The organism is Brevundimonas aurantiaca (assembly GCF_014199955.1).
Classification (GTDB): domain Bacteria; phylum Pseudomonadota; class Alphaproteobacteria; order Caulobacterales; family Caulobacteraceae; genus Brevundimonas; species Brevundimonas aurantiaca.
On record NZ_JACHOQ010000006.1, the window covers coordinates 1 to 55160 of the forward strand.

A 55160-nucleotide genomic window follows, 5' to 3' on the forward strand; every position below is an offset into this window, starting at 1 on the left:
TGCTCTTCCGTGAACCGTGATCGCTTCATTCTGTCCGTCCTTTCGAGGGGCGGACTCTAGCTATTCCTGGAGGAGTTTCAGGGGGTCACGTCACGCCGTCCACGGCCAGAGTGGCCTGGGTGGTGACGCGCTCGAAATCGATCGTGGAATAGGACAGATCGGAGTTGAAACGTCCGAAGGTGAAGGACGTCTGGCCAGCGGCCGCCATCTGCTGCTTGATCGTGGACGACAAGAAGGCGTTGTCGATGCTGATCGTCAGATCGCCGCGATCGTGATCGCCGAACCAGACATAGTCGTTCCACATCCGCGAGTGACGGACGTCAGCCGTGACCCGCAGCTTGTCATTGATCTCATAGACGGCGCTGGCCAGCCCGGTGTAGCGGCGCTGCGGCGTGACCAACGGGCTGAGATCGTCATTGGACGGACCTTCGCCGCCGATCGAGTTGGTCCCGCTGACTGTGCCGTAATCGAAAGGCCGAAGCGTGCCGTCCGGGTTAAACACCTTACCGCGGTTCACGCCCGACAGGATCAGACCGCCGTAAGCGGCGTTGGCGAAGCCGACGTCCGGCTGCAGGGCGCCGTTGACGGTGGCCCATCGGCCGATATTCGGGCGCGACGCTTTGGGGATGACGCCTTCGTTGTCCAGGTATTCGCCGCCGATGACGAAATGGCCGCGCCCGTTGGCGAAGTCCGCGCCCCAGGCGCCTTCGAACCGTTGCTGCTCAGCGTCGTCGTAGGAGGACACGCCGTATTCGGCGCCCAGCTTGCCGCCGGTGAAATAGCGATCAATGCCGATGTTCACTACGCCGGCGACGGCGCCTGAGCCCCAGGCGGCCGATGCGCCGCCCGTAACCACGTCGACGCTCTTGACCAGCACCGACGGCACGGCGTTCAGATCGTTCTCGCTGGACACGCGACGCCCATCGATCAGGACCAGGGTCCGGTTGATGCCCAGGCCGCGCAGATCGACCGGCGCATTGCCCGCACCGGTGTTGGTGCCGGTCGTCTGGGCCGATGTGGTGGCGCGGAATTGAGGCATATCGTTGAGGGCGGCGGCGATATTCGGCCGCGCGCCGACCGACAGATCCTCGGCGGAAAGATGGATGGTCGGCGTCGGCGCCTCGAAGCCGGCGCGGTCGATCCGCGAGGCGGTGACGACGATGTCATCGACCGAGGCCGCATCCTCTGGGGCGCCCACCTCCTGGGCATGGACAGAGGTGGCGCAGGCCATCAGCGCGATGGCGCTGCAATAATAGGTCAGGTTACGATTAAGACGAGACAAAGCGAGATTCCTCATGGCGATGACGCCCCTCCCCAGGGTTGCCCAATGCGACCGGCGCTCTGCGGCGCCCGTTCGCCCCCGCTGTCATTGGGCCTGAGAGCTTCAGGCCGTTCGCCGACCCTTTCTCCTTCGGCGAGGCCGCATCCCCCGGATTCGACCTTCTCTCCAGCGTTCCTTCAGCAAGACGGTCCGTTTGCCTGAGCGTTTCCGGGGCGGTTGCGCCTTCGGCGTCGGCGGGAACCGATCTCTCCCGCCTTGCTGAAGCGAGTAAGATCGACCAACCGATGACTGTCAAATCGGCTTGTTTCGCACGTATAATGCTTTTATTTTCCGAGTTCTGCAATAACATGCCGATTTTGAAGCGCGTCAGTCGCTTGTGGCCGAGCGATTAACGGTCGCCGCACGATCGGTGAAAGCGAGGTGACAGAAACACCGCCCCCGGAAGAAACAGACTTATCCACAGGAAAGCCTAGGGCGCCCTAGGGTCGTCCGGAGCCCGTTCCGCCGCCTGCATGGCGGCCCGCCAACGCTGCAGAAGCGCCTCGCGACGCGCCTGATCGAGATTGGCGAGTAAGGCCGGTCCCACACGGACCGGCCGAGCGCCGGGGATAGAGGCGCGACGCTCGGTAAGAATGTCGTCGCGAGCTGGGCGGACCCCCAGGCCGGCGATGATCCTTTGCCCTTCACGCGATAAAAGAAAATCCAGAAAAAGCCGGGCGGCGTTGGGGTGGGCCGCGTTGCGGGGTATGAAGGCCACGCGCGAGACGGACAGATGATAGTCCTCTGGCGTAACCAGGCCGATATCGGGCGCCCGGGCGACCCACGACGCCCCGTAAGACTGGTTCATATTGTAGGCGAAGGCCATGCGGCCCTCAGCCAGTTGGCCCATCATCCTTTGGCCGGACGTATCGGCACGCGGATGAGTAGACCCCAGGGCAGTCATCAGGGCCCAAGCGTCGGGATAGATCTGGATGTCGGCCGACAGTTGCAGAAGCGCCACCCCGCTGCGTTCGGCGTCATACAGGGTGACCCGGCGGAAAAACCGGTCCGCGTCGGTAGACAGCCGTTCGAGCAGTTGGGCGTGGCTGCGCGGCACGATCTCCGACGGCAACCGCCTGCGATTATAGGCGAAGACGACGGGCTCGGCCGTCACACCGAACGCCTGGTCTCGCCAGACCGAGCCGTCCGGCATGGCCGCCCGATGCGGCGATCGATAAACTTGGGCGTAGCCGTCATTGATCAGCTTGACCTGCACGTCCATCGCTGTGCTCCAGACCAGATCCGGCCCCTCCAGTCCGGAGGCGGCGCGGGACTGGACTCGGTTCGCGATCAGAGTCGAGTTGATGTCCTCGAGCCGCACCGCGATCTCGGGCCAGCGCCGTTGAAACGCCGCCAGCACAGGCCCCATCAGGCTAGTGTTCGTGAGGATGTGCAGCCCGCCCTCGCGCCTGGCCAGCCATCGGACGCGGGGCGCCGTCGCGACCCCGTCCGGCTCGCCCGCGCAGGCCGAAACCCCCGCCCCCGCGAGTCCGAGAAGCAGATGTCGGCGGTCCGTCTTCACCGGGGCGGGTTTCCCGCTATTGTACCGCTCATGATCCGCTCCTTCGCATCGCCATGAGAATACTGGTCGTCGAGGATGACAAGGCGCTTCAGCATTCGCTCGAGGCCAGCCTTCTGGCGGTCGGTTTCGAACTCCGCTCCACCGACAGCGGGGACCAAGCCCTTCATCTGGAAGCGACGGAGCGGTTCGACGCCGCCGTGTTGGACATCGGCCTTCCCGACATCGACGGTTTCGAGGTCCTGAAGGCCTTCAGACGGCGGGGATCGCAGACGCCCGTCCTCATGCTGACCGCGCGCGACGCCCTGGGCGACCGGGTGGCGGGACTGGATTTCGGCGCTGATGACTATCTCGTCAAACCCTTCGCCCCTTCGGAACTGATCGCCCGATTGAGAGCGATCGTGCGTCGACGCCAGGGTCGGGCGGCGGGCGCCGCGATCGTCGGCTCACTGGTCTGCGACTGGGACGCCGGCCGGGCCCAGGTCAATGACCGGGAGCTGTCGCTCCGTCCGCGCGAATGGGCGGCCCTGCGCGTTCTGGCCTCGCGCGCTGGCCAGGTGGTGGATCGGGAGTTGTTGGCGGCCGAAGTCTTTCCGCAGGATGAGGCTCCCTCGCTCAACGCCCTGGAGATCCATGTCGGTCGGCTGAGGCGCCAGTTGCAGCCTGACGGCCCCGCCGTGACCAATATCCGCGGTCGCGGCTATCGTCTCGATCCATGAGCGAGGCGCCCGGCTCGCGCCGCCCCCACAGTCTGGTGACACGTCTGCTGATCGCCCAGGTCGCGCCCCTGGCCCTGTTCGCCGTCGTGGTGCTGGCGGTCGGGGCTTGGACGGCCCACCGCGTGGTGGCGGAGACGGCCGACCGCCTCCTGGCGGGGGCGCTGCAGACCATCCGGGAAACGGTCTCGGTCGCCGACGGCAAGGTGACTGTCGATGTCGCGCCCTGGACTCTGGGCCTGCTCGACGGTCCCGAGCGGGACGCCGTCTTCTACAGTGTTCGCGAGGGCGGCCGACTGATCACAGGCTATGAGGAGTTGCCGCGCCTGCCCGACGCCTCGTCGGATGCTCCGATCTTCGCCGACCTGTCCGTCCGCGGCGTGCCGGTTCGCATGGCCCAGCAAACCCTGACGATCCCAGGAAGACCCGCCCCCGTCACCGTGTCGGTGGCTCAGAGCCTGGACTCGCGACGCGCCAGCCTGTTGGATCTATATCGCAGCCTGCTGCTGCCACCCACCCTGCTCGTCCTGTTGGCCGCGCTTCTGATCTGGCCGGCCTTGAAGTGGGGCCTCAACTCGCTCAAGCGGCTGATCGACGACCTGACGCGCCGCCCCGGTCCCCGTGCCGACTTCGCGCCCGCCGACATCGACCTGGCGCCCCGCGAATTCCAGCCGGTGCTGACCGCCTTCAACCATCTCCTGGCGCGGCTTGAGGCCTCGACGTCGGGGGTTCAGCGCTTCGCAGCCGACGCCTCGCACCAGTTGCGCACCCCGCTTTCGGTCGTGGCGGCCAATCTCGATCTGCTGGCGGGCGCGCCCAGGACCTGGACCGTGCGGGAGAGGCGTCTGATCGACGACTCCCGCGACGCGGTCGCCGGCATGACCCGGCTCGTCGGCCAGTTGCTTTCCACGGCCCGGGCTGACGGCGCCCGGATCAAGTCGTCTGCCGACCTGGGCCGGGCGGCGCGGCGCGCCTTTCAAATGGCTAAGGCGCGCCGGTCCGCCCCGAACGGCGCTCTACGCCTTCGTCTTCCGGCAGAGGCCGTGGTCGTTCTGGGCGCCGAGGACCTCATCGCTGAACAGATCCTCAATCTTATCGACAACGCCTTCCACCACGGCGCGCCGCCCGTCTTCGTGCATGTGCGAACAACGGGCGCGGTCTGCGTCTGGGATCACGGCCCCGGCGTCGATGAGGCCGCCCTTCCCCGCCTCACGGACCGATTCTTCCGCGCAGCCCCCTCCCAGGCGTCCGGGTCCGGACTCGGCCTCGCCATTGTTCGCACCTTGGCGGAGGCCCAAGGCGGGCAGTTCGGCTTATCCAACCGCAGCGGCGGGCGAAGCGGCCTCGTCGGGCGACTGACTTTCCAACCCAGTGCGGAAGAATGAGTCGTCGAAACGACAAGCCGTTCTGAAGGTGGACGCGCGCCACCGGATCGGGAGCGCCGTTCGCACCGACGGCGGCTGAAGGCGGCTTCGATCGATGTGCGGTTTAAGGCGGCTGCGCCGAAGACCCTCTCGCCAAGCCCCACCAGAGGGCTTTCGGTTTTGTCGGACAGCGCCCGTCGGCCGCCACAGCCCTGCGCGGCTTCGGTCGCTGGACCTTTGCTTTGTCTAGGTCCAGACAAAGCCTGACCAAGAAGACGCGGGAGGCGCCTGAGATGGGTGGCACGAAGGCCTCGGACGAATAGGCCGCAACGACGAACCCGTTGTTGCGGCGATCTGCTGACCTCCACCCGGCTGATCGCCGTCAAATCCAGCATTTGACGCGAAGCGATCCCTCATGTCCGACAACCGGCCCATTTGGGCCCACGCCCTTCCGACCGCCATCCTGCTGATGGCGCCCTTTGACCTGCTCGCCTCGCTGGCGATGGACATCTATCTGCCCGTGACGCCGGCCATGCCGGCCGCTTTGCAGGCCGATCCACCCGTCATCCAGCTCACGCTCAGCGTCTACCTCCTCGGCCTCGGCCTCGGGCAAGTCATCTTCGGCCCGCTCTCAGACCGGTTCGGTCGGCGGCCTGTGCTTCTGTCCGGCGCGCTCACGTTCGCGGTGACTTCGGGCCTGTTGGCGATGGCGGCGTCAGGCTGGGCGTTCGTCGTCCTTCGGCTTGCTCAGGCGATGGGCGCCGCGGCGATGCTGGTGGCGACCTTCGCGACGGTCCGTGACGTGTACGGCGACAAGCCGGAGAGTGTCCGGATCTATGGCCTGTTCAGCGCGATGTTGGCCTTTGTGCCCGCGTTCGGACCCGTGCTCGGGGCGCTCGTTTCAGCGCAGTTGAGCTGGCGGGCGATCTTCTGGTTCTTGGCCGCGTTGACGCTTCCGCCCCTGATGCACGCGCTTTGGCGGTGGACGGAAACGCGCCCTTTGGGCGAAGCCTCTCGCCCACGCCCGGGCCCCATTCTCCGCAGTCGGGCCTTCCAAATCTACACCTTGGCGTTTGGAGCCGCGATGGGGTCCTTCTTCGTCTACGTCTCGACGGCGCCACGCATTCTTGTCGAAAGGGTGGGACTGTCGGAGCTTGAGTTCAGCCTCGCCTTCGCCAGCACGGCTTTCGTCATGATCGTCGCATCCCATGCCGCTCGCCCTTGCTTGGACCGATGGGGGGTGGCGGGCGCCGTTCGGCGGGGCATGGGCCTGCTGCTCGCGAGCGCCCTGTGTTTCGGCGCGAGCGCCGCCTTCGGCGAGCCCTCCATAGGGAGCGTCATCCTCCCGTCTTGGATCATGGCGGTGGGGATCGTCCTGACCGTGTCCGTCTCGGCGAATGGCGCCCTCGAAGCCTTCGGCGATCAGGCGGGCCTGGCCGTCGCGCTCTACTTTGCGGGCCAGAGCCTGATCGTAAGCCTCGTTGGGACCCTGGCCGTGATCCTATTCAACGGCAGCACAGTTTGGCCTCTGGCCGCCTACACGCTGACACTGCCAACCCTCGTGCTACTGGGTCTCAACGCATCACGGAAATCCTGAAACCCAAGAGATCATCACGGATCGAACAGGCGGCTGCAGCTCAACGTCGCCAACTCAGGGCGTCGCCTGCGCTTCCGTCTCGATCTCGTTTCTGAGCCAACGCAGACCGTGATCATGGTCCCGCCGGTCATGCCAGACCTGGACAAGCGAAATACCGGCCAGGTCGATCGGCGGGGCCCCGAGGGTCAGACCGTCTTCCCGGCGCGCCTCAAGGCTTCGGCGCGCCGCCGTCACGATAAAGTCCGTCCCTCTGACAATCCGAGGGGCGACGGACCAGTGCGGCAGGGTGAAGGTCACCCGACGAGCGTGGCCCAAGGCTTTCAACGCGGCGTCCACCTCGCCCCTGTCGTCCGGCGACGCCGCCACCGCCACATGAGGTCGCGACAGATAGTCCTCCAAGGTCGCCGGCAGACCCGCCGCCTCGTCGGCAAGACAGGCGAATTGATCAATGAAGAGATCCGAACTGCGCAAGCCCTCGTCCCGCACGCCCGGATAGACGCCCACAGAGCGCTGATGGGTGAAGCGAAGAACGGCTTGTCGCGGAACCGCAGATGACTGGCTGCACATCAACCACCCTCATTCATGGCCGACCGCCCGCGAGTCGGGGCTTCATCCTATCGTGCAGGAGCCGGTGCCCCTTCGCGGCCGCGCGTCATGAGGCGCGAGAATGACATGCGGGCCAGGCCGTGTCGCCGTGCCCGCAGAGATTGAGCCAAGAGCTTAGAGCTACAACCAAAAGGATTTGACGGTTCTCGCAAAAGGCGTGATCAATACAACGCACGGGGTCGGCGGGATCACATTCTCTTGGAGGAGACACGATGTTCGCGAAATCACGCAAGGCGCGCCTGCTGGCCGCCGCCCTCGGCGTCACGGCTGTCCTACTGCCCAGTGTCGCCGCCGCCTGGAAGCCGACGTCCCACGTCTATTTCGCCGAAATCGCGGTGAAGGACGCGCTCGACGACGGCTATGTCGAAATCCCCGTCCTGGGAACTGGCGAGGTTCGACGATACAAGGTCGATGACGACACCTTGGTCGCCCTGAGAGCGGGCCGTGCGCAGTATCGCGCGGGCGTGCTGGGCCCCGACGCCTATCCGGACATCCTCACGGGCCAACAGGTCATCCATCCGGACGGCGAGGAAAGCGGCGTCTCGCACGGCTCGGACGCCTGGCTCGAGCACGTCTGGAACAGCTTCGGCGACGATCCGCTGCAACGCGCCTTCCGCCTGGGCTTCCTGACCCACGCGGCGGGCGACACCTATGGCCACACCTTCATCAATCAGTTTTCCGGCGCCCCCTTCACCTTGGACCCGCCGGACAATGCGATCCGCCACATCGTCCTGGAAGGCTATATCGACAAGCGCCTGCCGGGTTCAGCCTTGACCGGCGACTTCTTCACCGCCAGCGTGGCGGGGGTCGACGGACGCATCTATCAGGCGATGGTCGACGCGCGTCCCGGCTCCGCCCTGGACCGGTTGCTGCCCAGCGCCAGCAGCAGCACCAACTATTCGGTGCCGCGCCTGTTCTCGACCCTGCGCGCATCGCTCGACGCCGACATTCGGGCCTATTACGACCACAAGGCCGACCTTCAGCGCCGCATCGACAACTGCCGCTGGAACGACTTCAGCTGTTCGGCGGTCCTGCTGACGGCGGAGCTGGCCGGCTATGTGGCGCTCAATGCGGCGCCGGTCACCTACAAGGAATACTGGCGCGACGACATCGACGAAGGCCTGCGGCTCTGGCCCCAGGTCAGTCATCAGGTGGCGGAGGCTTTGTTCTTCAACGCCGAGCGCAAGACCGACACCGAGAAGGCCGACCGCATCCTCAGCGACTATGCGACCCGACATCTGCTTTCGATGGCGGGAGCGCCGAGCTTCATCGGTCTGACCGCTGCGGCGATCGGCGACATCATCGACGCCGTGACGCCCGACTGGCTGCTGGCGCCGATCCGTGCGCTGAAAGCGGAGCTGCTGGACACCCTTCTGAAGGCGGCCACCGGCATGACGAAGGCCCAGTTGCAGGCCTATCTCACCCGGCCCGACCGGTATTTCGATCAGGTGATGACAAGCGGGAACGGCGAACACATCACCCTGGCGCGCTTCAACCGCGACTATCTGCAGATCAGCGACACCGGCTACGACAATCCGTCTGAATCGTTCGACTATCGCAACCTTCCGGCCGCTTACAACACGGTCGTCGCCAGCAAGCTCGTGCTGTTGCCGCCGGCCGAGATCGACCGCTTGATCCGGGATCTGGGCGGGTCTCGCCGCCTCGAGCGGCCCAATGTCATGCTCGGCTTCGCCCATACGCTCGACGGCTCCGTCCAATGGCGCAGCGGCATGGTGCTCGCCGCCGAGTGCGACGTTTACCGCCGGGTCTTCAAGCCGCTGCCGCGCGACGAGGTCTGCTGATTTCAGAAGACCCGCGACGATCATCCGCTCGACCCCATCGGTCGAGCGGCCCTGCGACCTGGACCTCTACGGTCGTATGGAACTGACAGCCTTTCCGCCGCAGAGGCCCAAGGCGACGGAGAAGGCGGCGGCTACATGTCCGGCGCGCGCGCGCCGTCCGATGCGAACTCCCGCGCCAGCGCCAGCAGCAGCCCTCGACGAGCCGGCGGCGTCTTCTGAAATGCTTTCAAGAGTTCCCGCCGCTCTCGGACATCTCTGTCGTCCTCCTCACTGACGGGGCGGAACGTCTGCGGTGGAAGAAAGGCGACGATCGGGAGTTTGAGCGCGTCCGCGATACGAACCATCGTGGAGACCGATACCCGGCTCGCCGCCCGTTCGTATTTCTGAATCTGCTGAAAGGTGACCCCGATCGCCGCGCCGAGCCGAGACTGCGTCAGGCCGGAGGCCATCCGCTCCTCGCGGATGCGCGCGCCGATGTAGACGTTCAATGGGTCGGTGGTCTCTGAACCGGACGTCATGGGGATTTCCGAAGCGTCTGCGCCCTTTGCCGCTCGGATCACATATAGTCAAGCTTGGTAGGCGCGCAACCGGGGCGCCGCGTCGCGTCCGCAAGCGCCCCCATCAGCGCGGCCGGCTCGGCCGCGGCGCCCCGCCGGGGTCAGAAGTACTCTATGCCTTCAGGCGTGCACCAGCCGACGTGCTCTTGACTGTGGAAGGCGGTCTGCTGGCCGCTGGTGAACTCGCTGTTCCCGGCCCAGATCGGCGTCCCCCAGCCGCCGTAGCAGACGCCGTAGTTTCGACCGACCTCCGTCGTCTTGGAGGCGTCGCTGTAATAGACGACGTCGTAAAGCGCCACGCGATTGCCGCCGATAATCTGGGCGGAGGAGGCCGTCGAGGTCAGGGAGGCGACGCCCAGCGTGACGGCCGCGATGACCGAAAGTCTTAGCGAAGGTTTCATCTCACTCTCCATCGCCTTCGGACGTGAAGGCCTGGAGAATGGGGACACCCATCAGTTGCAGAGTCAAGCCCTAAAGCTTTACGGTTCAGCGATAACGCCTACCCATAACGCGCCTGTGAGTTGCATTCCCAGGCAAGAGCGCGCGCCCTATGCGGCGCACGCGATCGGCGTGCATAGGGAGACAAAGCCAATGAATATCCGTGTGAAACCCGTTCTTGTCGGCGCTGCTTTGATCGCTGCAGCCTCCGTCACCGCCGCCTCCGCCCAAGTCGATCTGACGGCCTACCACTATGTCTACTATGCCGACGCGGCCAAGACCGAATACCTCGGCGAAGTGTCCGATCGCGGGTGCGGAGGATGGGGCGGCAACGTCTATGTGCTGCGCGCCAATGTGCCCTCCCCCTACTATGACGCGACGCCCATCTATGTCTGCGGCGGCCAGGGGCCGGAGCTTCCTCAGGACTGGTGACCCCGACGGACGGCCCCGACCGTTTAAGGTCGGGGCTTGCGGTCGTTTGCCGGCCCGCGGCGACCTCGCATCCGGGCCGGCGTCATGATGGCGGCTACCATCCGTAGGTAAACCGCAGTTCGGCGCCATGGCTGACGCTGGCGTCGCCCAACTGGCCACGATACCCCAAGCCGAGCAGCAGACGATCCGACACCTGCCAATCCGCCCCAAGGTCGAGCTTGAGCGCATTGCGCGACCAGGCGTCCAACGGCACCAGATAGGACGGACTGGCCGCCCAGTCGGCGTAGCGGACCGTCTGGCGTCCCACCTCTTCAAGCTCATGCGACCATTCGAGACGGGCGGAGGCGGTTATGACGCCGGCGCTGCGGGTGTCGGCGACCCATCGCAAGGCCGCGCCGAGGTTGGTGGACAGACTGCTCTGATCGACGCCGTCCCAAACCAGGGCCGCATAGCCCCCGCCGGTTTCGGTAAAGCCGTCCAGAGTGATCTCCCGCGCGTCGATGCGGGCGTAAAGGTCCGTCGTTACCCGGTCGGAGCGCCGCAGCCGCCCGAACGCCGCCGAGGCGAAGAGGGCCTCCCCCGAGCGCTCGGACGCCGCATAGCCGTTTGGCTGGCCGGCCAGTCCCGAAACCCAGCGACGGGCGTCGAAGTCCAGGTCAGAGACGCCCGCGACGCCGTCGACATACAGCCCATGGGTCGGGCGCCAGCTTCCATAGAGGGCCGCGCTGAACGCCGAGCCGTTGGAGACCGTGCCGTTGTCGCCGACCTTGGTCCGGTCCTCGCCGTAACCAAGGCCGCCGCCGACGACCAGCCCGTCCGCGATCTGGTAGTCCAGCCCCACGGTCACGCCTTGGGTCGTGAAGCGATAGTCCCGCTGTCCCGCCGCGTCCTGCCGTCCCCAGTCAATGGAGCCGGCCGTCCAGAACCCGACAGACCCCACACCCTGCGAGCCTTTTGGAGCGGCCGAGAGGGTATTGGAGCGAGGCGTGGAGGCCGCCGCTTCGAGGGCGTCGCCGCCGACCCCGGTCTCGAGACCGAGCGCATCGCGGCTCCGGTCGTTCAGGGCGCCCGGGTCGATGGGATCGCGCGCGCCCAGAGCCTGCCGAAGCGCCTGCCGCGGATCATTGTCCCTGTCGGCCAAGCCGCCCAGGCCGAAGTTGAGGCTCAAGCCGTTGGATGATCCGTTCGTCCCGCTACGGAGGGCCTGTAGGCGTCGCTGGAAGTTGTTCAGCTGAACGTCGGCGAACCGTCGGGCCGACGTGACCTGCGCGGTGGCGACGCCGCGCACCTCCGGATCCAGTCCCGGATCAGGTCGGCCTTCGACGGTGACGGTCAGGACGCCGTTGGTCGAACCCGCAGCATTGGTCAGGCTGAAGGTGATCACGGCCTCTCCGGTGAAGTCCGTCGCCGGCGTGAAGGTGAGGCTCCGCTCCCCGGCGACCGTGGTCAACGTCGCCGATCCGGCTGTGGTCGGAGCGACGGACACCACGGTGGCGCCGATGAAGGGTCCACCTGTCGTATCGTCAATCCGAACGGTCACGGGGACGCCTTGAAGCGTGGCGGCGGTCAAGGCTTGTTCACCGGGGACGGCCAAGGCCGCCAGACTGACCTCGCCCGGCGCCGATGCGCCGAAGGGCAGGTCGATCACATAGGCCAGGGACGCGACGCCGGCCGCCGCAGACACCGTCTCCAGCGACCGCAAGCTCGAATTGGCGGCGGCGGGGGTGAAGACGATGGTCAGGCCCTCGACGACGGCGGAGCCGGAGGTCGGGGGGCGTGTGATGCGCAAGCCGTTGAACGGGCCGCCGACCAAGCCTGTGGTCGGGGTGATCGTCACGGGCGCGCCGGGCCGGGTCGTCAAGGCGAAGTCGGGCGCCTTGCCCGCGACCTGGATCACGAAGGCAGCGGGCGCCGAGTCTCCGCCCGGTCCAGTGGCGACGACCGACACGGTTTCCGTCCCGAGGAAGTTGGCGGCGGGCGTGTAGGTCAGCACCCAGGGATCGGCGGCGGAGCCGTCGCCGGAGATGGCGGCGACGCCGTTCTGCGGCGGAGCGTCGACCCGGTAGCCCGTGACGACGCCGCTGCTGTTCGGCGCCAGCGGCACCTTGACCGGCTGAGGTCCGCTCCCGCTCGGCGGCGGCGGTGCGACAGGCGCAGCGGGCGGCGTCACGACAGGAGCCGCAGGGGCTTCGACGATCAAGCTGACGGTCGCCGGCGCAGAGGCGCCGCCCGGACCCGTGGCGACATAGGTGAAGCTGTCGGCGCCAGAGTAGTCTGCGGTCGGCCTATAGGTGACGACTTCGCCCGACACCGTCGCGGCGCCGTGCGCCGGGGCCGTCGCGATCGCGATCGAGGTCCGCACGCCGCTGATCGAGCCGGACAGATCGATGGCCGTTCCAGCACTGTTGAACGCGACCGTCACGCCGACGCGATCCGAGGCGACCGGCGCCGCTGGGACCGCGACCGTCAAGGAAACCGTCGCCGTGTTCGACACTCCGCCTGCGCCGACCGCCTGATAGGTCAGGCTGTCCGGGCCGAAATAGCCGGATGTCGGCACATAGGTGAGGACGTCGCCGGCGACGGTCACGGCGCCGTGCGCGGGCGCGGTGACGATCACGACCGAGCCATGGGCGCCGCCGGTGATGGCGCTGGACAGGTCAATGGCGGTTCCGGGGCTGTTGAAGGGCACAGCCACCCCAGTCACATTCGCCGCGATCGGAGCAGCCGCTGTGACTGCAAAGCTCTGCTGCACGCGCGCCGCCGCTGTCCAGTTCGCGTCTCCCGCCTGATCGGCGTTGATCACGCAGGTTCCCGGGCCGGTGAAGGTCACGGCGGCGCCGGCCAGGGCGCACCCTGTGCTGGCGGCGTCCAGACTGAAGGACACGTTCAATCCCGAGGTCGCGACAGCCGCGACCGTATAGACCGGTCCAGGAACCGTGGCGGCCGGCGCGGTGGAGGTGAAGCTGATGCTCTGGGTCCCCTTGGCGATGGTCCCCGAGACCGTGGCCCCGATCGCCGTGGCCGGCGTCCCCTGGCTGTCGGTCGCCTGGATCGCATAGGCGAAGGCGCCCGCCGTCGTCGGCGTGCCCGTCACTGCGCCGGTCGCGGTGTTCAAGCTGACGCCCGCCGGCAGGGCGCCGGAGGCCAGGGCGTAGACATAGGGCGCCGTCCCGCCCGAGGCCGGGTTCGACTGGCTGAAGGCGCCGCCCACGCTCGTGCCCGTCGCAGCGCCCGGCGTCACCGACAGGGTCGCCGCCGTGACGGTGAAGCTGCGCTGAACCTGGGTCGCCGCATTCCAGTTGGCGTCGCCCGCCTGGTCGGCGTTCAGGGTGCAGGTCCCAGGGCTAAGAAGGGTGACGCTGGTTCCCGACACGATGCAGACCCCGGTCGTGGCCGAGGTGAAGGCCACCGCCAGGCCCGAGCTGCTGGTCGCCGACACCGTCAGCGGCGAGGCCGACAGGGAGGCGTCCGCCAGGGCCGCGAAGCTGATGGTCTGGGTCCCCTTGGCGATGGTTCCTGAGACCGTGGCCCCGGTCGCCGTGGCCGGCGTCCCCTGGCTGTCGGTCGCCTGGATCGCATAGGCGAAGGCGCCGGCCGTCGTCGGCGTGCCCGTCACTGCGCCGGTCGCGGTGTTCAAGCTGACGCCCGCCGGCAGGGCGCCGGAGGCCAGGGCGTAGACATAGGGCGCTGTTCCGCCCGAGGCCGGGTTCGACTGGCTGAAGGCGCCGCCCACGCTCGTGCCCGTCGCCGCGCCCGGCGTCACCGACAGGGTCGCCGCCGTGACGGTGAAGCTGCGCTGAACCTGGGTCGCCGCATTCCAGTTGGCGTCGCCCGCCTGGTCGGCGTTCAGGGTGCAGGTCCCAGGGCCAAGAAGGGTGACGCTGGTTCCCGACACGATGCAGACCCCGGTCGTGGCCGAGGTGAAGGCCACCGCCAGGCCCGAGCTGCTGGTCGCCGACACCGTCAGCGGCGAGGCCGACAGGGAGGCGTCCGCCAGGGCCGCGAAGCTGATGGTCTGGGTCCCCTTGGCGATGGTTCCCGAGACCGTCGCCCCGGTCGCCGTGGCCGGCGTCCCCTGGCTGTCGGTCGCCTGGATCGCATAGGCGAAGGCGCCCGCCGTCGTCGGCGTGCCCGTCACTGCGCCGGTCGCGGTGTTCAAGTTGACGCCCGCCGGCAGGGCGCCGGAGGCCAGGGCGTAGACATAGGGCGCTGTTCCGCCCGAGGCCGGGTTCGCCTGGCTGAAGGCGCCGCCCACGCTCGTGCCCGTCGCCGCGCCCGGCGTCACCGACAGGGTTGGAATATAGCTATAGGCGTTGACGGCTGTAGCGGTCCCGCCGGCCGTGGTCACGGCGACCCCGACCGATCCCGCGCCCGCCGGCACGGTGGCGGTGATCGAGGTGGCGGTATTGGCGGTGATGGTCGCCGCGTTTCCGCCGAAGGTGACGGCGCTCGCATTGGTCAGATTGGTTCCGGTCAGGGTGACCGTGGTCCCTCCGGTCTCGGGACCTGTGTTCGGCGAGACCCCGCTGATCGTCGGAGCGGCCGCATAGGCGTAGCCGCTGACGGCGGTCGCCACGCCGCCGGCCGTGGTGACGGCGACATCGACGACGCCCGCCCCCGCCGGGGCGGTGACGGTGATGGAGGTGGCGGTGTTGGCCGTGATCGTGCCGGCGACGCCGCCGAAGGCGACGCCCGTAGCGCTTGACAGGTTCGTTCCGGTTACGGTCACACTGGTCCCACCGGCGGTAGGGCCCGCGGCGGGCGATACGGAAGTGATGGTCGGCGCCGCCACATAAACAAAGGCGTTGCTGAGTGTCCCCGTCCCGCCCGGCGTCGTCACCGAAACCGACACGGTCCCCGCCGAACCTGCGGGAGAAACCGCCGTAATCTGCGTGGCGCTGTTCACGACGACACCCGTGGCGGGCGATCCGCCGAAGGAGACGGCGGTTGCGCCGGTAAAGGCCGTCCCCTGGATCACAACGCTCGTTCCGCCCGCCGTCGGGCCCGAGTTGGGCGTGACGGAGGTCGTGGTGGGCGCCGCGACATAGGTATAGGCGTTCGTGGACGTCACACTCTGACCGTCGGCCGTGGTGACGACGATGTCCACCGATCCCGCCGCATGCGCCGGCGTGGTGAAGGTTATGGAGGTCGATGATTCCGCTGAGGGGGTGGCGGAAACGCCGCCGATCACGACCGCATTGCCGCTGCTGCTGAACCCGGTTCCGGAGAGGGTGACGCTCGTACCGCCGGCGGTCGATCCGCTGCCGGGCGAGACGCTTGTTATTGCAGGCGGCGAAGAGACCGATGCGACCGCGCTATAGGTGTTGTTCGTATCGCGCCCTGTGGATGCTGAGCCCTGAGCGATGTCGAACGTGCCGCTGTAGGATTGGTTGGCGATATACTGGCTTTGCGCCGAAGACCCCGTGAACAGCACCCCCGCCCCCGACAGGGTGACCGTCGTCTGACCCGCCACGGGCGTGAAAAACACATAGCTGCTGCCTGACGGCCGCGTCAGGCTCGATCCGTCGTTGAAGGTGAAGGTCCAGCCGGTCGTGAGCAGGGCGCGGTTATTCGTGCCGGCCCCGTTCAGGATGTTTCCTTCGAAGCGGGGGCTCGAGGTCAGGGTCGACGCCGCACAAGCGTAGACGAGCGATTCAGGATCCGAATCCGCAGCAATCTTGAATACGGCGTACGCCGCGCCGTCGCCGGGCACGCGAAGAAGATTCAGTTGACCCGAACCACTGACGTTCGAATCCGAGCGCGAGGCGGACGCGGTGATCGTGCACACGGACTGGGCGCGGGCCGAGCCGCTGCTGAACGTCAAAAGAAGGAGCGCGAGCAGGCCCACGCCGAATGCGGCGAGCAGGCGCGCAGCCTCGCGGGGCTCACGCCCGACAAACGTTTTACCCAAAGCCCACCCCTACCCAAAACTCTCGCCTAAGCTGTGCGTCCCTGGCAGGACCCCAACTTGACGCCCTGCGGCATTACCCCGCTAAGGACACCACCCTACGTATCACCGTGATATGCCTGCGGCGAATCATTAATTTCAAAATCGTATTTTATGCCGCTAAAACAGCATTTTCTGTACATACTGCGACGCTACGACTGGTTGTGTTTCGCGCCAATTTCGGCGGATCGCAGAAAAAATACTTGCGGTTTTTGAGGCTCGCCCCCCATGCTGGCGGTCTGCCGACGAGGCGGCTCCCGAGCCGCAACACTCGTTTTCCGCGAACCGAGGGACGCCGCATGTCGACTGTTTTCTTGGGCCAGATCATGATGACTGGCTTCAACTATGCGCAGCGCGGGTTCGCGCGCTGCGACGGCGCGATTCTCAGCATCGCGCAAAACAACGCCCTCTACGCCCTGCTCGGCGTCACCTACGGCGGCGACGGCGTCACCACCTTCAAACTGCCGGATCTGCGGGGACGCACGCCGGTCGGCGGCTTCCCCTCACAGAACCCCAGCTGGCAGCCCGCGCCCTATGGGATGGGTCAGGTCGGCGGGGTTGAGACGGTGTCTTTGAGGGCGGATCAGAACGGCCCGCACACGCACGCGATGATGGCGACCACAGCCGAAGGCGTCAGTCCCTATCTCGACGGCGCCCAGACGCTGGCGCAAGCCTCCGCACCGGGCATGCTCTACGGCCAGCCGCAAAACCTGATCCCCCTCGCCGGCAATCCGACGTCGATCGCCGGCGGCGGTCAGCCGCACGACAACATGCAGCCTTTTCAGGTCATCAACTTCAACATCGCCCTGCAGGGGGTCTTCCCCTCGCGCAACTGACCGTCCGCCGCCGACGCGCAGCAAGATCGGACTGAGCCGCCCAGGCGGACATCATCGAGGATGTAAAATGAGCGAATGCTACGTTGGAGAAATCCGCCTCCTGCCCTACATGCGCGGCGCGCCCGAGGGCTGGCACGTCTGCGACGGATCGCTGTTGCCCATCGCGGAGTATGACGCCCTGTTCGCCCTTCTGGGCACGACTTACGGCGGCAATGGACAGCAGACGTTCGGGATTCCGGATCTCAGAAGCCGGGTGCCCGTGCACCAGGGGACCGGCCCCGGCCTTTCGAACCGTCCGATCGGGATGACCGCCGGTGAGGAGTCCGTCCAGCTGACGTCGCTCCAGATGGGCCCGCACGTCCACACGCCGATGGCGTCGACGGCTGTGGCGACAAGCAATTCGCCGGCCGGCGCCGTGCTCGCCGCCCTGCCGGCGGATATAGCCGAGACCTTCTACAATCCGCAGCCCGGCGACGGCGCCCCCGTGGCCTTTCCCCAGACCACCCTCGGCGTCGCCGGCGGCTCTCAACCGCACGACAACACCGCCCCCACCCTGGCGCTTCAGTACTGCATCGCCCTCCTCGGCTACTACCCCTCCCCTCCCTCGTGACTTCGCTCGACCCCATCAGAACGCAAGGACTTCTCAATGTCTGAACCCTTCATCGGCGAAGTGCAGATTTTCGGCTTCCCGTTTGCGCCGTACGGCTGGGCCCTCGCCGCCGGACAGCTCGTCCCCATCCGGCAGCAATCGGCGCTGTTCTCATTGTACGGCATCCAGTTCGGCGGTGACGGCGTCAACACCTTCGGTCTGCCTAACCTGGCCAGCCGCCAAGCCTGCGGAGCCGGCCAATCGCCGGGCAACAGCCGTCGCCCTATGGGCCAGGCCTTCGGCGCTCCGACCGTCGCCCTGACGGCGGCTGAAACCCCCATGCACAACCATGCGATCAGCGAGTTCGAGCCGTCTGACCCCTCTGTGCTGACGGCGGCGCCGACGCCTGCGTCAGCCATCGGCATTGTGGGCAATTCAGGCTTCAACGCCTTCGCCGCCGTCGGCGCGTCGGGAACCATGATGAACCCCAACGCCATCGGCCTGTCGGGGTCGGGCGCGCCGCACGAGAACCTTCAGCCCTATCTCGGCCTGACCTATGCCGTCGCCCTTACGGGAAACTATCCCTACTTTGACTGAAACGACGCCCGCGCCGTTTCCTGCGGCCGGCAAGCCGCTGGAGCGCCGCGGGCTGTCGCGGTTGAGACTGAGACTGCGTCCCGCAGCCGAGGCCGATCTGCCCTTTCTCAGGGCGCTTTATGGAACGACCCGCTCATCAGAAGTCGCCGCCGCCGGATGGCCGCCGGTTCTGGCGGAGGCGTTTCTCGTCAGTCAGTTCGATCTCCAGCATCGCCATTTCGTGGGCGAACGGTTGGCGACGGACTTCTGGATCATCGAGCAGGCAGGCGTGGACGTCGGCCGGCTTTATCTGAATCGATCCAGCTCGACCTGGCGCGTGATCGATCTGGCCCTGTTGCCCGAAGCACAAGGCCGAGGCCTAGGCGGGGCCCTGCTGCGGATCGTGCAGGCGGAAGCGCGCGCTCACGGCGCCGACGCGCTTGATCTCCATGTCCTGAAAACCAATCGACGGGCCGCAGCCCTCTACGGCCGCCTCGGCTTCGTTTTGACCGCCGAAGAGTCCGCAAGCCACGACCGGATGATCTGGCCGATCAGTTGAAGACCGCTTGATAAAGCACGCCCGCCGGATCGCGCCCGATCGGCACTAGGAAGATCGACAACCTGCCCAAGGTCGCATTGCTAAGGCTGTACATCTTCTGCGGCAGAACGATCGCCGAAGTCCCGCGGAAGACCAGGGAGAAGGGCTGCGGGTTCAGACCAGTGGCAGGTAAAGGGGCAACCTCCACCAGTGTGAGCGGCATCGTGGCCTCGCCCACAGACAGATCGAACGCCTCATGGGCCACCCCAGCAAAGCTTTGAAGACTAGGCATTAAACATTTCTCCCACGCCACCTTCACCCGCGCTGCGCGAACTGGCAAGCGGAATGGCGACTGTTTGGGGCATATCACCTCCTCGCGCCGAGATTTCGCCTGCTAGCTGGAGCCCGCCGCCGGGACTTTGCGCAGCTGCCCCCTGGCGCGTCGCCCGTCGCACCCCCGCGGCTCGACTATTCGGCGTCTGCCGGGCTCCAAGGCAGGGTCGGAAGTCTGCAACTTCAGCGTCCTTGGCAAGGACCGAATGGACACCCAATTGAGAGCGCCCAGCTCGAGCGCCTCAGCCTCGGATTGACTCTCGCGCTATTTACGCGATTGTAGATAGTCAATCAGCGCGTGTAGAGGAGGTATCGATGCTGAGAACTACGCTCATGGCGGCCGCAGCCGCATCCATGATCAGCCTTGTTTCGGCGGAACAGGCTCAGGCGGGCACCTTCTATCTGCCGCCCCCCGGGGTGACGGGGCCGGCGACCGGGACCGTCACCTTCCAAACCTTCATAGGACCGGTCACCTGCTCGGTGCGATCGAGCTGGCGAATGCAGAACAATGTGCCGAGCCTGGTCACGTCAACCCTGACGGGACCGAACTGCTTCCTGGTGACCCTGAATGGGTTTGGAAGTCTGGTCGCCCCCACGCCGTCCACCCTGCCGTCGGGGATTAACAGCCAGGTGATCCTGAACTGGAGTGTGTCAGGAGGATCCACCTGCATGTCCTCCATGTCGCCCGGAATCTTCGACAATCCGACTTCGACCGTCAGCTTCACGGGGTCTGGGGTGAGTTGCGTCGCCTCGGGAACCTTGACGTTTCCAGGGCTGACGCTTCTTCCTTAGGCGCGTCGAGCAAGTCGTCGCTGGCCGCCAAGCTCGAGAAGGCGGGTCCTGTCGTGTCAGGCAAGCCCCAGCGACGCGCGCGCAAGAAGCGAAAAACTCGGCAGTCTTATGCCCCCTCGACGATGTTCAGCGTCGTGACGGTCCCCTGAAAAATGCGTCTGGAGCGCATGTTGCAGCTTGTAGAACTCTGCCAACCGATAGCGCTCCGCATGGCTGACTCGTCCTTTTAGTCGCCATCATTACTGGGTGTGCGGTCTACTGAGCCAGAGAAGAGCGTAAGCCAAATCGTCGTATGGGGATTGCCTCGCACTCGCGGTAAGGCGGTCGCCGACCAGTCGCGCCGCATTCGACGCCAAGGCCGAACGGCTGGTCTCTCAATACGATAGCTATGAACCTCTACCCGGCGTTCACCTGGACGGGCGCCGATCTCTCGGCGAGAACCTCGCAGATTTGGTCGGGGTGACCCTGGCGCTTGATGCGCTCCGGCTGCATGCGGCGGAGACCGGGATGGACATGAACGCCCGGTTGGACGGCTTCGCCGCAGAGCAGCGCTTCTTTCTGGGATGGGCGCAGTTCTGGCGCACACAGACAACTGAAGACGCCCTGAGGCGTCAGTCTCAGAACAGCTACCACTCGCCGGCGCGTTACCGCGTCAACGGCGTCATCCGCAATCTCGACGCCTGGTACGCGGCATTCGATGTCGGGCCGGACGCGGCTCTGTATCTACCACCAGACGAAAGAGTGGTGGTTTGGTAGCGCCTCGGATTCACGATCAGAACTCGGCGCTTGCGAAAAGCGTATGCGCCCAACGTCGCCTTTGAGTCACGCCGCGTCATCCAGCCTGACCCCGGCTGATTAGAACTCATCCAGAGGCAATCCGAAAGGTGGGTACAGACGTGCGAACAATTCAAGATTGTGGCTTATGACGTTGTTTTAATTTATTTAACCTACAAAGCGGACACTGCTTCCGCCGGCGCCCCGTCAGGCCGGATCCGTTCGCCCCAGATGCGCCTGCCCTCGCCTTCGGGCCAACTCGATCTGTCTTTGCCGCTCGGCATAGCGCAGCCTCTGGGCGTCGTCGCGCGTGTCCCTGCAACGGTCGCAACAGACGCCTTCGATGAAATGGGGCGAGGCCCGCCCCGCCGCATCCATAGGCATGCGGCAGCCCCGGCAGAGCGTGTGCTCGCCCCGGACCAGACCATGTCCGACTGACACCCGCTCGTCAAAAACGAAACAGTCGCCCCGCCACAGGCTGTCGGCGGGATCGACCTCTTCCAGATAGCGCAGGACGCCGCCTTCCAGATGGTGGACGTTCTCCACCCCTTCCGCTTTCAGAAAGGCGGTCGACTTTTCGCAACGAATGCCGCCGGTGCAGTACATCGCGACCCGCTGCGGCTTGCGTTCGTCCAGCAGCGCCCGGCCTTCCGTGCGGAACCAGTCGGGAAAGTCGCGGAAGCTGCCGGTGTTCGGCTGCACCGCCCCCTCGAAAGCGCCGATCTCGCCCTCATAGTCATTGCGGGTGTCGATGACCAAGGTGGTCGGATCAGCGATCAGGGCGTTCCAGTCCTGAGGCGCCACATAGACCCCCGCCTGGCGCGCCGGGTCGAGATCGGGCTGACCCATGGTCACGATCTCGCGTTTGATGCGGACCTTCATCCGAAGGAAGGGCGCCTCCCCCGTCCAGGCGTATTTGACGTCCAGATCGGCGAACCCCGGCAGGGCGCGGATCTCACCCAGCACCGCCTCAATCCCCGCCTCCGGCCCGGCGATCGTGCCGTTCAGCCCCTCGGTCGCAACCAGAAGCGTGCCCTTGACGCCGCACGCGTCGCAGACCGCCTGAAGCCGATCCCGCACCAGGACGAGCTTGCTCTCCCCTATCGGCGCAAACCGATACAGGGCGGCGATTCGAATCTGAGGAGAGGCGAAAGCGGGGTCTGTCATCGAGAAAGCTCTGATCGCCGCCGCCGGAGAATGGCGCGCCCTGTAGGACTCGAACCTACAACCGTCCGCTTAGAAGGCGGGTGCTCTATCCGGTTGAGCTAAGGGCGCCTGGCAAACGCCCGACGTCAGTGCGTCCAGGGCTGTTTGCGGTTGGTTGCGAAGTTGTCGGCATAGGCCTTGATGATCGTCGGCGCCTCGTGCGGCTCGTGCAGCCGGAACGGAATGCCGTGACGTTCGGCATAGGCGACGGCCTCTTCCTTCGAATCGAAGGTCAGGCGCACCTGGCCGTTCATGTCGGAGCTGCCCGTCCAGCCCATCAGCGGGTCGATCGTGCGGGCCGAGGCCGGTTCGAACTCCAGGCGCCAGTCGCGGCTCTTGGCCTTGCCGGACTGCATAGCGGTCTTGGCCGGGCGGTAGATGCGGGCGAGCATGGCGAAATCCCTAGTGATCGTCAGGTCTTGTGGACCTGCCATAACGCGCGCCGGACACGGAATCCAGCGGCCGTTCCTTGGTCGGGGCGAGAGGATTCGAACCTCCGACCCTCTGGTCCCAAACCAGATGCGCTACCAGGCTGCGCTACACCCCGGACCGAACGGAGCGCTCTATTGGCACTTCAGCGCGCAATCCGCAAATCATGGCTTGAAATAAGGGTGCAAAACCTTGTCGCCGGGCTTGGCGCCGATCTCGGAGGCCCGCCCCGCGCGCAGTTCCAGAACCCCGTTGGCGGCGCCGTTCGAGGGGATCGGCGTCTCGGAAAAGGGCGTGGCGTGCGAGGCGATGGAGACGATTCGCCCTTTCGGATCTATATAGAGAATGTCCAGCGAACTGGGGGTGTTGCGCATCCAGAAGCTCTGTTCGCGCGGCGGCTCTCCCGGCCATTGGAACAGCATGCCCTGATCGTCCGCCAACGGGGGACGGAACATCAGCCCGCGCTGCCGTTCGGGCTCATCGTCCGCGATCTCAACCCAGAAGGCGTGTTCGCCCGAGGCGGTGACGACCGCCAGCCGCTGCATCGGCTCACCGTTGACGCCCACCGGCGCCTTGGCGGCGCACCCAGCCAGCGCCAGCGCCATCAAGCCGGCTGAAAACACACGTCGCACCAGATCGACCATCCGCCCTCCGGGGCGGCCTTCAGCCGCCCGTTCTGATTTCCGCCACCACCAGCCCCTTGGGGCCGCTGGCGAACCGCACCTGAACCACGTCGCCGGGAACCAGATCGTCCAGCCCGCAACGGCGCAGTGTCTCTATATGGACGAAGATATCGCCGGGTTCGCGATCACGCACCACGAATCCGTAGCCCTTGGTGCGATTGAACCATTTGACCACGGCGGGCTCCAGCGTCGCACCGGGGTCAAGCGCCGGCGCCGGCTTGTCGGCCTCGGTCCCGAGCCGTCTCGCCACCGCCCCGACGTCGCCGACGCCCAGTTCGTGAACCTGGACGGCCTGCCATCCCTTGGCGCGCCGCACGCAGTCGCACACGATGGGCGCGCCCTCTTCCGCATGGTCGCGCCCCTTGTCTCTCAGACTGCTGATGTGCAGCAGCACGTCCCGCAGATCGGTCAAAGTCGGATCGTCCGGAACGATGAAGCCATAGCCCTTCGTCGGATCGAACCATTTGACGCGACCGACGACACGAACGGTCTCCGCCGTTTCAATCCCGTGGTAGTCAGTCAACCTAATACCCCCGTCCGCTCCTCTACGGACCCTTAGATTCCGTTTAACACTGTTCCGCGAATCTTTGGAAAGCGGAATCTGGCCGCAGAGGGTGGGAATATTGCCTCAGGTCAGCAGAAACGCCTCGGTTGTGTCGCACGAACGACACCGATCCGGCGCACCGCTCAACGATTGAATTGGCGAGGATTTCTGTAGGTGAGGCGGCCGGATGCCAGAGCCTCAGCTTCACCGCGTGGCAGTCCCTAGGGGAATCGAACCCCTCTTTTCAGGTTGAAAACCTGACGTCCTAACCGATAGACGAAGGGACCGCTGCGCGGGAGAGCCGGCGATATAGCCGCGCCCTCAAAAGGGTGCAAGCGCGGATTTCGAGTTTTTCAGCAGCCTGGTCCCGAAGCGGCGACCGTCATAGGCGACGGGGATCGGCCACGTCTTCGATCTCGAGCTGAACGCCGCGCCGACCGTTCCAGTCGTCCGCCTTCAGACGACCCACGACATTCAGCCCCCCCTGGCCCGACAACAGGGCCCGGCCGATCGGCAGATCGGCGCAACGCCAGGCCACCGCCCGAACGGAGGCCCCATCGGGCCCGACCAGACGACAGCGCACATGACCGCCGCTCATCTGCACCGCCTCGCGGGCCTGGACCCCGCCCAGGGCGAAGACGGGTTCGGGATTGGCCGGACCGAACGGCGCCAGACGTTCGAACGAATCGAACAGATCGCGGCGGGCGGCGGCCGGATCGATCAGGGCGTCGATCTCCAGCACATCCATCGCCACGGCGTCCTCCCGCTCGCCGGACAGCCGCTCCGCCAGAAAGGCGGACAGCTCGGACAGTCGGCGGCCCTCGACCGTCAACCCGGCCGCCATGGCGTGGCCGCCTCCGGCCAGCAGCAGCCCTGCTTCCCACGCGGCCTGGACCGCCCGCCCCAGGTTCATGCCGGGCTGGGACCGGCCCGACCCCTTGCCCAGTCCCGTCACCGGGTCCAATCCGACGACGATCACGGGCTTGCGCCAGCGTTCCCTCAGACGCCCCGCCACGATGCCGACCACGCCGGGATGCCAGTCTTCGCCGGCGACCACGATCACGGGCGTATCATCGACGTGCGCCCCGGTCGCCTCCACCTTGCGCACGGCGGCGTCGGTCACAGCGCGCTCGACGTCGCGCCGAGACAGGTTCAGCGCATCCAACTCCAGCGCCAGCTGCTGCGCCTCGGCCGGATCGTCCGTCGACAGCAATCGCGCCCCCAGGTCCGCGCGCCCGATCCGACCACCTGCATTGATGCGCGGCCCCAGAACAAAGCCGGCGTGATGGCTCTTGGCCGCGCCCTGTTCCGCGCCCGCAGCGGCCAGAAGCGCGCGCAGACCGGGATTTCTCCAGTCGCTCATGACCTTAAGACCCAGACTGGTCAGGGCGCGGTTGAACCCCGTCAGGCCGGTGACGTCGCAGATGGCCCCCAGGGCGGCGAGGTCCAACCACTGGCGCAGGTCGGGCTCAGGCCGGTCGGCGAACAGACCTCGCCGCCGCGCCTCGCGGTTCAAGGCGGCCAACAGTACGAAGACCACCCCGGCCGCGGCCAGATTGCCCTGACCTGAGTTGCAGCCGGGTCGATTCGGATTGACCACCGCCAGGGCCTGCGGCGGCTCCGACCGCATCAGATGGTGGTCGATCACCACGACCTTCAGGTCGATGGCGGCGGCGTGGGCCAGGGCTTCGTTCGCCGCCGCGCCGCAGTCCACCGTCACGACCAGATCGGCCCCGGCCGCCTTCAGCGTATCGAAGGCGCGAGCCGACGGGCCATAGCCCTCGGTCAGACGGTCGGGCACATACAGGGGCAGGTCGGCGCCCATGGCCCGGAACCAGCGCACCAGCAGGGCCGCGCTCGACGCGCCGTCCACATCATAGTCGGCGAAGACATGCACCCGAGCCTTGGCCAGCAATGCATCGACGATCGCCTCGGCCGCCCTGTCCATATCCATGAAGCTGGACGGATCGGGGAAAAGCGCCCGCAGGGTCGGGGTCAGAAAATCCGCTCCCTGATCGGCGCCCACGCCGCGCGCCGCCAGCGCCCGCGCTACCGGCTCCTCGAGACCTAGGCCCTGACGATGGGCGCGAATCAGGGCCGGGTCCGCCGGGCGTTGCCGCCAAGCCCGCCCGGACAGGGACTGGGACACGCCCAGGAAACCGCTGTCGATCTTGAAGCCGCCGTCGTCCGCCATCATCGCATCATCCGGGGATTCTCCGCCCCGGCGACCGCCTCATGGGATCGGTCGGCGATCGACCGGCGGCGGCGCCTTGGCGCGATCTCTCAGTTCCTGAGCGAAGGCCTCGATATCCGCCTGGGTGCGGGCCGCGTCGGGCGATACGGGAACGGCCCCAACCTGGGCGCGGACAGCCGCGGCTTCAGCCTCGGCGTCGGTCATCGTCCATTCGATTCGCGCCGCCTCCTGCGCAAGGGTCGAGCCCTCGGCCTGGAGCCGATCGATTGATCGCCCGACCTCAGCGACCTGCGGCAGATCGGTCGGGGCGGCGGGGAAATCACGCCAGCGCGGATAGTCTCGATTGGCGTCGACCAGAGCCTGGACGCGCGGCGCGATCGGCGAGGCGGGATCGGTGTCCAGACCCAGCGACCGCGCACAACCGCCCGAGGCTGCGATGAGACCCGTCAGACAAACGACGGAGGCGGCTCGCCTCATTTTCGGCCCGCCGGCTTCATTTTAGATAAGTGCGCGTTCATTTCGAGGTTCGTCTTATGCCATCATCGTCCTCTGCGGAAGGGCGCGGGTTCGAACCGGCGTGACGCGAACAAGAAGGTGGAGGAAACCAATGGCCCGCGCTCCCGAAGACAGCCCGCCCAAGCCGGGCGCGCCCCGCGCCGAGCCGACCGCCAAGAGCCCGCGAAAGGCGGGACGCCCGACCTCGGCCAAGCCCCGCCCTTCAAAAGCCAAGACGGCCCCCAAGGCCGCGAAGGCCGCGAAGGCCGACGCATCGGAGGCTGCGGCCTCCGCCGCTAAGCGCGGTCCCAAGCCCGCTCCGGCGGATACGAGGCCGCCCGAAACCGAGGACGTCGCCCCGCCCTTCGGCGCCGACCAGGCCCAGTTGATCGAGACTCTGTCGATGAACCTGGCCAAGGCGGCGATGATGGCGCAGGGCGCCTTGGCCGAAGCCGCCCTGTCGCAGGCCGACCGTCCGGCGGCCTTGTCGCCCGACCCCTTCAACATCGCGCCCGCCCTGACGTCGATCATGGGCGGTCTGGCGGCGCGCCCCGAAAAGCTGTTTCAGGCCCAGGCCGATCTGTTCGGCCGCTACATGGACCTGTGGGCCGATACGGCGCGTCAGGCGGCCGGCGAACCGGCGAAGCCCGCCCCCGCCGACAAGCGGTTCAAGGATCCGGAATGGTCCGAGAACCCGATGTTCGACCTGATGCGCCGCTCCTATCTGCTGACGTCCGACTGGATGAACGGCCTGATCGCGGGGGTCGAGGACGTCGATCCGGCGGTGAAGCGGCGCGCCCAGTTCTTCACCCGTCTGCTGACGGACGCCTTTTCGCCGTCGAACTTCCTGGCGTCCAATCCCGTCGCCCTGAAGGCCCTGGCGGAGACGAGCGGCGAATCGCTGGTCAAGGGCATGCAGAACTTCGCCGCCGATCTGGAACGGGGCGCCGGATCGCTGCGGATCAGCCAGGCGGACTACGGCAAGTTCGTCGTCGGTCAGAACGTCGCCACCGCGCCGGGGCAGGTGGTCTGGCGCGACGATCTGTTCGAACTGATCCAGTACGCCCCAGCGACCGAGACCCAGCACCGGATTCCGCTGCTGATCTTCCCGCCCTGGATCAACAAATTCTACATCCTCGACCTTCAGCCAGGCAATTCCCTGATCCGTTGGCTGTCCAGCCAGGGTTTCACCGTCTTCGTCTGCTCCTGGGTCAATCCCGATCGCGACAAGGCGGGCTACGGGTTTGACGACTATCTGGAGAAGGGGGTCTACCGCGCCGTCGAAAAGACGCTGGAGCAGGCCGGGACCGATCGGCTCAACGCCGTCGGCTATTGCATCGGCGGCACATTGTTGGGCGCAGCCCTGGCCCATATGGCCGCCAGGGACGATAAGCGGATCGCTGCGGCCACCTTCTTCGCCGCCCAGCACGATTTCGCCGAGGCGGGCGACCTCCTGCTGTTCACAGACGACCACTGGATCGCCGAGATCGAGCGCCAGATGGACGCCGCCGGCGGCGTCCTGCCCGGCGCGGCCATGGCCGACACCTTCAACGCCCTACGGTCCAATGACCTGATCTGGTCCTTCTTCGTCAGCAACTATCTGTTGGGCAAGGATCCGCCCGCCTTCGACCTGCTGTTCTGGAACGCCGACCAGACCCGGATGCCCAAGGCCCTTCACCTGGCCTATCTGCGCCAGATGTACGGGGCCAACGCCCTGGCCCAGGGGGCGTTCAAGATCGGCGGGCTGACAGCGGATCTCTCCAAGGTGACAATCCCCCTCTATTTCCAGGCCAGCCGAGAGGACCACATCGCCCCGATGAACTCGGTCTATCGGTCCGCCAAACTGTTCGGCGGCAAGGACGTCACCTTCACCCTGGCGGGCTCGGGCCGTATCGCCGGGGTCATCAATCCGCCGACGGCGAAGAAGTATCAGCACTGGACCAACGCCGAACTGCCCGACACCCTGGCCGAATGGCAGGCGGGCGCGGTGGAGGCGCCCGGCAGCTGGTGGGAGCACTGGGCGGCCTGGCTGCGGGCGCGATCGGGCGAGCCCGTCGCGGCGCGCGATCCGTCGGCCGGCCCCCTGCCCCCGCTTGAACCCGCCCCCGGCGCCTATGTGAAGGTGAAGTCTTGAACCGTCTGGAACCCAACCTCATGCTGGCCTTCAGCACGGGCGTCGCCCTGGCGCTCTTGATCATGACGGCGACGGCGTTCGGAGCGCCGGGCCAGGCGGCGAAATATCTGATCACCGCCGTCGTCTGTTCGGCCCTGTTCGTCGCCTTCAACGGCGGGATGAACCGGCTTCTGAAACGCCCCACGCCCCAGCCGATGATCCATCCGGCCTCCGCAGCCTCCGCCGTCTGGGCAGGGCTTTTCCCCTTGGTGCTGATCATCGCGGCCGCCGCGCCGGTCTTTTCGCCGGGTCATGACTATGGCCTCCTGATCCTGATCGCCTCGGTCTGGTTCGGCGTGACGGTCGATTCCGCCATCCGGGCCAATCGCATCTAGGCGGGCATGAACTTCAGGGCCGCGCCGTTGTTGCAATAACGCAGTCCGGTTGGGCGGGGACCATCGTTGAAGACGTGGCCTTGGTGTCCCAGACAGCGGGCGCAATGATATTCCGTGCGAGGAATGGCGATCGCAAAATCGCGCTTGCGGCCGATGTTGGCGCCCATGACCTCATAGAAGCTGGGCCAGCCGGTGCCGGACTCGAACTTCCAGCTCGAGCGGAACAGGGTCAGGTCGCACCCCTTGCAGACGAAGGTCCCCCGTCGATGCTCATCGTTCAAGGGACTGGTGAAAGGACGTTCGGTCGCCTCATGCCGCAGAACCCGCCAGGCGGCGTGGCCTAGCCGCCGCCGCCATTCTGCGTCCGAAATCCGGCGATAGGGCGAGGCGGCGTATTGGGCCTCGCCCGCCGCCGTAGGCTCGGGCGAGCAGGCGGCCAGGGCGACGACGCCGGTCAAGAGGCCGCGGCGATGGAGGAGCAAGGACAGGGTCATGCCCTCAGTACGAAGGCGAGTCGGAAAAGGTTTCTCTCCCGTCCTCGAGACTCAGTTCAGCCCGGTGGCCTCATCCAGCCCCAGCATGATGTTCAGATTCTGCACCGCCGCGCCTGACGCCCCCTTGCCCAGATTGTCCAGCAGGGCGACCAGGCGCGCCTGCTCTCCGCCCCGGTCGCCGAAGACGTGAAGACGCAGACGATTGGTGCCGTTCAGGGCCTCGGGTTCGATCCCCGTCAGGGCCTCGGTCTCTTCCAGGTCGGCGACCTCGACGAACCGCTGGCCCTCATAGGCTTCGACCAGGGCGCCGTGCAGCCGCTCGACCGACGGCGTCTCCGGCAGGGCGGACAGATGCAGCGGAACCTCGACCAGCATCCCCTGGCGATAGTTTCCGACGGCGGGAGCGAACAGGACGGGGCGCGACAAGCCCGAATGTTTGGTCATCTCGGGCACATGTTTGTGCTTCAGCGTCAGGCCGTAGGCGCGATAGGCGGTCGAGGCGTCGTCGGCCTCGAACTCTGCGATCATGGCCTTGCCGCCCCCGGAATAGCCGGACACCGCGTTGACCGTAACCGGCCATTCGGCCGGGACCAGCCCGGCCTTCACCAAGGGCCGCATCAGGGCGATGAAGCCGGTGGGATAGCAGCCGGGATTGGACACCCGTGTCGAGGCGGCGATCGCCGCGCGCTGGTCCGCATCCATCTCGGCGAAGCCATAGGTCCAGTCCGGATCGACCCGATAGGCGGTCGAGGCGTCGATCACCTTGACTGACGGATTTTCGATCATGGCCACCGCTTCGCGCGAGGCGTCGTCAGGCAGACACAGGATCACCGCATCGGCCGCATTCAGCGCTTGGCGCCGTGCGTCCACATCGCGCCGCCGGTCGCCCAGCAGCATCAAGTCCAGATCGCCGCGCGCCTCCAGTCGCTCGCGGATCTCCAGTCCGGTGGTGCCGGCTTCGCCGTCGATGAAAATGGTGTGGGTCGTCATAGGCTGCTCCCTGGCCGTCCCGCTCCTGCCGGAGGAGATGGGCAAGAAAAAGGGCGCTCCGGGTTTCCCCGAAGCGCCCCAAATCCAAACCGCGTGAATGCGATCAGCGCTTCGAGAACTGGAAGCTGCGGCGAGCCTTGGCGCGGCCGTACTTCTTGCGTTCGACGACGCGGCTGTCGCGGGTCAGGAAGCCGTGCGGCTTCAGAACCTTGCGCAGTTCCGGTTCGAAATGGGTCAGGGCGTGCGACAGGCCGTGGCGGATGGCGCCGGCCTGGCCCGACAGGCCCGAACCTTCGACGGTGCAGATCACGTCATACTGGGTGGCGCGGTCCGACACGGTCAGCGGCTGGGCGATCATCATGCGCAGCACGGGACGGGCGAAATACTGCTCCTGGTCCTTGCCGTTGATGGTGATCTTGCCGGTGCCGGGCTTCACCCAGACGCGGGCGATGGCGTTCTTGCGCTTGCCGGTCGAATAGGCGCGGCCCTGGGCGTCCAGCTTCTGGACATAGACGGGGGCGTCGTTCTCGGCCGAGGCGGTCAGGCCCTTCAGGGCGTCGAAGCCGGTCGCGGTTTCATTGGTCACGTCGGTCATGCTCAGACGCTCCGGGTGTTCTTGGGCGACGCCGACTTGAAGTCGATCGTTTCCGGTTGCTGGGCTTCGTGGTCGTGCTGGCTGCCGGCGAACAGGCGCAGGTGCGTCATCTGCTTGCGGGCCAGGGGGCTTTCCTTGGGCAGCATCCGCTCGACGGCCTTCTCCAGGACGCGCTCGGGGAAGCGGCCGCCCAGCACCTTCTCAGGCGTGGTCGATTTGACGCCGCCGGGGTGGCCGGTGTGGCGGTAGTAGATCTTGTCAGTGTTCTTCTTGCCCGTGAACACCACCTTATCGACGTTGGTGACGACGACATAGTCGCCGCAATCGACGTGGGGGGTGTAGTCGCCGCGGTGCTTGCCGCGCAGACGGTTGGCGATGAAGGTCGCGAGGCGGCCCACAACGACGCCTTCGGCGTCGATATGGATCCACTTCTTCTCGACCTCGGCCGGCTTCAACGAAGCCGTGGTGCTCTTCAGCATTGAGAGGATTCCTGGAGACGAAAATCGGGTTCGGCCCCGAGGGAACCGAATGAAGGCGCGCTGATACAGGAGGGCGACGACGGCGTCAATCCAATCCAGGACATCCAGATTGCGCCATCCATATGTAATCAAACGTCTTTTTTGATACGGTATTAAAATACCAGCACCGACGACCTTTTTTTGTTATGAAATAACAGCCGCCGTCATCAAACCATGATCATTCGGAGTCATCGGAGGCCGTCCCTTGGAGCCCCCCATGATCCTTCATCGCCGCAGCCTCATCGCGTCCAGCGCCGCTCTCGCCTTTTCCGGCCTGGCCCGCAACGTCCACGCCGCCGAAGAGGAAACCTATCTCAATGAGGTCGTCGGCTATGGTCCGCTCAAGCGCGACCCCAACGGGGTGCTGGACCTGCCCGAAGGCTTTTCCTACCGCATCGTCTCCCAGGGCGGAGAGACGATGGCCGACGGCCTGCTGGTTCCGGGACAATTCGACGGCATGGGGTGTTTCGCCCTGGACGACACCCGCGTCGCCCTGGTCCGCAATCACGAACTGAAGGGCTCTTCGGCCAGCCACCGCAACTGGGGCCCAGGCGGCTATAATCAGGAACGGATCGGTCGGCTGGACGCGAACCGCGCCTATGACACCTATAAGGACGGCCGTCCCCTGCCCGGCGGCACGACCACCGTCATTTACGACCTGGCGACCGGCCGCACCGAGCGCCAGCACCTCAGCCTGGCCGGCACCAGCACCAACTGCTGCGGCGGCCAGACGCCCTGGGGCTCTTGGCTCAGCTGCGAGGAGACCAGCGAACTGCCGGCCGACTCGGACGTGACCAAGGACCACGGCTACGTCTTTGAAGTTCCCGCGCGCGCCGAAGGCCTGGTCGATCCGATTCCGTTGAAGGCCATGGGGCGCTTCGAACATGAAGCCGTCTGCGTGGATCCCCGCACCGGCATCCTCTATCTCACCGAGGATCAGGGAGACGGCCTCTTCTATCGCTTCCTCCCCGATGCCCCGGGCGAACTGGCCAAGGGCGGTCGGCTGCAGGCCATGGTCCTGCGCGGGCACAACGGGGCCGACACCTCGAACCACAAGGACCGGATCTGGTCCGTCGGCGACTGGCGCGAGGTGGAGTGGATCGACATGCACGAGGTCGAGAGCCCCAAGGGCGATCTGCGGCTGCGCGGCCATGCCGAAGGCGCCGCCCTGGTGGCCCGCGCCGAAGGCATCTGGTGGGGCGACAATGAACTGTATCTGACCGCCACCTCGGGCGGGCCGATCCAACGGGGCCAGATTCTGCGCTATGTCCCCTCGCCGGAGGAAGGGCGGCCCGGCGAAAGCCGGCGGCCCGGGCGCGTGCAGTTGTTCGTCGAGAGCACGGACCTGAAAACGCTGAACATGGGCGACAACATCACCATCGCGCCCTGGGGCCATCTGATCGTCTGCGAAGACAACTATTCGACAGAGGTCAAAAACCACCTGAAGGGGGTCACGCCCGAAGGCAAGCTCTACACCCTGGGGCGCAACGTGTTTCAGGGGAACTCTGAATTCGCCGGCGCGGTCTTCGCCCCCGACGGCCGAACCCTGTTCGTCAATATTCAGTATCCGGGCCTGACGGTGGCGATCACCGGACCATGGTCCTCGGTCCGGACATGAAGATCCGGGGCTGAGCCCGCAGCACCAGCCAGAGGTTCGCCGTCGCCGCCGCCAAGACGACGGCGGCCCCGGCCTGGTGCAGAACGCCCAGCCACAGAGGAACCGCATGGATCAGGGTGGCGATCCCCAGGACCGCCTGGCCCCAGACCACCCCGGCCAAAACGAAGGCCGCCAGCCCCATGCCCTCGGCCACGCGCCAGCGCCAGGCCTGAAAGGCGTAGATGCTGACGGCGATCAGCAGACCATAGGCGACCAGACGGTGGTTGAACTGTGTCAGGGCCTGATCGTGCAGGAAGGCGACGGCGCCCAGGCTCCAGTCCGCAGGCGGCAGGACGGAACCGTTCATCAGGGGCCAGTCGGTATAGACGAGCCCGGCGTGCCCGCCCGCCACCAGGGCGCCCAGCAGGCATTGCAGGAAAACCAGACCCAGCAGGAAACCCGCGCCGCGCGCCCAGCCGGCCGGAGGGCGTCCGTGGTCCTGACCGTTCCAGGCCTCCAATCCGGTCCAGATCAGGGCGGCGAACAGGATCAAGGCCAGACCCAGGTGGGTCGCCAGACGTTCGGGCGCGACACTGACCCGCTCGGACAGACCGCTTGCGACCATCCACCAGCCGATCAGCCCTTGCAGACCGCCAAGACCCAGCAGCAGGACGCAGCGCCAGATCAGCCGATCCGGCACGGCCCACTGACGAAAAATCGAGCGGGCGGGCGCGATGCGGCACAGCAGAAACACCACAAGCGGCAGGGCGAACACCAGGCCGATCACTCGCCCCAGCAGCCGATGCACCCATTCCCACCAGAAGATGCCCTGAAACTCGGCCAAGCTCATGCCGGCGTTGACCTGGGCGTACTGGGGAATCTGCTTGTACTTCTCGAACGCCTCGGCCCACTGGGCGTCGTTCAACGGGGGGATGGCCCCCATGATCGGCTTCCATTCGGTGATCGACAGACCCGACCCGGTCAGGCGCGTGACCCCGCCCACGACCACCATCAGAAAGACCAGGGCCGCCGTGGCGAACAGCCACACGGCCACGGCGCGGTTACGATCTGGATTTCCGAAACGGTTCATTCGACGCCCGACACTGACCCGGATATGGTGTCGCCTTCGACCGTGACCAAATCGCGACCGAGGCGGTATGCCCCGCCCAGGCCGCAAGATCGAGTCGGATTGAGATCATGACGTCCTCCCCGATGGGGCTGACAGGGAGAAGATGCGTGTTGCAATACGCGGACATCGGCGCCGCCCTTCTGGGCGGCCTGCTTCTGGCCTGGGTCGCCGACCTGCTGACCGGACGGCGGGGCTTCGGCGGCGCCAGCCTGGTGTCGGGCGTCGGCCTGGCCTGCGGCTGGTTCCTCGCCGTGCGGGTGTTTGCGGTCAGCACCCTGGACAGCTGGGTCTGGGTCCCTTGGGCCCTGACAGGGTCGGTCGTCTGTCTGGCGACCTTCTTCCTGTTCAGGAACAAGCGCTGATGCCGCCGCGGGCGCGTCGGTTCATCGCCGCCGTCGGCGTCCTGGCCTTTCTGGTCCTTTGGGTGTGGGGCCTCATCGCCCTGCGCGCCCTTTTGCCGCCCTCGCCTTGGATCGACTTCCTGTTTTTCGGGATCGGAGGCACGGCTTGGGGACTGCCGATCATCCCCCTGCTCAGATGGGCGGAGCGCGGCTGAGCCTGCTCAGCCGCGCCCTGCTGTTCGCCTTCTCCTCAGGACGAGGAACCTGCGAGCGGCTCGATTTGCGGATCTGCCGCCGCCGGATCGCGCCGGGGACGGCGGCCGGCCAGACCCAGGACGACGGCCGCGCCGACCGCCGACAGAATGGACCCGCCGATCACACCCAGCTTGACCTCGACCTGTTCGGGGGAATCCACCGCCCCCGGAAAGGCCAGGACGCCGATGAACAGGCTCATGGTGAAGCCGACCCCGCACAGCAGCGAGATCCCATAGACCTGGAGCCAGCTGGCGTCGGTCGGACGCGCGCCGATCCGCAGGGCCGAGGCCAGCCAGGCGGCGCCGAAAACGCCGATCTGCTTGCCGAAAAACAGACCCAGGGCGATCGCCACGACCAAGGGGGCGAAGGCCTGTTCCAGCGACAGGCCGGCGAAGGAGACGCCGGCCTTGGCGAAGGCGAACAGCGGCAGGACCAGGAAAGCGTTCCAGGGATGGAGGTCGTGCATCGCCTCCTTCAGCGGGCTCTGGCGGTCTTCCTTACGCGCCTGGATCGGAACGATCATCGCAAAAGCCACAGCCGTCAGCGAGGTCGAAAGACCGGACAGAATCGTCAGATACCAGACCGCCGAAAATCCCAGCACCCAGAAGGGGGTCGGCACGCGAATCCTGTGCGCGATCAGGCCAAAGGCCGCCAGCAGACCCAAGGCCCAGAACAGCGGCGTCCAATTCGCCCCTTCGCTGAACAGCAGGGCGATCAGGGCGATCGCGCCGAGGTCGTCGACGATCGCAAGGGTCAAGAGGAACACGCGGAGCGACGAGGGCAGCCCCTTGCCGACGAAGCCGAAGATCGCCAGGGCGAAGGCGATGTCTGTCGCCAGCGGGATCGGCCAGCCGGCGTGCGGCGCCCCCATCGTCATGGACAGGAACAGATAGACCGCCGCAGGCCCGGCCATCCCGCCCAAGGCCGCCAGGACCGGCGTCGCCAGCTTCCTGGGGTCGCTCAATTCGCCGCGAACGATCTCATATTTTATCTCCAACCCCACGACGAGGAAGAAGATCGCCATCAGGCCTTCCTTGATCCAGTCGGAGATCGTCTCCTCCAGACGGATCGGCCCGAGCTGGAGCACATGATAACTCTTCAGCCAGGCGAAATAGTCGGCGCTCCAGGGCGAATTCGCCACCAGAAGCGCGGCGATCGCCGCAAGGGCCAGGGCTGAACCCGAGGCGGCCTCGGTCTTGAGAAAGTCCAGTGTAGGTTTACGCGCCACGGCGGCCTCCGATCATCGAATGAAGCTGTCGTGACGCCAGGTTATCGACGGGCGTCGGACCGGATTCACCCGAACATCACAGGCGCCGGCCTGGTCGCGGGGAGGCGACCTGATCTCTGCCGTTCATCATAATGAGCCGAGAACCGGGTTCAAGCCGAAGGCGGCCGAAAAAGACCCGCGTGGGCGCAAAAGGAAAAGGGGCCGCCCGAAGGCGGCCCCTAAACCCGTCATCGACCTGTGTCGATGGTCGGAGCGACAGGATTCGAACCTGCGACCCCTTGACCCCCAGCCTACCCTGAGGTTGTTTTCAGGACATTTCACTACTGGTCAGGACTGTTCTAACCGCTTGTTTCTGATAATGTTTTTGACGTCACCGCTTTTCACCCGTATTCTTCGAGTTGCTGCAATCTGTGCCCCATATGTGCCCCAGCAAAGGGCGCTCATCGGAGATCGGGATGCCGACTTTGAAGCTCACGGACCGGACGGTTGCGTCGGCCAAGGCCACCGAAGGCGGCCGTCTGGAGCTCTGGGATACCGCCGTGAAAGGCCTGTATCTGAGGGTGTCTTCGGACACCCGTATCTGGGGCTATAGGTATCGCCGACCGGACGGAAGTCAACCGCGCATCCGGCTCGGTCACTACGTACCGCCCGAGCAGGCGATCAGCGATACCTCGGCTTTGACGGTAGCCGGCGCGAGAGCACGGGCGAGGAAGATTCAAACGGAGGTCGATGACGGCGGCGATCCCGCGACCACGCGACAGGTCGCCAAGGCCGAGGCCAAAGCCCAGGCCATTCGTACGGTCGATGATCTGGCCGAGGCCTACTTCGCCGTCTGCGAGACGGGAGAGTACCGCCCCAGCCGCCGGCGCAAGCGCCCGCAGACGATCAAGGCCGAGCGCTATCTCTACAAGAAGTATCTCGCAGCGCTCGGCTCGATCAGGGTCGAGGCGCTCACCCGCGACGCGGTCCGTAAGCTGCTGCGCGATCTCCTGAACGCTGGTCGCGGCATCACCTCGAACCGAGTCCGGGGCCTCCTGCGGCAGATCTACGCCTGGGGCGTCCTCGAAGGCAGGATCGCCCGCAATCCAGCCGGCGAGCTCGTCGACCTGGCAGAGGAAATTCCCCGCACCCGCATCCTGACGGATGAGGAGACGCGGTCGCTGTGGAGGGCCCTGATCGATCCCACAGGCTTGCGGCGCCCCCTCCCCGGCGGCCGCGACGAACCCGTCATGGTCAGTCGGCCGGTCCGTATCGCCATTCAGCTCGCGATGCTGACGCTCCAGCGGCGGGGCGAGATCGCGGCGATGCGCATCCCTGAAATCGACTTCAATGCCGCGGTCTGGACGATCCCCGCGGAGAAGACCAAGGCCGGTCGGGTGACGGCCGTTCCGCTCTGCGCCACGGCGATCGGTCTGATCCGGGAAGCCATCGCGCTCCGATCCGAGCCCGCTCCCGGGGACGATCCATCGCCCTATGTCTTCGTGGGTCGCAGCAAGACAGTCCCCTATCTGTCGCCGGCCGCGATCAGCCATGCGATGCGAGATATCCGGGAGGGGATCGGGTCGCTCGACCTGACGACGCACGACCTGCGTCGCAGCGGCGCGACCCGGCTCGCGATCGCTGGCGTCAGTCCTTTCATCCTGTCGAAGCTTCTCAACCACGCCGGCGATCTCGGCGGCGGATCGCCGATCACCATGGCCGTCTATGTCCAGCACAACTACATGGCGGAGAAGCGCGCCGCGATCACCCAGCTGGAGACGCTCCTTCTCGCGGTCGTGGGCGCATCCGCCGACCGGGTATCAGATACCCCCGACTACGCCACGACGGCCCGCTCTGCGCTGCGTTTTTACAACCCATCCGCAGGCCCCATCGGTACAGAAATCGCGTCGGTGTTCTGAGGCCTTGGAGAAGGCGCGCGACTGGACGCCGTGTTTGGATCGCGGGACAAGAACGCGATGACGACAATTCACGGGTTGCCTAAAGTTCTCATCAATGCGGCCGGGGAGGCATGGCGCGCCATCAGCAGGCCTCGCGAGCTCCGTCAGACTCCCGTCGCACTCGTGAATCACGACACCGGATGGTCCGCCGCCTTCATGGCCGAAGCCGATCGGCTGAAGTCCGATAGCCAAGTCCAGTGCTTCTTTGATCACGTCGGAAGCACCGCAGTCGCAGATCTGCCGGCGAAGCCGATCATAGACATTCTCGTCACTCTAACGGACTGGCAAGCGGCGGACGCTGTCTCGCGATCCCTAAGGAACCAGGGCTACCGCGTTGAGGAGAAGATTGGAGGAGCTGACCCACGGCGGTTCCTTACCCGCACCGGCACGCCGGACAGCCCGGCTTTCAATCTTCATCTGGTGCCTACCGACTCCGAGTGGGGCGAGCGCATGGTGGCGTTTCGGGATGCGTTGGCGCACGACGAGGGCCTTGTTCAACAGTACGCGGCGCTGAAAACCGCTCTGGCCGAGAAACACGCGGAAGACCTGCCTGCTTACACGTCGGGCAAGGCGATGTTCGTCGAGGGCGTCCTGATCGAGATCGCCGACGCCTTCAGCAACTCCAGCCTCCTAACCCATCAGCGGGTCGAGCTGGATCGCGCCCAGCAGCTTCAGGTCGCTTCACTCTCTACTCAGTTCCTCGTCGCGGTCGTGGCCGCGGGCTCCGTATTCTTCAACGACGGACCCACCCTGCTGACCTTTGCCTTCGTCGGGTTCACTCTTGCGCTCGCCTGGTTCGAGATCGGTCGACGCGGTGGGCGGCACCGGACCGCGGGCAATCAGGCGCGCCGCGCAGTCCTGTTGGCCAGCGGGCTCGGCCAGTCCGTTTCGCCGGCCCAAAGGCTCCGCATATTCGACGGGTTCGCGCTTTCGATCCGCGGCCGCCGCCTCGTGCGGGAGGAAGACTATTTCGCGAGCCGATGCCGCCCGGGCTTTCAACGCGCGGCGGAGCTCGTCGAGGAGTCGGCCTACTGGACGGGCGATCTCCAGAAGACGAGCGCGGGCGTCGTGGCCGCCATTCTCGTTGTTATCGGCTTGGTGCTCTGCGCCGCCGCGTGGCGCGGCGTCGTCGACCTGACCTCTGACGCCCAGATCAACGCGGCTCGGGTCATGATCGCGGCGCTGGTGTTCGTTCTGTCATCCGACGTTCTCGGCGCCCTACTCGGTCATCATCAGGCCGCCCACGCCATCGCTGAAATCTTCCGGCGCATCGAGACGACTGCGGCCCGGGGCTATCCGGAGGCCGACGTTCTCCTCCTGATGTCGGACTACAACGCCGCCGTCGAGAGCGCGCCTGTCGTCCCGCCGCTCGTCTATCGGTGGCGACGTCGGGACCTGTCGCGTCGCTGGCGGGCCTACCTGGCGGCGAAGCGGTCCTGACTTCCCGCCGTCACCCTCGGCTTCAGGCAATCGAAAGCTGTGGAAGGTCGGTGGGCCAGAGGCGTGTTATTGGGGTCGCAAACGCTGTCTATTGCGGTTCAGACCCTGCGCGCCACTACATCTTGACGAAAGTTTCGACACGTGAGACGAATCGGCTCAGAGTGAAAACGGGTTAACGATCCCTTTCCCTGCGACCCGACTCAACATATCGAGTCTGTCCGGGTTGGGTTTCGGCTGTGCCAATTCCGTTGAATTCGATCGATCCGCCGACGCCGTGTTCGGGCGCGGCTCGCGTATCAGACGAAGGAGCGTGCCTGACGATGTCAGCATGAACATGGTGGGGAGAGGACGACCGTCCCGACTTGCAGGTCTTCAAAAGAAGGCCGCCCTCTCTCCGGTTACCGACTCATTCGGGTCGGCGGCGCGATCTTATGCATCGCGTTCGCGAGCACACAACCGTCGCCGCGACTGAGCGCCCTCTCGGATTCATCTCCCCTTGAATCGAAAGGACTCTCGTATGAGTTCCGGCATTGCCTATCGCTGCACCCTCCCCGATCCCGCCTTCGAGTCCGCCTGGGACTCGATCAAGATGGACAAGGCGGTCAAGGACCGGCTCGTCGCCCAGGCGACTCTGGCCCTGACCGTCCGACGCGCCGTCTCCTTCGACGTCGCTCCGCTGCACGGCCTGATCGTGCTCGCCGGCGTCCCCGGCACGGGGAAGACCACGCTCGCCCGCGGGCTGGCGACCAAGGTCGCCGCGATGCTGTCCCCTTCGAAGGTGAACTTCATCCAGGTCGATCCGCACGGGCTCGCCAGCGCGTCGCTCGGCAAGAGCCAGCAGCAGGTCACGACCCTGTTCAACCAGACCATCCCGGAGGCGGGAATGGGCGGCTTCGCCGTAGTCCTGCTGGACGAGGTCGAAACCCTCGCGGCCGACCGCAAGAAGATGAGCCTCGAAGCCAACCCCGTGGATGTTCATCGTGCGACCGACGCGGTCCTCGCCAGCCTCGATCTCCTCACGCGCCAGCACAAGAATATCCTGCTCATCGCCACGACCAACTATCCGCAGGCCGTCGACAGCGCCTTTCTCTCGCGGGCGGATCTGATCGAGTACATCCCGCCTCCGAATAACGAGGCCCGGGCGGAAATCATCCGCGACACCCTCGAAGGGCTGGGCCGCCAATGGCCGTCGATCCGCAACCTTGCGAACGACATGAGCCTTTTCGTCGCCGCATCGAGCGGGATGGACGGCCGCCGCCTGCGCAAGGCCGTGGTCAGCGCCCTGGCGGGCTCCATCGCCACCGCTCGCGACCCCAACCTCGTCACAAGCCAACAGGTGCTGGCGGCCCTCAAGGCCTCGACCCAGGCGAACAAGGAGGTCGGCCGTGAAGCTGCGTAGAGATATCGCGTCCGTGCCGGTCCGCACGGGAGCCGAAACCTGGTCCGAGATCATCGCTCTGATCACGCGGCCGGATTCGATCGACGCCGGCCAGCTCACGGCGGCGGCGAGCGTCATGGCCACTCTGCTTTCCGAGGACCACTACGCCAAACATCCGCTGACCCTGAAGGGGGACGGACATCGCCTGGTGATCTACGGCGCCTACGGCGCGGACGCGGTAGCCCGCGGCGCCGAGGTCGCGCCTCTCGATTGGAACCCCACCGGCAAGGCTTGGACCCTCCATGTGCCCTGTGACCCGGAGGATCTCGACTGGGTGACGCAGACGTTGAAAACACGGGCTCCTCGCCTCGCGGTCCACGTCCTCGGCTCCGGTCCCACGGACACCGAACAGGACGCCTCGACTGCCGCCAACGACACATCGGCGGCTCTCAGCATCAACTGGGGAGCTGCGAGCTGATGGCTGTCTCGACCTTCACCTATACCCGCACGCACACCGCCGCCTTCGTGGCGGATCACATGCGCAACCAGCTGAAACGCATCGTTCAGGCTGCCGGGCTATCGCCGGAACAGTTGGCGGACGATTGGACCATCGTCGGACCGGCCGCCCGGACCTGGCTCGAGAGCGGCCATCTCGAAGTCGTGACCATCGAGTTTTTCAAGCCGGGATCGAGCACGTTGCAGTTGCGTTGGGACTTCCCCGTCACCTACGACGGCAGCGGAGTCGACGATGACATGTGGGTCGACCGGGACCACGTTCAGCGCACGATCGACAAGGTCGGTCGCCCGCCGACCGGATGCACCTATCGGATCATCCTGAGCTGCAAGCGAGGCCGACCGGAAGTTCCGGGAATGTCCAGCACATCGCACCTCTCGACGGCCGGCCTCGTCAGCCGGTCCACCGGCACGGCGATCGCCACCCACGACATCACCGCCGGGCTCAACTACTGGAGGCCGGCATGACCAAGGTCAGCGACGCATTCGCCACATTCAAAAGCCGGCTGGAGCTGACGCAGACCGAGAAGGATGATGCAAGCCGTCGGCAGAAGGATGTCCGCGCCACCGTGCAGGAAGCCTTCCACGTCGACCACGACTTCCTGACCGGCTCCTACGGGCGACACACCAAGACAAAGCCGCTCAAGGACATCGATATCTTTGTCTGTCTGGGGTCAAAGGAGGACCACCGACGCAAGGCGCACCCGAAGGCCGTTCTGGACGACCTCGAGACGTGCCTCGTTGATGCGTACGGGCGAGGTCAGGTGGAGCGCGACCGTCGGTGCGTGACCGTCTGGTTCGAAAAACGCCACCAGACCCAGCATGAGGAAGGCAAGGTCGTCAGCCTGGACGTCGTCCCGGCGTTCCAGTCGGGATCGGATTACGAGATTCCCGACGAGGATCTCGGCAAGTGGATCAAGACGAACCCCGCGACCCACAACGACCTGACGACGGCGAAGAACAAGACGCTGAGCGGAAATTGGGTGCCGCTCGTAAAGATGCTGAAAAGCTGGAACCGGGCCAACGGCAAGCCGATCCAACCGTCCTTCCTTGTCGAAGTCATGGCCCTCGATCTGGTTGACGGTCCGTTCAACAGCTTCCCCGACGAAGCCCGGCGATTCTTCGCCGCCGCTGCGGCCAGCATCGACGACACCTGGAGCGATCCGGCGAGACTGGGGCCGCCGGTATCCGACGAGATGACGGCCGCCAAATGCGCCGTGGCTCGCCAGACGTTGAGAGACGCCGAGATGGCCGCAACGCGCGCCTATCGTGCCGAGGCGCAGGGCAGCGAGACAGAGGCCGTGCGGATTTGGAAAGGCGTCTTCGGCGACTTCTTCCCGGCGGCCTAATCAGTCGGGTGTAGAGCCGGCGGCGCGCAGCCTCGCAGCGACGCCGGCTTTCATATGTCTTTCCAGGTAGGCGCGCCGGGCCTCATAGAGGCCCGGCATGACCAGAGGACTGGACACCCGACGCGCATATAGGGCGTTCTGAATATTGCGGCTGGCGTCGCGGGCGTCGTCTGCTGAAATCGCCTCCGCCTCCACCCTCGCCAGAACAGACTCCAGTTCGCTCTTCGTCTGGTCCTGGCTTTCGGCCGTGTCTTTCTGTCTGAAGTGCTCCCGAACGGACCAGACCAGCACCGGGGCCACTGGCATCCAGGTCACGGCGACGTCGCTCAGCGGCAGCCGGACGACCCAGCAGGCAATGAGAAAGGCGGTTGGGATGCCGATCGCCAGCACCAGGGCAATCGAGCCGTTGAAGCGCCGAAGGGTGACATCGTACCAGAGACTGCTGCGCTGACAGAGCAACCGCCCGGCTTCCAGACTCGTGCTGCCGACTTCGGCCGGGTACCAGTCAAGGATGCCTTTGTCGCTGTGGCGTTTCGACCAGGCTTCTGCTGCAGCCTCTATGATCTCAGGATCGATACGTCTTCCTGCGCTCAAGCCGTTCCAAGGCAATTGCAGCACGGAGCAGTCGAAGCATTCGGCGATTTTTGCGCCGCTCCGCACGAAACGGCGCTGGGCGCGATCCAGAATAGTGATGTCCAGCAAGGTGACTACGAGGCTGAATGCCGCCACGCCCGAACGCGCTTCCTCGACGAACAGACCTGTGGCCGCTCCGACCACCGGCAGAAAGACGGTCAGGATCAGCTGGAGGATAAAGATGAGCTTAGCGCGGTGGAACATCTCCTGGCGCGCCCGCATCAGCTGGAGATTCTCGGGTCTGTTCTGGCGTGCCGGGATATCGTTCATACGGGCTTGTCGCCTGACCATCGGCGCGATGGAAGCGGCGATCCGCATCCGACCGGTCGCCGGGCGTGTCTATCCCGCTGCCGTCTTCAAGTGATGACGCGGTGATGGTCGCCCTGGACTGGTGCTCGATCAGACGTGATCACGGCGCGACCTTGAAATCGACGGCACATTCTGTTTCCGCGACGCGGCAGTGACGCCCTATCGATCGGCCCCTATATTCGCTATATGAATCGCATGGCACCAACGCCTTTCGATCTGAGTTTCGAAGACCTCGTCGAAGCCGGGGCCCGAGCGTCCCGCGCCGCCGCCGATGAGGCGAAGCGCGCCGACGTTCCTCTTGCTGCGTTTGAAGCCGAACCTGCGACCCCGCCGCCGTGGGACGACGCACGGCTCGATCTGCTGAAGACGCTCTGGCTCGACGGATTGAGCGCCACCCAGATCGCGATGCGGCTCGGTGGGATCACCCGAAATGACGTCATCGGCAAGGTGCATCAGCTGGGCCTGTCCGGCGGACGGCCATCAACCCGCCCGGCCTCGGCCCGCGTCCGACTAATGGAAGTGGCGGACGGCACCGCTACGGTGCTCACCCTCGGCGCCCACATGTGCAAGTGGCCGATCGGTGATCCGTCTTCACGCGAGTTCACCTTCTGCGGTCGTCGGGCATCCGAAGGCGTCTACTGCTCCGAGCACGCGCGCGTCGCCTACTCTCCCACTGCAAGGCGAGGCTCACCTCTACCCACCGCAAACCGTGCGAAGGCCGGAGCAGCCGTGAAAGGCGCAGCCGTCACGCCGCTTTTCGGAGCCGCCGACCTCCAGATTGAAGTGCGACGCCGGCTTGGCCTCTGAGCCGCCGTTCGTCCTGATGATCGCGGGGCCAAACGGGTCCGGCAAGACGACCCTGACGAACCAGTTGAGGGCGGACGGGGTCGATCTCGGCCACTATGTGAATCCCGACGAGATCGCCAAGACGCTGGAAGGCGCCTATGGCGCGCGCGTCCGTGAAGCGCAGCAGATCGCCGCCGATGAGCGGCAGGCTTGCCTTGAGGCCGGACGAAGCTTCTCGTTCGAGACCGTGATGTCTCATCCGTCCAAGATCGAGGTTCTGCGGGAGGCCAAGACGCGTGGGTTTCGAACCGCTCTCTATTTCGTTGCGACGGAATCCCCCTCTCTGAACGTGGCGCGCGTCGCCCAGAGAGTCCTGCTGGGTGGTCACGACGTGCCTGAAGATCGCATACGTCAGCGCTATGTCCGGACGCTGGACCTGCTGCCCCAAGCGCTTGAACAGGCCGATCTGGCGGTCCTGTTCGACAACACTCACGGCGCCCCTGCCCTTCTCCGCCCATTCTGTGAAAAGGCGGGGGCCAGGATCACCCTTTCGCCCCCGCTTCCGGACTGGGCGCGCCCGGTGCTCCGGGGCCTGGTGCCCTTCTAGGGTCGGCGGCGGCATGTCGGCTCTCGATGACCTCAGGAGGCAGCTGCGACCCGGCGAGGTCTATCGTCGTCGGGACCTCGCGAAGGGGTCCAGCGCCCTTGATCGCCATGTGCGTCGGCTCGTGGTCGAGGGCCATCTGGAAAAGGTTTCCCACGGCCTCTACATGGCGCCGCGCCAGAGCCGGTTCGGCAGGGCGCCCGCAAGGCCGGAGAAGCTGATCAAGGCCTTCCTCAAGGACGACCGCTTTCTGATGATGTCCCCGAGCGCGTTCAACGGCCTCGGGGTCGGGACGACACAGCTCTACAATGAATCGATCGTCTACAATCTCCGGCGCCAGGGCCGGTTCGAGCTCGGCGGCCTAACCTATGACTTCCGCAGGACGCCATCCGTCCCCAGTCGTCTGAACGCGGAGGTTTTGCTTGTCGCTCTTCTTCTGAGCACGCATCGGCTCGCCGAGGACCGGACCGACCTTGTGCCCCGGGTGCTCGAGCGGGCCCGTGCGTTGAATCCCGATCGATTGGCCCAAGCGGCCAGGGACTTCGGCTCGGCGAGGGCCTCCCGATTCCTGCGCCGGGTGCTCCATACGCGCTGATCGCAGTTGAACTTCGACAGAGGTGAGCCCGGCGGGGCGCAGACGTCGCTCCGGTCTCGGCTACACCCGCACGTTCAGTCTGACCGGCTCTGGGCCTAGACCAGAATAGACGACGCTGAATCACTTCGAGTAGTTCGCCTGCCCAGGCCAGGCACATTGCTATGCCTGAACTTAGTTGATTAAGGCGTCCGTGATGCCCGAGACGGTCACCGGCTTCTCGCAGAGAGGAACGGCTCGATAGCGCGCGGCATCGCACGATCTGACGACAGCGAAGACCCAAGACGCCGATCAGAAATTGGGTGCCGCTCGTCCGGGCTGGAGGCGAGGCACAGCACCTCGGGCAGGCTCACTGCGCCCAAGCGGCGGATGTCCTCCGCCGAAATCACGTAGACCGCAGCTGCCGAGACACCGAGGTCACCTCGACGGCTGTCAGCTCTTCGAGACTGAGGCCCCGAGAGTCCTGTCGCCAGCGACCGGGGGCAACACGGCGCCTCTGTACCGTCAACCCCAATCCGATCACCAGGGTCGTCGACAATCCTCCTCTGAGGCCTCAGGCCCTACGAAGCCTAGTCGCAGCAGCCCTTGCCGTCGATCTGGATCGGCGGACACGGCACATCGGCGTAAGAGCAGAAGACGCAGCAGTCGCCCGGTTTGGGCTTCAACTGCGCGCCGCAGCCGAGGCAGTCGTAGAACCAGATGCAAGCGTCGGTGGGCATGGTCTCGACTGCGACATGACCGCAATGCGGACAAGTCAACGTCGAGCAAAGTTTTACGGCGAAGTTCATCGCTGAGCCGCCAGCAGGGGCATGGCCCAAGGTTCGATAAGGGGCTCCCAAACCAGAGACAGGCCAACCAGAACCGTTGCGGCCATCAACAACACGACGGACAATCGTGACGGCCGCCGACACGCCCCGTCCCTGCGGCAGGCGCGGAGGCGGCGCCAGTGTGCCAGCCAGCCGCCAACAAGGACCGCAACGGCCACGACCGTTATCCAGTGTCGCGCGCCGGCGATGACAGCCACGCCAGCAAAAGACAGGCCGGCCACCGACAAAGCGAGCGGCAGCACGCAACAGGCAGCCCAAGCGAAAACCGAAGCCAGGCCGCCGACAGCGGCTGCCGCGCTGGCAGCCACGGGCGGAATGCGGGGTGATTTGGAGTCGGTCGCCATGGAGTCTCCTGTCAGGGTACTGCTAATGGCTACAACCCGTAGCCGCTACAGGATCAAGGGATATGTCGACTCGGAGGATGACCATTGGCCGACTGGCGAAGAGTGCTGGCGCCAATCTCGAGACGGTCCGCTATTATGAGCGCATCGGCCTGATGCCGGCGCCGCCGAGAACCGATGGCGGTCACCGCAGCTACCTCTTCGAACACTTGCAGCGTTTGCGGTTTATCCGACGGTCCCGGGAGCTTGGTTTCGGGCTCGACGCGATCCGCCGCCTCATCGCCTTGAGCGAGCCGGGGGTTCAGGCCTGTTGTGAGGTCCGCGACATGGCGCGGGAACATGTGGCGAGCATCGACGCTCGCATCGCGGATCTGCAGCGCCTGCGCGGCGTGCTCCAGAAGGCGGCGGCGGACTGCCGCAACCCAGAGACCAGCCGTTGTCCGGTCATTGAGGCGTTGGGAGGCTAGCGCCCTGGTCTTCGCGCGCCCGTCCCGCGCCAAAAATCTTCCATTAGATGGGTGTGCTACCGGGCGGCGATAGCGATGGAAGACAGGTCGGCTGCGGCGTCGATGGGAATTCCGGCCGCCTTGCGCTCGGAGTAGCGGTCCACCAGCTGCGTCGAGTGCGGGCGCACCAGGATGGTGAAGCGCACCAGTTCCTCCATCACATCGACGAGGCGCTCATAGTAGGCGGAGGGCTTCATCCGCCCGGCCTCGTCGAACTCCTGGAAAGCCTTGGCCACGCTCGACTGGTTCGGGATGGTGACCATCCGCATCCAGCGGCCCAGAAGGCGCAGCGTGTTGACGGCGTTGAAGCTCTGGGAGCCGCCGGAGACCTGCATGACGGCCAGGGTTCGGCCCTGGGTCGGGCGCACGCCGCCCATGCTCAGGGGCAGATGGTCGATCTGCAGCTTCAACAGGCCCGAGACCTGGCCGTGCCGTTCCGGGCTGCACCAGACCATGCCCTCGGACCACAGAGCGTGCTCGCGCAGTTCGCGCACCGCGGGGTGATCGTCATCGCCGGGCGACCCCGGAAGGGGCAGGTCGGACGGGTCGAAGATGCGGGTTTCGCATCCCATCCATTGCAGCAGGCGGGCCGCCTCCTCGACGCAGAAGCGCGAATAGGACCGTTCACGCAGCGATCCGTAGAGGAGCAGGATCCGGGGCGAATGGTCATGCGGCCCCAGATCGCGGGCGGGATCGGCCGAGAGATAGGCCTTGTCCAGGGCCGGCAGATGATCCGGATCGGGCAGCGGGCGCAGGCGGGCGAAGGTCATCAGAGGTCCTTGGTCAGATAGGCCGCCGACGCCGGGCAGAGCCCCGCGAACTCGCGGGTCCGCCGGATCGCCTCCGGCGCCGACTGGCGGCTCGCGGCCCGGTAGCCGTTCCGGGCGAAGAAGGGCTCGGCCGTCGTGGTGAGCAGATGCAGGCGTGCGGCGCCCAGGTCGCCGGCGACGACCTCGGTCGCGGCCAGCACCCGGGCTCCCAAGCCGCGCGCCTTCCGATCGGCGAGCACAACGAGCGAGCGGAGCAGCAGGTCGCGCCCCTCCCCTTCCAGCCCGACGTAGCCGACGACGGCGCTGTAGTGATCAGCGCTGAAGTAGCGGCCAACGTCGGGCGCGGGCAGGCCTTCGGCCCGCAGCGCGGCGATCAGGCCGGCGTCAGTCGGCTCGATCAGATTAAGGACCACCATCACCCGGCGTCCGCAGGCGGGACGGTGTCCGGGAACCAGCGCCGGCCCATCCACAGGGCGACCGACACCAGCAGGATCAGGACCGGCACCTCCACCCGCGGGCCGATCACGGCCGCGAAGGCGACCGGCGAGGCCAGGCCGAAGGCGGCGATCGCGACGGCGATGGCCAGTTCGAAATTGTTGGAGGCGGCGGTGAAGCCCAAGGCGGTGGTGCGCGGGTAGTCGGCTGCGATCAGCTTGCCCATCAGGAAGCTGATCACGAACATGACCAGGAAGTAGATGGTCAGCGGAATCGCGATGCGCAGGGCGTCGAGCGGCAGGGCGACCACCTCGCCGCCCTTGAGGCTGAACATGGCCACGATGGTGAACAGCAGCGCGATGAGGGTCAGCGGGCCGATGCGCGGCAGGAACCGGGTCTCGTACCAGTCCGCCCCCTTGCGCGCGATCAGCACGCGGCGGGTCAGGAAACCGCCGAGGAACGGCAGGCCCAGATAGACCAGCACCGCCGCCGCGATCGTCCAGACGCCGACGTCCACGACGCTGCTCTCCAGGCCGAACAGCGGCGGCAGGGCGGCGAGGAAAATCCACGCGTAGACGCTGAAGAAGGCGATCTGGAACAGGGAATTGAAGGCCACCAGGCCGGCGACATAATGGTTGTCGCCCCGCGCGAGCTGGTTCCACACCAGCACCATGGCGATGCAGCGCGCCAGCCCGATCAGGATGACCCCGGTCATGTACTCCGGCTGATCCCTGAGGCAGATCACGGCGAGGGCGAACATCAGGATGGGCCCGATCACCCAGTTCTGGACCAGGGACAGGACCAGCACCCGCTTGTCGGCGAACACCTGGGGCAGGGCCTCGTACCTGACCTTGGCCAGCGGCGGGTACATCATCAGGATCAGGCCGATGGCGATGGGGATGTTGGTCGTCCCCACCGAGAGGCTGTCGACCCAGCCGGGCAGACCCGGAACGAGGGTCCCCAGCGCCACGCCCGCCGCCATGGCGACGAAGATCCACAGCGTCAGCCAGCGGTCCAGGAAGGACAGACGACCGGGGGCCTCACGCGGCGTGTCGACGACGGGCGTGTCGACCATCAGCGGACCCTTTTCCCGTCGGCGTCGATGACGACCTCGCCGTCCTCCTTGGCGAATGGCTTCAGGTTTTCGGCCGGAAGCAGGTCCAGAACCGCCTCCGAGGGACGGCACAATTTCACGCCCAGAGGCGAGACGACGATCGGCCGGTTCAGCAGAATGGGATGGACCTCCACGGCGCCCAGCAGCTGGTCGTCAGACAGCGCTTCGGCCAGCCCCAGCTCCGCGAAGGGCGTGCCCTTCTCGCGCAGCAGGTCCCGCAGCGAGCCGCCGGTCCGCGCGGCCAAGTCGGCGATCCTCTCTCGCGACGGCGGGGTCTTCAGATACTCGATCACGTGCGGCTCGACCCCTGTATGCCGGATCAGTTCAAGGGCGTTGCGCGAGGTCCCGCACGCGGGGTTGTGGTAGATGATGACGTCCATGGATGATCCTCAGTCGCGGCAGGGCGCGAGTTCTCGCAGAAGCGGCTCGCACAGGTCCGCGCGCCCTCCGCAGCAGTCCTTCAACAGGAACAGGACCAGCTCGCGCAGCCTATCCAGATCGGCGCGATAGACGATGGACCGGCTTCGGCGCTCCGAGCTGACCAGACCGGCGCGGGACAGCACGCCCAGATGCGCCGACATGGTGTTGGCCGGGATCGCCAGCTGATCGGCGATCTCGCCCGCCGGCAGCCCCAAGGGCTCGTGTCGAACCAGCAGACGGAACGCCTCCATTCGAGTCGATTGAGCGAAGGCCGAAAGAGCGAGAACTGCTGCCGTTGATTCCATATTTCGATTATTCTGGAACTCTGGAGAAGATCAAGGCTTCAAGTTGCTCGTTGAAGGCCACCGACGACGCCGCCCGTCGATCACGAACGGTTGCGCGTGGCGCATCCCTCCCCGGGTTGTCCCTCGGACAGATAAGGATCGTCGTCGTTTAGGTCAGCATGCGAACGGGCCAGCGCGTCCGGATCCTGGGCGGGACAGACAAGGAATCCGGGCATCGCTCCAGCAGCGCACCCGCCGGCGAGGACCAGGAAGCCGGCGCCTGGTGCGCGACCTTAACTGATCCGGCGAAGTCGTGTTCAAGGCGTGTATATGGACTGCGGGTCACAGGAACCTCGTCTGTTCGCCGGCGCTTTGAAACTGACCGGCAGGCGTCGTGTTTGTGGGTTCCCGAACGCTGGAGCGTCGCTTGCCACACACTCGCCCTCGGCTGCAGGCCCTCGCCCTGGCCTGGCCGCCATTCACGTTGAAACAGGAGGATGTGGCAGCGAACGGCGCCGAGATGTTCGCCACCACTCATGGCGGCTTCGAACGTCTGGCTCCGATCTACAGGAACGCCCTGATCGAGACACGGCACTCCTGCGTCCCGATCGAGTGGTATCTGAAGCCCCACAGCTTCTCCGAACGAAATGATCTGTTCCTTGAGAACGCGGTCGCCGTGCTGGCCGAAGCCGCGGGCAAGGCGCTGGCCGAGGCGGAGTTGACGGCCAAGGATATCGACGCGGTTGTCGTCGTCTGCACGACCGGCATAGCCACGCCTGCGCTGGACGCCCGGCTGATGACGGTGATGCCTTTCCGGCCCGACGTAAGGCGTCTGCCTGTCTTCGGCCTCGGATGCGCCGGGGGCGTGGTCGGACTCGCGCACGCCGCCGACATCGCGATGGCCCATCCGGACGAGCGCGTGCTTCTGCTTGTGGTCGAACTTTGCGCCCTCACCTTCCGGGCCCAGGACCGATCCAAATCGAACCTCGTCGCGACGGCCTTGTTCGGCGATGGTGCGGCCGCCGCGGTGATCAGTTGTCGTGACGACGCCAAAGGGCCCGCTCTCGGCGCCAGTCGCGAACACACCTGGCCTGACAGCTTGGATGTCATGGGCTGGGGCGTGGCGGACGACGGGCTCAAGGTCGTCTTCAGTCGAGACATCCCGACCCTCGTTCAGGAGGACTTCCGGCCAGTGGCGACGCAGTTCCTCGCCGATAATGGAATGACGGCGAAGGATGTCGGCGGTTTCGTCTGCCATCCCGGCGGAGCCAAGGTGATCGACGCGCTGGAGACCTGCTTCGAATTGACCGAAGGGACGCTCGGCCACACGCGAGAGGTCCGCGCCCACGGCAACATGAGCGCCGCGACGGTGCTGTTCGTCCTGAAGGCCATGCTCGACGACGGAGTGGAAGGGCCTCTCCTGCTCACCGCCCTCGGCCCCGGCTTCACCGCCGGCCTGATGCTGGTGCACCCCTGATGTGGCTGTGGCTGGTGATCGGCCTGGTGGCGATCCAGCGCCTTTGGGAGCTTTGGCTGGCGAATCGCAACACCCGGCGGCTGATCGCACTGGGCGCGGTCGAAGTCGGCGCCCGCCATTATCCCCTGTTCATCGCACTGCACGCCAGCTGGCTGGCGGCCATCGCACTCGCCACGCCGCCGGCGACAGTTCCGCATCCCGCCTGGCTTGCGTTCTACGTGGTGCTGCAGTTCGGGCGACTCTGGGTCATCGCGACGCTCGGACGCTTCTGGACCACACGGATCATCACCCTGCTCGGCGCGCCGTTGAACAGACGGGGTCCCTACCGGTTCGTTCGTCACCCCAACTATGTGATCGCGTCCCTCGAAATCCTCGTCCTGCCGCTGGCGGTCGGCCAGGTCTGGATCGCCGTCGCGTGGAGCAGCGCGAACGCTATGCTTCTGGCGTGGCGTACTCGGGTGGAGGATGGGGCGCTTGCCGACCGCAGATAGTCCCTTAGGAACATGGCCGGACACCTTGATCCCGGCCCAGCTGCCCGCTCAGGGATGCACACCGTTCACGTTTCACGGCGTACGCGGTCACCGGGGAACAGCGGCCGTTCCGGCGGGTTGACCAAGTCCGCCATCGGAGAATCCCATGCATATCCAGTCCATGATCAGCGCCCACCCTCACGTCAAAGGCTCGACCAACGACGCACTGATCCGCGCCGTCGAGGCGGCCTACGAGTGCGCCGCGACCTGCCGCATCTGCGCCGACGCCTGTCTCGGCGAAGCCATGGTCGCCGATCTCGTCCAATGCATTCGGCTCAACCTCGACTGCGCCGACGTCTGCGCGGCCGCCGGCGCGGTCGGCGCGCGCCGTACGGGGAGCAACGAGGCGGTCATCAAGGGCCAGCTCGAGGTTTGCGCCGACACCTGCGCGGCCTGCGCCGCGGAGTGCGACAAACACGCGGACATGCATGAACATTGCCGCATCTGCGCCGAGGCCTGCCGCCGCTGCGAAGAGGCGTGCCGGGAGGCGGTTGGCACGATCACTCCGTCGAGCCGTTGATGGAGCACCGCCTTCACCGTGCGTGCGCTGACAACGCCCCGCACGAACGGTGAAGGCGGGTCCGGCTATTCCGGGCGAATGGCGGTGACTTCACCCGCGTTGCCCTGAACGGTCAGGTCGAACTGGACGCGATCCCCGACAGCGGCTTGCTGTGCCACGGCGGGGTCTGCCGTAAAGCTCATCGTCATGGCTGGCCAGCCGACCGCCGGAATAGCCTCGTGATTGATCGTCACGGTGCCGGCCGCCGTATCCACGGCGGTGACCACGCCTGCGCCGCTGCCGGATCTGGAGCCCGCAGCGGGGGACGTCGCCGTGTCCGCCGCGCCGGCCGCGGAAGCCGTGTCGACGGGCGCGGCAGCGGCCGGTTCGGCGGCCGGGTCCGCGGGTTGGCCGCAGGCCGAAAGCATCATGGCCGCGCCGGCGAGTGAAACAAGGGTTCGGGTCATGGGGTCGCTCCTTGGTTTGGGGGGGTTGAACGGGCCTTGCGGCGCCTGAGGAGAAGGTAGCCCGCCGGTATAACGAGCATCGAGAGCAAAGGCGCGGTGATCATGCCTCCGATCACCGGCGCGGCGATCCGGCTCATCACTTCCGAGCCCGCGCCGTGGCCGATCAGAATCGGAAACAGGCCCGCCAGGACAACGGCGACCGTCATGGCCTTGGGCCGGACCCGCAGCAGGGCGCCTTCGCGAACGGCCTCTTGGACCTGTCCGCGATCGGGGTCGGCTCCGCGATCTTTCAAAGCTTGCTTCAGATAGATCAGCATCACCACGCCGAACTCGGCCGAGAGGCCGGCCAGGGCGATGAAGCCGACGCCGGTGGCGACGGACTGGTGAAAGCCGAGCAGATAGAGCAGCCAGATCCCCCCGGTCAGGGCGAACGGCAGGGTGGCCATGATCAGCAGGGCTTCGTCGAAGCGCCCGAACGTCAGGTAGAGCAGGACGAAGATGATCGCCAGCGTGGCCGGGACCACGATCCTGAGCCGCGCGGTCGCCCGTTCGAGATATTCGAACTGGCCCGAGTAGGCGATGCTCACGCCAGGCGTGGGGGTGACGGCACGGGCCACGGCGCGACGCAGATCCGCGACGACCGAGGCCAGGTCGCGTCCCCGCACATCGACATAGACCCAGGTGGTCGGCCGGCCGTTCTCGGACTTCAGCATTGGCGGCCCGTCGGCGATCCGCAGATCGGCGACGGCGCCCAGGGTGATCTGCTGGCCTGAAGGCGTCAGGATCGGCAGGGCTCGCAGTTGTTCCACGCTGTCCCTCAACTCGCGCGGATAGCGCACGCTGATGGGATAGCGCGCCACGCCCTCCACGGTCTGGCCGATGGTTTCGCCGCCGATCGCGCCTGAGACGATCGACTGCACATCGGCGATGTTGAGACCGTAACGCCCCGCCGCGTCGCGGTCGATGTCGATATCGACGTAGCGGCCGCCCGTCAGACGCTCGGCCAGCGCCGAGCTCACGCCCGTTATGGATTGGGCGACCTCGGCGACCTCGGCAGCGACGCGGTCGATCTGACCGAGGTCGGCGCCGGACACCTTGACGCCGACGGGGCTCTTGATCCCCGTCGCCAGCATGTCGATGCGATTGCGGATGGGAGGAACCCAGACATTGGACAACCCCGGAACCTGGACCGCGCGGTCGAGCTCCTCGACCAGCTTCTCCGGCGTCATGCCGGGGCGCCATTCATCGCGCGGTTTGAACTGGATGGTGGTCTCGAACATTTCCAGCGGAGCCGGATCCGTCGCGGTTTCCGCCCGGCCGGCCTTGCCGAACACGGTCGCCACTTCCGGCACCGTGCGGATCATGCGGTCCGTCTGCTGCAGCAGTTCCGCGGCCTTGGCCGCAGAGAGGCCCGGCTGGGCCGAAGGCATATAGAGCAGGTCGCCCTCGTCCATCGCCGGCATGAATTCGCCGCCGAGCTGGCTGAGAGGCCAGGCCGTAGTGGCGAAGACCAGCAAGGCGACCAAGAGAGTTTTCCTTGGGTGACGCAGCACCCAGTCGAGCGGCCCCCGATAGATGTGGGTCAGCCAGCGGTTGATCGGGTTGCTCTGCTCGGCCGGTATCCGTCCCCGGATCAGATAGCCCATCAGAACCGGCACGAGGGTGATCGACAGGATCGCCGCGGCCGCCATGGCGTAGCTCTTGGTGAAGGCCAGCGGCGCGAACAGCCGACCCTCCTGGGCCTGGAGGCTGAACACCGGAATGAACGACAGGGTGATGATCAGCAGACTAAGGAACAGCGCCGGTCCGACCTCCACGGCCGCCTCGGTGATGACCTTCCACCGTTCCTCGCCCGCCAGCTTCTTGTCGGGGTGATCGTGCTCCCATCGCTCGATGTGTTTGTGGGCATTCTCGATCATGACCACTGCCGCGTCGACCATGGCCCCGATGGCGATGGCGATGCCGCCCAGCGACATGATGTTGGCGTTCACGCCCTGAAGATTCAT

The 55160-nt window shown here is 66.1% G+C and carries 56 protein-coding genes, 3 tRNA genes, 1 pseudogene and 1 riboswitch (1 of these 61 running past the window's edge); of the genes and pseudogenes, 29 read left to right on the top strand and 31 right to left on the bottom strand.

The genetic code is table 11. The annotated features are described in order from the left end of the window. Window positions 1-85: 85 nt before the first annotated feature. Together GGQ93_RS11945 and GGQ93_RS11950 are read right to left on the bottom strand one after the other, a co-directional pair. Window positions 86-1282, bottom strand: coding sequence for a TonB-dependent receptor plug domain-containing protein (locus tag GGQ93_RS11945; RefSeq protein ID WP_224764418.1), 1197 nt, complete (start codon window positions 1280-1282; stop codon window positions 86-88). Window positions 1283-1457: 175 nt separating this feature from the next. Beyond that, window positions 1458-1545, bottom strand: a riboswitch (glycine riboswitch). Window positions 1546-1751: 206 nt separating this feature from the next. After that, entirely contained in the window at window positions 1752-2843 is a 1092-nt protein-coding gene (locus GGQ93_RS11950; RefSeq protein ID WP_183217256.1) for an ABC transporter substrate-binding protein, read from the bottom strand. A 53-nt stretch (window positions 2844-2896) separates the two neighbouring features. Between GGQ93_RS11950 and GGQ93_RS11955 the strand changes: the two genes are divergently transcribed. The 3 genes from GGQ93_RS11955 to cml all read left to right on the top strand — a co-directional run bounded on the left by GGQ93_RS11955 (window position 2897) and on the right by cml (window position 6517). Continuing rightward, window positions 2897-3559, top strand: coding sequence for a response regulator (locus tag GGQ93_RS11955; RefSeq protein WP_054765938.1), 663 nt, complete (start codon window positions 2897-2899; stop codon window positions 3557-3559). Beyond that, entirely contained in the window at window positions 3556-4941 is a 1386-nt protein-coding gene (locus tag GGQ93_RS11960; RefSeq protein WP_183217262.1) for a sensor histidine kinase, read from the top strand. The genes GGQ93_RS11955 and GGQ93_RS11960 overlap by 4 nt, the downstream gene beginning before the upstream one ends. Window positions 4942-5335: 394 nt before the next feature. Next, on the top strand, window positions 5336-6517 hold the full coding sequence (gene cml, locus GGQ93_RS11965) for a CmlA/FloR family chloramphenicol efflux MFS transporter (protein ID WP_183217264.1): 1182 nt from the start codon (window positions 5336-5338) through the stop codon (window positions 6515-6517). A gap of 54 nt (window positions 6518-6571) precedes the next feature. Here cml and GGQ93_RS11970 read toward each other — a convergent pair whose 3' ends face one another. Beyond that, entirely contained in the window at window positions 6572-7084 is a 513-nt protein-coding gene (locus tag GGQ93_RS11970) for a LysR substrate-binding domain-containing protein (protein ID WP_183217266.1), read from the bottom strand. Window positions 7085-7335: 251 nt separating this feature from the next. Here GGQ93_RS11970 and GGQ93_RS11975 point away from each other — a divergent pair, with 251 nt between their 5' ends. Further along, complete coding sequence (locus GGQ93_RS11975; protein WP_183217268.1) at window positions 7336-8925, top strand: hypothetical protein; 1590 nt, start codon at window positions 7336-7338, stop codon at window positions 8923-8925. A 131-nt stretch (window positions 8926-9056) separates the two neighbouring features. Here GGQ93_RS11975 and GGQ93_RS11980 read toward each other — a convergent pair whose 3' ends face one another. Together GGQ93_RS11980 and GGQ93_RS11985 are read right to left on the bottom strand one after the other, a co-directional pair. Beyond that, window positions 9057-9413 carry a helix-turn-helix domain-containing protein gene (locus tag GGQ93_RS11980; protein ID WP_183217270.1) on the bottom strand — a complete coding sequence of 119 codons (357 nt, stop codon included), beginning with the start codon at window positions 9411-9413 and terminating at the stop codon, window positions 9057-9059. A gap of 170 nt (window positions 9414-9583) precedes the next feature. Next, complete coding sequence (locus tag GGQ93_RS11985) at window positions 9584-9883, bottom strand: hypothetical protein (protein WP_183217272.1); 300 nt, start codon at window positions 9881-9883, stop codon at window positions 9584-9586. Between the two features lie 190 nt (window positions 9884-10073). Between GGQ93_RS11985 and GGQ93_RS11990 the strand changes: the two genes are divergently transcribed. Then, the gene (locus tag GGQ93_RS11990) at window positions 10074-10352 is read left to right on the top strand and encodes a hypothetical protein (protein ID WP_183217274.1); all 279 of its coding nucleotides are present in this window, start codon (window positions 10074-10076) and stop codon (window positions 10350-10352) included. 94 nt (window positions 10353-10446) lie between these two features. Here the strand turns inward: GGQ93_RS11990 and GGQ93_RS11995 are convergent, their stop codons facing one another. Beyond that, on the bottom strand, window positions 10447-16263 hold the full coding sequence (locus tag GGQ93_RS11995; RefSeq protein WP_183217282.1) for an IPT/TIG domain-containing protein: 5817 nt from the start codon (window positions 16261-16263) through the stop codon (window positions 10447-10449). A 335-nt stretch (window positions 16264-16598) separates the two neighbouring features. On the opposite strand from GGQ93_RS11995, the gene GGQ93_RS16310 reads away from it, so the two are divergent. From GGQ93_RS16310 to GGQ93_RS12015, 4 genes are all read left to right on the top strand, one after another. After that, a complete protein-coding gene (locus GGQ93_RS16310) occupies window positions 16599-17135 on the top strand; it encodes a phage tail protein (protein ID WP_182713117.1) in 537 nt (178 codons plus the stop codon). 67 nt (window positions 17136-17202) lie between these two features. Continuing rightward, window positions 17203-17745 (top strand): phage tail protein, encoded by a 543-nt coding sequence (locus GGQ93_RS12005; protein WP_183217284.1) that lies wholly within the window; start codon window positions 17203-17205, stop codon window positions 17743-17745. Window positions 17746-17781: 36 nt separating this feature from the next. Further along, window positions 17782-18321, top strand: coding sequence for a phage tail protein (locus tag GGQ93_RS12010; protein WP_182713119.1), 540 nt, complete (start codon window positions 17782-17784; stop codon window positions 18319-18321). Continuing rightward, complete coding sequence (locus GGQ93_RS12015) at window positions 18314-18859, top strand: GNAT family N-acetyltransferase (RefSeq protein WP_182713120.1); 546 nt, start codon at window positions 18314-18316, stop codon at window positions 18857-18859. Before GGQ93_RS12010 ends, GGQ93_RS12015 begins: the two co-directional genes overlap by 8 nt. On the opposite strand, the gene GGQ93_RS12020 is transcribed toward GGQ93_RS12015, so the two are convergent. Continuing rightward, window positions 18852-19130 carry a DUF6916 family protein gene (locus tag GGQ93_RS12020; protein WP_183217286.1) on the bottom strand — a complete coding sequence of 93 codons (279 nt, stop codon included), beginning with the start codon at window positions 19128-19130 and terminating at the stop codon, window positions 18852-18854. The two genes, GGQ93_RS12015 and GGQ93_RS12020, sit on opposite strands and share 8 nt — an antisense overlap. Window positions 19131-19486: 356 nt before the next feature. Here GGQ93_RS12020 and GGQ93_RS12025 point away from each other — a divergent pair, with 356 nt between their 5' ends. Continuing rightward, a complete protein-coding gene (locus tag GGQ93_RS12025) occupies window positions 19487-19963 on the top strand; it encodes a hypothetical protein (RefSeq protein WP_183217288.1) in 477 nt (158 codons plus the stop codon). A 318-nt stretch (window positions 19964-20281) separates the two neighbouring features. After that, window positions 20282-20719 (top strand): annotated as a pseudogene (locus GGQ93_RS12030) (M13-type metalloendopeptidase); the annotation flags it as partial. A gap of 225 nt (window positions 20720-20944) precedes the next feature. On the opposite strand, the gene trhO reads toward GGQ93_RS12030, so the two are convergent. From trhO to GGQ93_RS12075, 9 genes are all read right to left on the bottom strand, one after another. Further along, window positions 20945-21904 carry an oxygen-dependent tRNA uridine(34) hydroxylase TrhO gene (trhO, locus tag GGQ93_RS12035; protein ID WP_183217290.1) on the bottom strand — a complete coding sequence of 320 codons (960 nt, stop codon included), beginning with the start codon at window positions 21902-21904 and terminating at the stop codon, window positions 20945-20947. A 31-nt stretch (window positions 21905-21935) separates the two neighbouring features. Further along, window positions 21936-22012, bottom strand: a tRNA-Arg gene (locus GGQ93_RS12040). A 17-nt stretch (window positions 22013-22029) separates the two neighbouring features. After that, entirely contained in the window at window positions 22030-22335 is a 306-nt protein-coding gene (locus GGQ93_RS12045; protein ID WP_054765943.1) for an ETC complex I subunit, read from the bottom strand. Between the two features lie 78 nt (window positions 22336-22413). After that, window positions 22414-22490, bottom strand: a tRNA-Pro gene (locus GGQ93_RS12050). A gap of 46 nt (window positions 22491-22536) precedes the next feature. Next, window positions 22537-23016: a DUF192 domain-containing protein gene (locus GGQ93_RS12055; RefSeq protein ID WP_183217292.1), complete on the bottom strand. Its 480-nt coding sequence runs from the start codon at window positions 23014-23016 to the stop codon at window positions 22537-22539. A 19-nt stretch (window positions 23017-23035) separates the two neighbouring features. Beyond that, window positions 23036-23578: a cold-shock protein gene (locus tag GGQ93_RS12060; protein ID WP_221233697.1), complete on the bottom strand. Its 543-nt coding sequence runs from the start codon at window positions 23576-23578 to the stop codon at window positions 23036-23038. Window positions 23579-23811: 233 nt separating this feature from the next. After that, window positions 23812-23886, bottom strand: a tRNA-Glu gene (locus tag GGQ93_RS12065). Window positions 23887-23981: 95 nt separating this feature from the next. Beyond that, the gene (recJ, locus tag GGQ93_RS12070; RefSeq protein WP_183217425.1) at window positions 23982-25793 is read right to left on the bottom strand and encodes a single-stranded-DNA-specific exonuclease RecJ; all 1812 of its coding nucleotides are present in this window, start codon (window positions 25791-25793) and stop codon (window positions 23982-23984) included. Window positions 25794-25832: 39 nt separating this feature from the next. Beyond that, a complete protein-coding gene (locus GGQ93_RS12075; protein ID WP_054765950.1) occupies window positions 25833-26270 on the bottom strand; it encodes a hypothetical protein in 438 nt (145 codons plus the stop codon). A gap of 130 nt (window positions 26271-26400) precedes the next feature. On the opposite strand from GGQ93_RS12075, the gene phaC reads away from it, so the two are divergent. Both phaC and GGQ93_RS12085 read left to right on the top strand, forming a co-directional pair. Continuing rightward, a complete protein-coding gene (phaC, locus tag GGQ93_RS12080) occupies window positions 26401-28422 on the top strand; it encodes a class I poly(R)-hydroxyalkanoic acid synthase (protein ID WP_183217293.1) in 2022 nt (673 codons plus the stop codon). Beyond that, window positions 28419-28796: a hypothetical protein gene (locus GGQ93_RS12085; RefSeq protein WP_183217295.1), complete on the top strand. Its 378-nt coding sequence runs from the start codon at window positions 28419-28421 to the stop codon at window positions 28794-28796. Before phaC ends, GGQ93_RS12085 begins: the two co-directional genes overlap by 4 nt. Here GGQ93_RS12085 and msrB read toward each other — a convergent pair. The 4 genes from msrB to rplM form a co-directional block, all read right to left on the bottom strand. Then, entirely contained in the window at window positions 28793-29290 is a 498-nt protein-coding gene (msrB, locus tag GGQ93_RS12090) for a peptide-methionine (R)-S-oxide reductase MsrB (RefSeq protein ID WP_183217297.1), read from the bottom strand. The genes GGQ93_RS12085 and msrB overlap by 4 nt on opposite strands. 51 nt (window positions 29291-29341) lie before the next feature. Then, on the bottom strand, window positions 29342-30280 hold the full coding sequence (gene argC / locus GGQ93_RS12095) for an N-acetyl-gamma-glutamyl-phosphate reductase (RefSeq protein WP_152950367.1): 939 nt from the start codon (window positions 30278-30280) through the stop codon (window positions 29342-29344). A 103-nt stretch (window positions 30281-30383) separates the two neighbouring features. Further along, window positions 30384-30875 (bottom strand): 30S ribosomal protein S9, encoded by a 492-nt coding sequence (gene rpsI / locus GGQ93_RS12100; protein WP_054765954.1) that lies wholly within the window; start codon window positions 30873-30875, stop codon window positions 30384-30386. Between the two features lie 2 nt (window positions 30876-30877). Beyond that, a complete protein-coding gene (rplM, locus tag GGQ93_RS12105; RefSeq protein WP_054765955.1) occupies window positions 30878-31354 on the bottom strand; it encodes a 50S ribosomal protein L13 in 477 nt (158 codons plus the stop codon). Between the two features lie 256 nt (window positions 31355-31610). On the opposite strand from rplM, the gene GGQ93_RS12110 reads away from it, so the two are divergent. After that, window positions 31611-33011: an alkaline phosphatase PhoX gene (locus GGQ93_RS12110; protein WP_183217299.1), complete on the top strand. Its 1401-nt coding sequence runs from the start codon at window positions 31611-31613 to the stop codon at window positions 33009-33011. Here GGQ93_RS12110 and GGQ93_RS12115 read toward each other — a convergent pair. Continuing rightward, window positions 32980-34080, bottom strand: a complete 1101-nt coding sequence (locus GGQ93_RS12115; protein WP_183217301.1) for a COX15/CtaA family protein — start codon at window positions 34078-34080, stop codon at window positions 32980-32982. The two genes, GGQ93_RS12110 and GGQ93_RS12115, sit on opposite strands and share 32 nt — an antisense overlap. A 146-nt stretch (window positions 34081-34226) precedes the next feature. Here GGQ93_RS12115 and GGQ93_RS12120 point away from each other — a divergent pair, with 146 nt between their 5' ends. Both GGQ93_RS12120 and GGQ93_RS12125 read left to right on the top strand, forming a co-directional pair. Then, on the top strand, window positions 34227-34481 hold the full coding sequence (locus GGQ93_RS12120; protein ID WP_224764328.1) for a transglycosylase: 255 nt from the start codon (window positions 34227-34229) through the stop codon (window positions 34479-34481). After that, window positions 34481-34675 carry a DUF2842 domain-containing protein gene (locus GGQ93_RS12125; RefSeq protein ID WP_183217303.1) on the top strand — a complete coding sequence of 65 codons (195 nt, stop codon included), beginning with the start codon at window positions 34481-34483 and terminating at the stop codon, window positions 34673-34675. The genes GGQ93_RS12120 and GGQ93_RS12125 overlap by 1 nt, the downstream gene beginning before the upstream one ends. Before the next feature lie 35 nt (window positions 34676-34710). On the opposite strand, the gene nhaA is transcribed toward GGQ93_RS12125, so the two are convergent. Then, the gene (gene nhaA, locus GGQ93_RS12130) at window positions 34711-35943 is read right to left on the bottom strand and encodes a Na+/H+ antiporter NhaA (RefSeq protein WP_183217305.1); all 1233 of its coding nucleotides are present in this window, start codon (window positions 35941-35943) and stop codon (window positions 34711-34713) included. 455 nt (window positions 35944-36398) lie between these two features. On the opposite strand from nhaA, the gene GGQ93_RS12135 reads away from it, so the two are divergent. From GGQ93_RS12135 to GGQ93_RS12160, 6 genes are all read left to right on the top strand, one after another. Then, complete coding sequence (locus tag GGQ93_RS12135; protein WP_183217307.1) at window positions 36399-37841, top strand: tyrosine-type recombinase/integrase; 1443 nt, start codon at window positions 36399-36401, stop codon at window positions 37839-37841. A 57-nt stretch (window positions 37842-37898) separates the two neighbouring features. After that, the gene (locus GGQ93_RS12140; protein WP_153921674.1) at window positions 37899-39320 is read left to right on the top strand and encodes a GrpB family protein; all 1422 of its coding nucleotides are present in this window, start codon (window positions 37899-37901) and stop codon (window positions 39318-39320) included. 589 nt (window positions 39321-39909) lie between these two features. Further along, complete coding sequence (locus GGQ93_RS12145; RefSeq protein ID WP_221233698.1) at window positions 39910-40719, top strand: AAA family ATPase; 810 nt, start codon at window positions 39910-39912, stop codon at window positions 40717-40719. Then, window positions 40706-41176, top strand: coding sequence for a CBASS system Cap8 protein (locus GGQ93_RS12150; protein ID WP_153921668.1), 471 nt, complete (start codon window positions 40706-40708; stop codon window positions 41174-41176). The genes GGQ93_RS12145 and GGQ93_RS12150 overlap by 14 nt, the downstream gene beginning before the upstream one ends. Continuing rightward, a complete protein-coding gene (locus GGQ93_RS12155) occupies window positions 41176-41679 on the top strand; it encodes an HORMA domain containing protein (protein WP_152950375.1) in 504 nt (167 codons plus the stop codon). The genes GGQ93_RS12150 and GGQ93_RS12155 overlap by 1 nt, the downstream gene beginning before the upstream one ends. Continuing rightward, a complete protein-coding gene (locus GGQ93_RS12160) occupies window positions 41676-42560 on the top strand; it encodes a CBASS oligonucleotide cyclase (protein WP_153921665.1) in 885 nt (294 codons plus the stop codon). Before GGQ93_RS12155 ends, GGQ93_RS12160 begins: the two co-directional genes overlap by 4 nt. Here the strand turns inward: GGQ93_RS12160 and GGQ93_RS12165 are convergent, their stop codons facing one another. Then, a complete protein-coding gene (locus GGQ93_RS12165) occupies window positions 42561-43511 on the bottom strand; it encodes an S-4TM family putative pore-forming effector (protein WP_153921663.1) in 951 nt (316 codons plus the stop codon). A gap of 186 nt (window positions 43512-43697) precedes the next feature. Between GGQ93_RS12165 and GGQ93_RS12170 the strand changes: the two genes are divergently transcribed. From GGQ93_RS12170 to GGQ93_RS12180, 3 genes are all read left to right on the top strand, one after another. After that, window positions 43698-44309, top strand: a complete 612-nt coding sequence (locus GGQ93_RS12170) for a GcrA family cell cycle regulator (RefSeq protein WP_153922254.1) — start codon at window positions 43698-43700, stop codon at window positions 44307-44309. Then, window positions 44299-44895, top strand: a complete 597-nt coding sequence (locus GGQ93_RS12175; RefSeq protein ID WP_153921660.1) for an ATPase — start codon at window positions 44299-44301, stop codon at window positions 44893-44895. The genes GGQ93_RS12170 and GGQ93_RS12175 overlap by 11 nt, the downstream gene beginning before the upstream one ends. A 121-nt stretch (window positions 44896-45016) precedes the next feature. Continuing rightward, window positions 45017-45487 carry a hypothetical protein gene (locus GGQ93_RS12180; RefSeq protein WP_224764327.1) on the top strand — a complete coding sequence of 157 codons (471 nt, stop codon included), beginning with the start codon at window positions 45017-45019 and terminating at the stop codon, window positions 45485-45487. A 566-nt stretch (window positions 45488-46053) separates the two neighbouring features. On the opposite strand, the gene GGQ93_RS12185 is transcribed toward GGQ93_RS12180, so the two are convergent. Next, window positions 46054-46272 carry a GDCCVxC domain-containing (seleno)protein gene (locus tag GGQ93_RS12185; RefSeq protein WP_152950381.1) on the bottom strand — a complete coding sequence of 73 codons (219 nt, stop codon included), beginning with the start codon at window positions 46270-46272 and terminating at the stop codon, window positions 46054-46056. Window positions 46273-46732: 460 nt separating this feature from the next. Between GGQ93_RS12185 and GGQ93_RS12190 the strand changes: the two genes are divergently transcribed. Beyond that, window positions 46733-47119 carry a MerR family transcriptional regulator gene (locus GGQ93_RS12190; RefSeq protein ID WP_224764325.1) on the top strand — a complete coding sequence of 129 codons (387 nt, stop codon included), beginning with the start codon at window positions 46733-46735 and terminating at the stop codon, window positions 47117-47119. 56 nt (window positions 47120-47175) lie between these two features. Here the strand turns inward: GGQ93_RS12190 and arsH are convergent, their stop codons facing one another. The 5 genes from arsH to GGQ93_RS12215 are packed head-to-tail and all read right to left on the bottom strand — an operon-like array spanning window position 47176 to window position 50202. Next, on the bottom strand, window positions 47176-47928 hold the full coding sequence (gene arsH / locus GGQ93_RS12195; protein ID WP_152950384.1) for an arsenical resistance protein ArsH: 753 nt from the start codon (window positions 47926-47928) through the stop codon (window positions 47176-47178). Continuing rightward, window positions 47928-48344, bottom strand: coding sequence for a GNAT family N-acetyltransferase (locus GGQ93_RS12200; protein ID WP_183217313.1), 417 nt, complete (start codon window positions 48342-48344; stop codon window positions 47928-47930). The genes arsH and GGQ93_RS12200 overlap by 1 nt, the downstream gene beginning before the upstream one ends. Continuing rightward, window positions 48344-49438: an ACR3 family arsenite efflux transporter gene (gene arsB / locus GGQ93_RS12205; RefSeq protein ID WP_183217314.1), complete on the bottom strand. Its 1095-nt coding sequence runs from the start codon at window positions 49436-49438 to the stop codon at window positions 48344-48346. Before arsB ends, GGQ93_RS12200 begins: the two co-directional genes overlap by 1 nt. After that, entirely contained in the window at window positions 49438-49857 is a 420-nt protein-coding gene (gene arsC, locus GGQ93_RS12210) for an arsenate reductase (glutaredoxin) (RefSeq protein ID WP_152950386.1), read from the bottom strand. Before arsC ends, arsB begins: the two co-directional genes overlap by 1 nt. A 9-nt stretch (window positions 49858-49866) precedes the next feature. Continuing rightward, the gene (locus GGQ93_RS12215) at window positions 49867-50202 is read right to left on the bottom strand and encodes an ArsR/SmtB family transcription factor (RefSeq protein WP_152950387.1); all 336 of its coding nucleotides are present in this window, start codon (window positions 50200-50202) and stop codon (window positions 49867-49869) included. A 499-nt stretch (window positions 50203-50701) separates the two neighbouring features. On the opposite strand from GGQ93_RS12215, the gene GGQ93_RS12220 reads away from it, so the two are divergent. From GGQ93_RS12220 to GGQ93_RS12230, 3 genes are all read left to right on the top strand, one after another. Continuing rightward, the gene (locus GGQ93_RS12220; RefSeq protein WP_221233699.1) at window positions 50702-51658 is read left to right on the top strand and encodes a type III polyketide synthase; all 957 of its coding nucleotides are present in this window, start codon (window positions 50702-50704) and stop codon (window positions 51656-51658) included. Further along, window positions 51658-52149, top strand: coding sequence for an isoprenylcysteine carboxyl methyltransferase family protein (locus GGQ93_RS12225; protein ID WP_183217318.1), 492 nt, complete (start codon window positions 51658-51660; stop codon window positions 52147-52149). The genes GGQ93_RS12220 and GGQ93_RS12225 overlap by 1 nt, the downstream gene beginning before the upstream one ends. 145 nt (window positions 52150-52294) lie before the next feature. After that, the gene (locus GGQ93_RS12230; RefSeq protein ID WP_066551057.1) at window positions 52295-52708 is read left to right on the top strand and encodes a four-helix bundle copper-binding protein; all 414 of its coding nucleotides are present in this window, start codon (window positions 52295-52297) and stop codon (window positions 52706-52708) included. A gap of 65 nt (window positions 52709-52773) precedes the next feature. Here the strand turns inward: GGQ93_RS12230 and GGQ93_RS12235 are convergent, their stop codons facing one another. Further along, entirely contained in the window at window positions 52774-53154 is a 381-nt protein-coding gene (locus GGQ93_RS12235) for a copper-binding protein (protein ID WP_066551055.1), read from the bottom strand. Continuing rightward, window positions 53151-55160, bottom strand: partial view of an efflux RND transporter permease subunit gene (locus GGQ93_RS12240; protein WP_183217320.1) — the 3' portion only. Its footprint extends 1140 nt past the window's final position; only the last 2010 of its 3150 coding nucleotides appear in the window; the start codon falls outside the window, past its right edge — the gene reads right to left on this strand; it ends in the stop codon at window positions 53151-53153. The genes GGQ93_RS12235 and GGQ93_RS12240 overlap by 4 nt, the downstream gene beginning before the upstream one ends.

Bases quoted from the DNA above. Each gene is read 5' to 3' on its own strand.
- msrB (WP_183217297.1), bottom strand. From the start codon at position 29,290: ATGACCCTGTCCTTGCTCCTCCATCGCCGCGGCCTCTTGACCGGCGTC.
- GGQ93_RS11960 (WP_183217262.1), top strand. From the start codon at position 3,556: ATGAGCGAGGCGCCCGGCTCGCGCCGCCCCCACAGTCTGGTGACACGT.
- GGQ93_RS12190 (WP_224764325.1), top strand. From the start codon at position 46,733: ATGACCATTGGCCGACTGGCGAAGAGTGCTGGCGCCAATCTCGAGACG.
- GGQ93_RS12185 (WP_152950381.1), bottom strand. From the start codon at position 46,272: ATGAACTTCGCCGTAAAACTTTGCTCGACGTTGACTTGTCCGCATTGC.
- GGQ93_RS11955 (WP_054765938.1), top strand. From the start codon at position 2,897: ATGAGAATACTGGTCGTCGAGGATGACAAGGCGCTTCAGCATTCGCTC.
- GGQ93_RS12125 (WP_183217303.1), top strand. From the start codon at position 34,481: ATGCCGCCGCGGGCGCGTCGGTTCATCGCCGCCGTCGGCGTCCTGGCC.
- GGQ93_RS12025 (WP_183217288.1), top strand. From the start codon at position 19,487: ATGCTGAGAACTACGCTCATGGCGGCCGCAGCCGCATCCATGATCAGC.
- GGQ93_RS12230 (WP_066551057.1), top strand. From the start codon at position 52,295: ATGCATATCCAGTCCATGATCAGCGCCCACCCTCACGTCAAAGGCTCG.
- arsB (WP_183217314.1), bottom strand. From the start codon at position 49,438: ATGGTCGACACGCCCGTCGTCGACACGCCGCGTGAGGCCCCCGGTCGT.
- GGQ93_RS12155 (WP_152950375.1), top strand. From the start codon at position 41,176: ATGGCTGTCTCGACCTTCACCTATACCCGCACGCACACCGCCGCCTTC.
- rplM (WP_054765955.1), bottom strand. From the start codon at position 31,354: ATGCTGAAGAGCACCACGGCTTCGTTGAAGCCGGCCGAGGTCGAGAAG.
- GGQ93_RS12215 (WP_152950387.1), bottom strand. From the start codon at position 50,202: ATGGAATCAACGGCAGCAGTTCTCGCTCTTTCGGCCTTCGCTCAATCG.
- phaC (WP_183217293.1), top strand. From the start codon at position 26,401: ATGGCCCGCGCTCCCGAAGACAGCCCGCCCAAGCCGGGCGCGCCCCGC.
- GGQ93_RS12020 (WP_183217286.1), bottom strand. From the start codon at position 19,130: ATGCCTAGTCTTCAAAGCTTTGCTGGGGTGGCCCATGAGGCGTTCGAT.
- GGQ93_RS12110 (WP_183217299.1), top strand. From the start codon at position 31,611: ATGATCCTTCATCGCCGCAGCCTCATCGCGTCCAGCGCCGCTCTCGCC.
- GGQ93_RS12200 (WP_183217313.1), bottom strand. From the start codon at position 48,344: ATGGTGGTCCTTAATCTGATCGAGCCGACTGACGCCGGCCTGATCGCC.
- GGQ93_RS12160 (WP_153921665.1), top strand. From the start codon at position 41,676: ATGACCAAGGTCAGCGACGCATTCGCCACATTCAAAAGCCGGCTGGAG.
- GGQ93_RS11985 (WP_183217272.1), bottom strand. From the start codon at position 9,883: ATGAAACCTTCGCTAAGACTTTCGGTCATCGCGGCCGTCACGCTGGGC.
- GGQ93_RS12220 (WP_221233699.1), top strand. From the start codon at position 50,702: ATGTTCGCCACCACTCATGGCGGCTTCGAACGTCTGGCTCCGATCTAC.
- GGQ93_RS12235 (WP_066551055.1), bottom strand. From the start codon at position 53,154: ATGACCCGAACCCTTGTTTCACTCGCCGGCGCGGCCATGATGCTTTCG.
- GGQ93_RS12115 (WP_183217301.1), bottom strand. From the start codon at position 34,080: ATGAACCGTTTCGGAAATCCAGATCGTAACCGCGCCGTGGCCGTGTGG.
- GGQ93_RS12135 (WP_183217307.1), top strand. From the start codon at position 36,399: ATGCCGACTTTGAAGCTCACGGACCGGACGGTTGCGTCGGCCAAGGCC.
- GGQ93_RS12045 (WP_054765943.1), bottom strand. From the start codon at position 22,335: ATGCTCGCCCGCATCTACCGCCCGGCCAAGACCGCTATGCAGTCCGGC.
- arsH (WP_152950384.1), bottom strand. From the start codon at position 47,928: ATGACCTTCGCCCGCCTGCGCCCGCTGCCCGATCCGGATCATCTGCCG.
- GGQ93_RS11975 (WP_183217268.1), top strand. From the start codon at position 7,336: ATGTTCGCGAAATCACGCAAGGCGCGCCTGCTGGCCGCCGCCCTCGGC.
- cml (WP_183217264.1), top strand. From the start codon at position 5,336: ATGTCCGACAACCGGCCCATTTGGGCCCACGCCCTTCCGACCGCCATC.
- GGQ93_RS12005 (WP_183217284.1), top strand. From the start codon at position 17,203: ATGAGCGAATGCTACGTTGGAGAAATCCGCCTCCTGCCCTACATGCGC.
- GGQ93_RS11970 (WP_183217266.1), bottom strand. From the start codon at position 7,084: ATGTGCAGCCAGTCATCTGCGGTTCCGCGACAAGCCGTTCTTCGCTTC.
- GGQ93_RS12055 (WP_183217292.1), bottom strand. From the start codon at position 23,016: ATGGTCGATCTGGTGCGACGTGTGTTTTCAGCCGGCTTGATGGCGCTG.
- recJ (WP_183217425.1), bottom strand. From the start codon at position 25,793: ATGGCGGACGACGGCGGCTTCAAGATCGACAGCGGTTTCCTGGGCGTG.
- argC (WP_152950367.1), bottom strand. From the start codon at position 30,280: ATGACGACCCACACCATTTTCATCGACGGCGAAGCCGGCACCACCGGA.
- trhO (WP_183217290.1), bottom strand. From the start codon at position 21,904: ATGACAGACCCCGCTTTCGCCTCTCCTCAGATTCGAATCGCCGCCCTG.
- GGQ93_RS12140 (WP_153921674.1), top strand. From the start codon at position 37,899: ATGACGACAATTCACGGGTTGCCTAAAGTTCTCATCAATGCGGCCGGG.
- arsC (WP_152950386.1), bottom strand. From the start codon at position 49,857: ATGGACGTCATCATCTACCACAACCCCGCGTGCGGGACCTCGCGCAAC.
- GGQ93_RS12170 (WP_153922254.1), top strand. From the start codon at position 43,698: ATGGCACCAACGCCTTTCGATCTGAGTTTCGAAGACCTCGTCGAAGCC.
- GGQ93_RS12145 (WP_221233698.1), top strand. From the start codon at position 39,910: ATGGACAAGGCGGTCAAGGACCGGCTCGTCGCCCAGGCGACTCTGGCC.
- GGQ93_RS12165 (WP_153921663.1), bottom strand. From the start codon at position 43,511: ATGCGGATCGCCGCTTCCATCGCGCCGATGGTCAGGCGACAAGCCCGT.
- rpsI (WP_054765954.1), bottom strand. From the start codon at position 30,875: ATGACCGACGTGACCAATGAAACCGCGACCGGCTTCGACGCCCTGAAG.
- GGQ93_RS16310 (WP_182713117.1), top strand. From the start codon at position 16,599: ATGTCGACTGTTTTCTTGGGCCAGATCATGATGACTGGCTTCAACTAT.
- GGQ93_RS11990 (WP_183217274.1), top strand. From the start codon at position 10,074: ATGAATATCCGTGTGAAACCCGTTCTTGTCGGCGCTGCTTTGATCGCT.
- GGQ93_RS12075 (WP_054765950.1), bottom strand. From the start codon at position 26,270: ATGAGGCGAGCCGCCTCCGTCGTTTGTCTGACGGGTCTCATCGCAGCC.
- GGQ93_RS12010 (WP_182713119.1), top strand. From the start codon at position 17,782: ATGTCTGAACCCTTCATCGGCGAAGTGCAGATTTTCGGCTTCCCGTTT.
- GGQ93_RS12225 (WP_183217318.1), top strand. From the start codon at position 51,658: ATGTGGCTGTGGCTGGTGATCGGCCTGGTGGCGATCCAGCGCCTTTGG.